The organism is Roseococcus microcysteis (assembly GCF_014764365.1).
GTDB lineage: Bacteria > Pseudomonadota > Alphaproteobacteria > Acetobacterales > Acetobacteraceae > Roseococcus > Roseococcus microcysteis.
This window is the reverse complement of record NZ_CP061718.1, coordinates 3,286,871-3,342,560: the sequence shown is the minus strand read 5'-3', so window position 1 is coordinate 3,342,560 and position 55,690 is coordinate 3,286,871. Positions and strand designations below refer to the sequence as shown.

51 protein-coding genes and 3 pseudogenes (2 of these 54 cut by a window edge) are annotated in these 55,690 nt (G+C 70.2%); 23 read left to right on the top strand and 31 right to left on the bottom strand.

From position 1 onward, the window contains the following. The 14 genes and pseudogenes from ICW72_RS16105 to rimP all read right to left on the bottom strand — a co-directional run. Positions 1–53 carry the beginning of a M35 family metallo-endopeptidase gene (locus ICW72_RS16105; protein WP_191083637.1) on the bottom strand. The gene continues 604 nt to the left of window position 1, outside the view, so 53 of the gene's 657 nt are visible here — the first part of the coding sequence; it begins with the start codon at positions 51–53; the stop codon falls past the left edge of the window. A 93-nt stretch (positions 54–146) separates the two neighbouring features. Next, complete coding sequence (locus ICW72_RS16100; protein WP_191083636.1) at positions 147–461, bottom strand: ArsR/SmtB family transcription factor; 315 nt, start codon at positions 459–461, stop codon at positions 147–149. 65 nt (positions 462–526) lie between these two features. Further along, positions 527–727, bottom strand: coding sequence for a YgaP family membrane protein (locus ICW72_RS16095; protein WP_191083635.1), 201 nt, complete (start codon positions 725–727; stop codon positions 527–529). Between the two features lie 93 nt (positions 728–820). Next, entirely contained in the window at positions 821–2,221 is a 1,401-nt protein-coding gene (locus ICW72_RS16090; protein WP_191083634.1) for an NAD(P)H-dependent flavin oxidoreductase, read from the bottom strand. A 91-nt stretch (positions 2,222–2,312) separates the two neighbouring features. Next, positions 2,313–4,513 (bottom strand): annotated as a pseudogene (gene pnp / locus ICW72_RS16085) (polyribonucleotide nucleotidyltransferase). A 332-nt stretch (positions 4,514–4,845) separates the two neighbouring features. Then, complete coding sequence (locus tag ICW72_RS16080; RefSeq protein WP_191083633.1) at positions 4,846–5,307, bottom strand: hypothetical protein; 462 nt, start codon at positions 5,305–5,307, stop codon at positions 4,846–4,848. Further along, complete coding sequence (gene rpsO, locus ICW72_RS16075) at positions 5,307–5,576, bottom strand: 30S ribosomal protein S15 (RefSeq protein ID WP_191083632.1); 270 nt, start codon at positions 5,574–5,576, stop codon at positions 5,307–5,309. The genes ICW72_RS16080 and rpsO overlap by 1 nt, the downstream gene beginning before the upstream one ends. A gap of 47 nt (positions 5,577–5,623) precedes the next feature. Then, positions 5,624–6,580 carry a tRNA pseudouridine(55) synthase TruB gene (truB, locus tag ICW72_RS16070; RefSeq protein WP_191083631.1) on the bottom strand — a complete coding sequence of 319 codons (957 nt, stop codon included), beginning with the start codon at positions 6,578–6,580 and terminating at the stop codon, positions 5,624–5,626. A 20-nt stretch (positions 6,581–6,600) separates the two neighbouring features. Then, positions 6,601–7,029, bottom strand: a complete 429-nt coding sequence (rbfA, locus tag ICW72_RS16065) for a 30S ribosome-binding factor RbfA (protein WP_191083630.1) — start codon at positions 7,027–7,029, stop codon at positions 6,601–6,603. 4 nt (positions 7,030–7,033) lie between these two features. Then, entirely contained in the window at positions 7,034–7,501 is a 468-nt protein-coding gene (locus ICW72_RS16060; protein ID WP_191083629.1) for a hypothetical protein, read from the bottom strand. A 5-nt stretch (positions 7,502–7,506) separates the two neighbouring features. Then, positions 7,507–10,341, bottom strand: coding sequence for a translation initiation factor IF-2 (infB, locus tag ICW72_RS16055; protein ID WP_191083628.1), 2,835 nt, complete (start codon positions 10,339–10,341; stop codon positions 7,507–7,509). Between the two features lie 111 nt (positions 10,342–10,452). Continuing rightward, entirely contained in the window at positions 10,453–11,097 is a 645-nt protein-coding gene (locus ICW72_RS16050) for an RNA-binding protein (RefSeq protein ID WP_332308932.1), read from the bottom strand. Continuing rightward, positions 11,081–12,610, bottom strand: coding sequence for a transcription termination factor NusA (gene nusA / locus ICW72_RS16045; RefSeq protein ID WP_191083627.1), 1,530 nt, complete (start codon positions 12,608–12,610; stop codon positions 11,081–11,083). The genes ICW72_RS16050 and nusA overlap by 17 nt, the downstream gene beginning before the upstream one ends. Positions 12,611–12,615: 5 nt before the next feature. Then, positions 12,616–13,143, bottom strand: coding sequence for a ribosome maturation factor RimP (rimP, locus tag ICW72_RS16040; RefSeq protein WP_332308931.1), 528 nt, complete (start codon positions 13,141–13,143; stop codon positions 12,616–12,618). A gap of 202 nt (positions 13,144–13,345) precedes the next feature. On the opposite strand from rimP, the gene ICW72_RS16035 reads away from it, so the two are divergent. Further along, on the top strand, positions 13,346–15,184 hold the full coding sequence (locus ICW72_RS16035; protein WP_191083625.1) for an ATP-binding protein: 1,839 nt from the start codon (positions 13,346–13,348) through the stop codon (positions 15,182–15,184). 31 nt (positions 15,185–15,215) lie between these two features. Here the strand turns inward: ICW72_RS16035 and ICW72_RS20785 are convergent, their stop codons facing one another. From ICW72_RS20785 to ICW72_RS16025, 3 genes are all read right to left on the bottom strand, one after another. Continuing rightward, a complete protein-coding gene (locus ICW72_RS20785) occupies positions 15,216–16,022 on the bottom strand; it encodes a sensor histidine kinase (protein WP_232370789.1) in 807 nt (268 codons plus the stop codon). A gap of 212 nt (positions 16,023–16,234) precedes the next feature. After that, entirely contained in the window at positions 16,235–16,879 is a 645-nt protein-coding gene (locus tag ICW72_RS20780) for a stimulus-sensing domain-containing protein (RefSeq protein ID WP_223880633.1), read from the bottom strand. 4 nt (positions 16,880–16,883) lie between these two features. Beyond that, entirely contained in the window at positions 16,884–17,609 is a 726-nt protein-coding gene (locus tag ICW72_RS16025; protein ID WP_191083624.1) for a SapC family protein, read from the bottom strand. A 118-nt stretch (positions 17,610–17,727) separates the two neighbouring features. Between ICW72_RS16025 and ICW72_RS16020 the strand changes: the two genes are divergently transcribed. The 3 genes from ICW72_RS16020 to ICW72_RS16010 are packed head-to-tail and all read left to right on the top strand — an operon-like array spanning position 17,728 to position 19,899. Further along, positions 17,728–18,213, top strand: coding sequence for a hypothetical protein (locus ICW72_RS16020; protein WP_191083623.1), 486 nt, complete (start codon positions 17,728–17,730; stop codon positions 18,211–18,213). 31 nt (positions 18,214–18,244) lie between these two features. After that, a complete protein-coding gene (locus ICW72_RS16015) occupies positions 18,245–18,709 on the top strand; it encodes a hypothetical protein (protein ID WP_191083622.1) in 465 nt (154 codons plus the stop codon). Then, complete coding sequence (locus ICW72_RS16010; RefSeq protein WP_191083621.1) at positions 18,706–19,899, top strand: cupin domain-containing protein; 1,194 nt, start codon at positions 18,706–18,708, stop codon at positions 19,897–19,899. The genes ICW72_RS16015 and ICW72_RS16010 overlap by 4 nt, the downstream gene beginning before the upstream one ends. A gap of 21 nt (positions 19,900–19,920) precedes the next feature. Here ICW72_RS16010 and trxA read toward each other — a convergent pair whose 3' ends face one another. The 6 genes and pseudogenes from trxA to tsaE all read right to left on the bottom strand — a co-directional run bounded on the left by trxA (position 19,921) and on the right by tsaE (position 28,829). After that, a complete protein-coding gene (gene trxA / locus ICW72_RS16005; protein WP_184382651.1) occupies positions 19,921–20,250 on the bottom strand; it encodes a thioredoxin TrxA in 330 nt (109 codons plus the stop codon). Between the two features lie 52 nt (positions 20,251–20,302). After that, positions 20,303–23,755: a double-strand break repair helicase AddA gene (gene addA / locus ICW72_RS16000; protein WP_191083620.1), complete on the bottom strand. Its 3,453-nt coding sequence runs from the start codon at positions 23,753–23,755 to the stop codon at positions 20,303–20,305. After that, entirely contained in the window at positions 23,752–26,733 is a 2,982-nt protein-coding gene (gene addB / locus ICW72_RS15995; protein WP_191083619.1) for a double-strand break repair protein AddB, read from the bottom strand. The genes addA and addB overlap by 4 nt, the downstream gene beginning before the upstream one ends. Before the next feature lie 8 nt (positions 26,734–26,741). Further along, the gene (locus ICW72_RS15990) at positions 26,742–27,458 is read right to left on the bottom strand and encodes a nucleotidyltransferase family protein (protein WP_191086294.1); all 717 of its coding nucleotides are present in this window, start codon (positions 27,456–27,458) and stop codon (positions 26,742–26,744) included. Positions 27,459–27,466: 8 nt separating this feature from the next. Beyond that, complete coding sequence (locus tag ICW72_RS15985; protein WP_223880632.1) at positions 27,467–28,402, bottom strand: aminoglycoside phosphotransferase family protein; 936 nt, start codon at positions 28,400–28,402, stop codon at positions 27,467–27,469. After that, a pseudogene (gene tsaE, locus ICW72_RS15980) lies at positions 28,399–28,829 on the bottom strand (tRNA (adenosine(37)-N6)-threonylcarbamoyltransferase complex ATPase subunit type 1 TsaE). Before tsaE ends, ICW72_RS15985 begins: the two are co-directional and overlap by 4 nt. Before the next feature lie 74 nt (positions 28,830–28,903). Between tsaE and ICW72_RS15975 the strand changes: the two are divergent. Next, positions 28,904–29,917, top strand: a complete 1,014-nt coding sequence (locus ICW72_RS15975) for an NAD(P)/FAD-dependent oxidoreductase (protein ID WP_191083617.1) — start codon at positions 28,904–28,906, stop codon at positions 29,915–29,917. Beyond that, positions 29,914–30,516 carry a DUF938 domain-containing protein gene (locus ICW72_RS15970; protein ID WP_191083616.1) on the top strand — a complete coding sequence of 201 codons (603 nt, stop codon included), beginning with the start codon at positions 29,914–29,916 and terminating at the stop codon, positions 30,514–30,516. Before ICW72_RS15975 ends, ICW72_RS15970 begins: the two co-directional genes overlap by 4 nt. Positions 30,517–30,535: 19 nt before the next feature. On the opposite strand, the gene ICW72_RS15965 is transcribed toward ICW72_RS15970, so the two are convergent. Next, entirely contained in the window at positions 30,536–31,150 is a 615-nt protein-coding gene (locus tag ICW72_RS15965; RefSeq protein ID WP_191083615.1) for a hypothetical protein, read from the bottom strand. Positions 31,151–31,160: 10 nt separating this feature from the next. Then, positions 31,161–31,733: a DUF2272 domain-containing protein gene (locus ICW72_RS15960; RefSeq protein WP_191083614.1), complete on the bottom strand. Its 573-nt coding sequence runs from the start codon at positions 31,731–31,733 to the stop codon at positions 31,161–31,163. A gap of 312 nt (positions 31,734–32,045) precedes the next feature. Between ICW72_RS15960 and miaB the strand changes: the two genes are divergently transcribed. The 6 genes and pseudogenes from miaB to ICW72_RS15930 all read left to right on the top strand — a co-directional run bounded on the left by miaB (position 32,046) and on the right by ICW72_RS15930 (position 38,179). Continuing rightward, complete coding sequence (gene miaB / locus ICW72_RS15955) at positions 32,046–33,425, top strand: tRNA (N6-isopentenyl adenosine(37)-C2)-methylthiotransferase MiaB (RefSeq protein ID WP_191083613.1); 1,380 nt, start codon at positions 32,046–32,048, stop codon at positions 33,423–33,425. A gap of 104 nt (positions 33,426–33,529) precedes the next feature. Further along, a complete protein-coding gene (locus tag ICW72_RS15950) occupies positions 33,530–34,495 on the top strand; it encodes a PhoH family protein (RefSeq protein ID WP_191086293.1) in 966 nt (321 codons plus the stop codon). Further along, a complete protein-coding gene (ybeY, locus tag ICW72_RS15945; protein ID WP_191083612.1) occupies positions 34,479–34,991 on the top strand; it encodes an rRNA maturation RNase YbeY in 513 nt (170 codons plus the stop codon). The genes ICW72_RS15950 and ybeY overlap by 17 nt, the downstream gene beginning before the upstream one ends. After that, positions 34,991–35,878 (top strand): hemolysin family protein, encoded by an 888-nt coding sequence (locus ICW72_RS15940; RefSeq protein ID WP_191083611.1) that lies wholly within the window; start codon positions 34,991–34,993, stop codon positions 35,876–35,878. Before ybeY ends, ICW72_RS15940 begins: the two co-directional genes overlap by 1 nt. Positions 35,879–35,970: 92 nt before the next feature. Continuing rightward, positions 35,971–37,494 carry an apolipoprotein N-acyltransferase gene (gene lnt / locus ICW72_RS15935; protein ID WP_191083610.1) on the top strand — a complete coding sequence of 508 codons (1,524 nt, stop codon included), beginning with the start codon at positions 35,971–35,973 and terminating at the stop codon, positions 37,492–37,494. A gap of 230 nt (positions 37,495–37,724) precedes the next feature. Next, positions 37,725–38,179 (top strand): annotated as a pseudogene (locus ICW72_RS15930) (helix-turn-helix domain-containing protein). On the opposite strand, the gene ICW72_RS15925 reads toward ICW72_RS15930, so the two are convergent. Then, a complete protein-coding gene (locus tag ICW72_RS15925) occupies positions 38,154–38,951 on the bottom strand; it encodes a helix-turn-helix domain-containing protein (protein WP_191083609.1) in 798 nt (265 codons plus the stop codon). The pseudogene ICW72_RS15930 and the gene ICW72_RS15925 overlap by 26 nt on opposite strands. A gap of 44 nt (positions 38,952–38,995) precedes the next feature. Between ICW72_RS15925 and ICW72_RS15920 the strand changes: the two genes are divergently transcribed. Continuing rightward, entirely contained in the window at positions 38,996–40,240 is a 1,245-nt protein-coding gene (locus tag ICW72_RS15920; RefSeq protein WP_191086292.1) for an MFS transporter, read from the top strand. Between the two features lie 180 nt (positions 40,241–40,420). Here ICW72_RS15920 and ICW72_RS15915 read toward each other — a convergent pair whose 3' ends face one another. After that, positions 40,421–41,011, bottom strand: a complete 591-nt coding sequence (locus ICW72_RS15915; protein ID WP_191083608.1) for a YjbF family lipoprotein — start codon at positions 41,009–41,011, stop codon at positions 40,421–40,423. Positions 41,012–41,165: 154 nt separating this feature from the next. Between ICW72_RS15915 and proB the strand changes: the two genes are divergently transcribed. The 7 genes from proB to ICW72_RS15880 all read left to right on the top strand — a co-directional run bounded on the left by proB (position 41,166) and on the right by ICW72_RS15880 (position 48,924). Next, the gene (gene proB, locus ICW72_RS15910) at positions 41,166–42,296 is read left to right on the top strand and encodes a glutamate 5-kinase (RefSeq protein ID WP_191083607.1); all 1,131 of its coding nucleotides are present in this window, start codon (positions 41,166–41,168) and stop codon (positions 42,294–42,296) included. 7 nt (positions 42,297–42,303) lie between these two features. After that, a complete protein-coding gene (locus tag ICW72_RS15905; RefSeq protein WP_191083606.1) occupies positions 42,304–43,095 on the top strand; it encodes an undecaprenyl-diphosphate phosphatase in 792 nt (263 codons plus the stop codon). Positions 43,096–43,166: 71 nt separating this feature from the next. Next, positions 43,167–44,192 (top strand): TAXI family TRAP transporter solute-binding subunit, encoded by a 1,026-nt coding sequence (locus ICW72_RS15900; RefSeq protein ID WP_191083605.1) that lies wholly within the window; start codon positions 43,167–43,169, stop codon positions 44,190–44,192. A gap of 72 nt (positions 44,193–44,264) precedes the next feature. After that, on the top strand, positions 44,265–46,307 hold the full coding sequence (locus ICW72_RS15895) for a TRAP transporter permease (RefSeq protein ID WP_191083604.1): 2,043 nt from the start codon (positions 44,265–44,267) through the stop codon (positions 46,305–46,307). Positions 46,308–46,371: 64 nt separating this feature from the next. After that, entirely contained in the window at positions 46,372–46,710 is a 339-nt protein-coding gene (locus ICW72_RS15890; protein WP_191083603.1) for an STAS domain-containing protein, read from the top strand. Next, on the top strand, positions 46,707–47,102 hold the full coding sequence (locus ICW72_RS15885) for an ATP-binding protein (protein WP_191083602.1): 396 nt from the start codon (positions 46,707–46,709) through the stop codon (positions 47,100–47,102). The genes ICW72_RS15890 and ICW72_RS15885 overlap by 4 nt, the downstream gene beginning before the upstream one ends. Before the next feature lie 61 nt (positions 47,103–47,163). After that, positions 47,164–48,924, top strand: coding sequence for an NAD(P)-binding domain-containing protein (locus ICW72_RS15880; RefSeq protein WP_191083601.1), 1,761 nt, complete (start codon positions 47,164–47,166; stop codon positions 48,922–48,924). A gap of 150 nt (positions 48,925–49,074) precedes the next feature. Here ICW72_RS15880 and ICW72_RS15875 read toward each other — a convergent pair whose 3' ends face one another. Beyond that, on the bottom strand, positions 49,075–50,250 hold the full coding sequence (locus ICW72_RS15875; RefSeq protein ID WP_191083600.1) for an acetyl-CoA C-acetyltransferase: 1,176 nt from the start codon (positions 50,248–50,250) through the stop codon (positions 49,075–49,077). Positions 50,251–50,356: 106 nt separating this feature from the next. Between ICW72_RS15875 and ICW72_RS15870 the strand changes: the two genes are divergently transcribed. Further along, on the top strand, positions 50,357–51,604 hold the full coding sequence (locus ICW72_RS15870) for a hypothetical protein (RefSeq protein ID WP_191083599.1): 1,248 nt from the start codon (positions 50,357–50,359) through the stop codon (positions 51,602–51,604). Position 51,605: 1 nt separating this feature from the next. Here ICW72_RS15870 and ICW72_RS15865 read toward each other — a convergent pair whose 3' ends face one another. Further along, positions 51,606–52,850 carry an alpha/beta fold hydrolase gene (locus ICW72_RS15865; RefSeq protein ID WP_223880631.1) on the bottom strand — a complete coding sequence of 415 codons (1,245 nt, stop codon included), beginning with the start codon at positions 52,848–52,850 and terminating at the stop codon, positions 51,606–51,608. Between the two features lie 290 nt (positions 52,851–53,140). On the opposite strand from ICW72_RS15865, the gene phaR reads away from it, so the two are divergent. Continuing rightward, entirely contained in the window at positions 53,141–53,680 is a 540-nt protein-coding gene (gene phaR / locus ICW72_RS15860; RefSeq protein WP_191083598.1) for a polyhydroxyalkanoate synthesis repressor PhaR, read from the top strand. 100 nt (positions 53,681–53,780) lie between these two features. After that, on the top strand, positions 53,781–54,836 hold the full coding sequence (locus tag ICW72_RS15855) for a sulfite oxidase (RefSeq protein ID WP_191083597.1): 1,056 nt from the start codon (positions 53,781–53,783) through the stop codon (positions 54,834–54,836). 52 nt (positions 54,837–54,888) lie between these two features. Here ICW72_RS15855 and ICW72_RS15850 read toward each other — a convergent pair whose 3' ends face one another. Both ICW72_RS15850 and fabG read right to left on the bottom strand, forming a co-directional pair. Next, the gene (locus tag ICW72_RS15850) at positions 54,889–55,338 is read right to left on the bottom strand and encodes an RrF2 family transcriptional regulator (RefSeq protein ID WP_191083596.1); all 450 of its coding nucleotides are present in this window, start codon (positions 55,336–55,338) and stop codon (positions 54,889–54,891) included. A 79-nt stretch (positions 55,339–55,417) separates the two neighbouring features. Beyond that, a protein-coding gene (gene fabG / locus ICW72_RS15845) for a 3-oxoacyl-[acyl-carrier-protein] reductase (protein ID WP_191083595.1) crosses the window boundary here: on the bottom strand, positions 55,418–55,690 show its final stretch. Its footprint extends 465 nt past the window's final position; 273 of the gene's 738 nt are visible here — the last part of the coding sequence; the start codon falls outside the window, past its right edge — the gene reads right to left on this strand; the stop codon is at positions 55,418–55,420.

Below are 55,690 nucleotides of genomic sequence, written 5' to 3'. Positions count from 1 at the left end.
ACCAGCTGGCCGGTGCCGGCGCTGAAGGTCTGTTGGGTGGTGAACCGCGTCATGGCGCGCCCCTGGTCGGCAAGGCGCGCAAGATATGCCCGCGAAAGATGCTCGGGCAAGAACATACTCAACCCAGGCGTGCATGGCACGCGGCCTCAGCCCGGCGGGCAGAAGATGTCCCGCAGGGTCAGGATGATGCGGCCCACCCGCGGGTCGGCCACGCGGTAATGGATGGTGGTGGCCGCACGGCGCGTGGCCACCAGCCCATCGGCCCTGAGCCGCGCCAAATGCTGGGAAATGGCGGGCTGCGACAGCCCCACCATCTCGGCCAGCCGCCCCACGGTCACCTCGCCCTCGGTGATGAGGTGGCAGAGCAGCAGCAACCGACGTTCATTGGCCAGCAGGCGCAGCAATTGCGCGGCCTCGCCCGCGCGCGCCTCCATCTCAGGCGGCAGCGCGGCGGGGAGCATGGTCCCGGGGTCTGGGTTGGCCTGGAAGTCCATTCCGCGATCATTACGCGGAATTTCGCAGCGCGTCAGGCCCCTTTTGCCACTGGGCAGGTCCGAATGCCCAAAAGCGTGTAGAGCGGGCAGGTCCGCAACAGCCCCGTGGCCAGCGGCACCATGCCCACCCAGCCCCAGAGGCCGATGAGCCCGGCCAGGGTGGCGATGATCAGCGCCAGCCCCACCGCGACCCGCAGCATCCGGTCCACGCCGCCCACATTGGTTGCGAACATCGCCCTCATCCCCTTCGCCAGGGCGGCGGAGAGGCCCGCCGCCTTATCTGCGCGAAGGCTGATGGAAGCGGGCGCCCCGCGCCTTGATGCGGATCAACGCCCCGTCATGATCCGGTCCACCAGCTGGCGGACCGTCGGCACGAAGCCGTTGGAGTAGAAGGGGTCGCTGCCGAAGCGATAGGCGTTGTGGCCCGCGAACATCAGGTTGTCCTGCAGGCTGCCGTCATGGGCGATGTCCTGCAGGGTCTTCTGGATGCAGAAGCTGCGCGGGTCGGCCTTCTTGCCCGTGGAATAGTCGGGCTCGATCTGCGTCCAGTTGCTGAAGCGGCAATGGCTGAGGCAGCCCATGCAGGCCACCTGATCGGCCACGATCTCGCGCGACTTCTCGGGCGTCACGAAGATGAGCGTGCTGTCCGGCGTCCGCATCGCCTCGGTGTAGCCCGCCGCCAGCCAGGCCTCGGCACGGGCGCGGTCCCCGGGGGTCAGCCAGACCAGGCGCTTGCGCGGCCCGATGCCGAGCTCGGCCGTGTGCTCGCCCACAGGCTCCATGGTGTAGGCCACCTGGCGCTCGTTGCGGGCTTCCAGCTCGGCCAGGAAGTCGTTGCGGACGGCGCTGGAATAGAAGCCGGTCGGCGAGAAGGGCTGCAGCAGCACGTCGCCGGGCTGGAGCTCCGTCAGGCGCTTCTTCCAGGCGTCGCTGATGGGCGATTCCTTGGTCAGCAGCGGGCGGGTGCCGAACTGGAAGGCGATGGGGCCGAGCTCGGGGTTGTCGATCCAGTCCTCCCACTCCTCCAGCCACCAGACGCCGCCGGCCATGATGATGGGGGTGGCGTCGAGGCCGAAGGCGCGCATCTGCTCGCGCAGCTTGCGGACGCGCTCATAGGGGGCCTCAGGCTTGCGGGGGTCCTCGCTGTTGGACAGCCCGTTATGGCCACCGGCCAGCCAGGGGTCCTCATAGACCACGCCGCCCAGCCATTCGCTCACCTTGGAATAGCTGCGCTTCCACAGCGCCGAGAAGGCGCGGGCGGAGGACACGATGGGGTAGTAGTGAACGCCGAAATCGCGCGCGATGTCGGCCAGCTTGTAGGGCATGCCCGCGCCGCAGGTGATGCCGTTGACGAGGCCCTTCGCCCCCTCCAGCACGCCGCGGATCACGCGCTCGGCGCCGCCCATCTCCCACAGGATGTTGGCGTGGATGCGGGCATCCTTGCCGCCCACATCCCGCGCCTCGCGCGCCTGGGCGATGCCGCCGGCGATGCCATAGGCCACGAGTTCCTCGTGCCGGTCGCGGCGGGTGGTGCCGTGGTAGACCTGCCGGATGGTCCGGCCTTCCGCGTCATAGCTGTCGGCATTGACGGCCGAGAAGGTGCCAACACCTCCGGCCGCCGCCCAGGCGCCGGCGGTCAGCCCATTGCTGACGGCGACGCCCTTGCCGCCCTCGACCAGGGGCAGCACGTCCACGCCGCCCATGCGGATAGTGTTGATGGCCTTCACGGCGATCCACCCTGACAGAAAACGATGACGGTGAGGTTACGTTACCACGATCCCGGCCGGCGCAAGAGGCTCCGGCCGGGTTGGCCGTGATTCAGTCGCGGTCGCGGCGCGGGCCGCGGTCGCGGCCCTCGCGGCGGGGACGGTCCTCGCCCTCGCCACCTTCGCGGGGGCGGCGCTCGCCCACCTGCTCCGTGATATCGGCACCCGTGGCCTGATCCACAACCCGCATGGACAGCTTTACCTTGCCGCGGTCGTCGAAGCCGATGACCTTCACCTTGACCTGGTCGCCTTCCTTGACGACGTCGGTGGTGCGGTTCACCCGCTCATTGGCCAGTTCGGAGATGTGGACCAGCCCGTCCTTGGCGCCCAGGAAGTTCACGAAGGCGCCGAATTCGGCGGTCTTGACCACCTTGCCATTGTAGATCTGACCGATCTCGGCCTCGGCGGTGATGCCCTTGATCCGGTCAATGGCCGCCTGCGTCGCCTCGGGGTTGGAGGAGGCGATCTTGATCGTCCCGTCATCCTCGATGTCGATCTTCGTGCCGGTCTGCTCCACGATCTCGCGGATCACCTTGCCGCCGGTGCCGATCACTTCGCGGATCTTGTCCTTGGGCACGTTGATGATGGTGATGCGCGGCGCCGTCGCCGCCATCTCCGTCCGCGCGCCGGTGATGGCCTTGGCCATCTCGCCCAGGATGTGGATGCGGCCTTCCTTGGCCTGGGCCAGGGCGGTCTTCATGATCTCGAAGGTGATGGACGTGATCTTGATGTCCATCTGCAGGCTGGTGATGCCCGCCTCGGTCCCCGCCACCTTGAAGTCCATGTCGCCGAGGTGGTCCTCGTCGCCCAGGATGTCGCTCAGCACCGCGAAGCCGCGGTCCTCCTTGATGAGGCCCATGGCGATGCCCGCCACCGGCCGCGCCAGCGGGCAGCCCGCATCCATCAGCGCCAGCGAGGTGCCGCAGACGGTCGCCATCGAGGAGGAGCCGTTGCTCTCCGTGATCTCGGACACGATGCGCATCGTGTACGGGAACTTCTCCTTCTCCGGCAGCACCGGGTGCATGGCGCGCCAGGCCAGCTTGCCATGGCCGATCTCACGCCGGCCGGGGCTGCCCATGCGGCCCGTCTCACCCACCGAATAGGGGGGAAGTTGTAGTGCAGCATGAAGTTCTCGCGGTACTCGCCCGCCAGCGCGTCAATCACCTGCTCGTCCTGGCCGGTGCCGAGCGTGGCGACGCAGAGCGCCTGGGTCTCGCCGCGCGTGAACAGCGCCGAGCCATGGGCGCGCGGCAGCACGCCCACCTCCGCCATGATGGGGCGGACGGTCTTGGTGTCGCGGCCGTCAATGCGGATGCCGGTGTCGAGGATGGCGCCGCGGACCACATCCGCCTCCAGCGCCTTCATCATGCCCTTGGCGGCGTCGGTGTTGGCGCCCTCGGCCTCGAGGGCGGCCATCACGGCCTTCTTCGCCTCGGAGACGGCCTTCTGGCGCGCCTGCTTGTCGGTGATCTTGTAGGCCTCGGCCATCTGGGCGGTGCCGAGTTCCGCGATGCGGGCCTTCAGCGCTTCCAGGGCGGGGTCGGCCTCGGCCAGGTCCCAGGGCTCCTTCGCGGCCACCTCGGCCAGCGCGATGATGCCCTCGATGACCGGCTGGAAGCCTTTGTGGCCGAATTCGAGCGCGGCCAGCATCTGCTCCTCGCTCAGCTCATGCGCCTCGCTCTCCACCATCAGCACGCCCTCGGCGGTGCCGGCGATGACGAGGTCCAGCTTCGACAGCTTGCGTTGCGCCGCCGTCGGGTTCAGCACGAACTGGCCGTCAATGAAGCCCACGCGCGCCCCGCCCACCGGGCCGAAGAAGGGAATGCCCGACAGCGTCAGCGCGGCGGAGCAGCCCACCAGCGCCACCATGTCCGGGTCATTCTCCAGGTCATGCGACAGCACGGTCGCGATCACCTGCACCTCGTTGCGGAACCCCTCGGGGAACAGCGGGCGGATGGGGCGGTCAATGAGGCGCGAGATCAGCGTCTCGCTCTCGCTGGGCCGGCCTTCGCGCTTGAAGAAGCCGCCGGGAATCTTGCCGGCCGCGAAGGCCTTTTCCTGGTAGTTCACGGTCAGCGGGAAGAAGTCCTGGCCGGGCTTCACGCTGCGGCTGCCGACCACGGTGCAGAGCACGATGGTGTCGCCCAGGCGGGCCATCACGGCGCCATCGGCCTGGCGGGCGATCTTGCCCGTCTCGAGCGTCAGGATCTGGCCGCCCCAGGGAATGTCCTTGCGGAAGTAGTTGTCGAACATGCGTCGTCCTAGCTTGCCCCCGGCCCCGAATGGGCCCGTGCGGGGCATGGATGTGCGCGACGCGGCAGGAAGGCAGTCCATCCACCCGGCCGCCCTGCAGAAGGGGAGGCTCTCGGCGTCTCGGGGGACATGGGGCCGGGGTGCGCGCACCCGCGGCAAGGCCATGTGGCCGGAGGCGCCGCCGACCCATCTTCCGTCAGGAATGCCCGGTGGCTCTGACAACCCGCCGCGGACGCGGTCGGTTATGCCGCGCCGGAGGCTCCGGTGAGGCAGGCCCCCTTATGGACCGGATAAGGCCGGGACACCAGGGGAAAGTCGACAGGCGGCGAGTCTCAGCGCCGCTTCTTCTTGTGCTCGGGCTCGGGCAGGCCAAGGTTCAACTCCTGGAACCCCGTGTGCATCACCAGCCGCGGCCCGCCATCGGGCAGGCGCAGGCCCATCCTCCCATGGGTGTCGGGCGGATAGGCACGGATGCGCCCCAGATCGGCCTGGGCGGCATAGCGACGAAAGGGCCGGAACAGCCCCTGCATCTCGAAGACCAGGCCCTCGGGCACGCGCCAGATCCGCGCGATGGTCGCCCGGCGACGACGATCGGTCAGGATCGCCACCAGCAGCAGCAGGAGCTGGGCCAGGAAGAGGATGGTGGGGCTGTCGCCCCCTGGCACCACCTCGTCCAGGCTGGCGTAGAGCGCCGCCGCCATGCCAAGCACGCAGCCCCAGGCGATGACGCTCAACACCCACATGACGCGCCCGCGGTTCGACTCGAAGAGCAGAACCGGCGGGCGGCGCCGCATCACCGGCGCAGGCCGAGCCGCCCGATCAGCGCTTCGTAGCGGGCCCGGTCCTTGCGCTTCACATAGTCCAGCAGGCCACGGCGCTGGCCAACCAGCACCAGCAGGCCGCGGCGGCTGTGGAAATCCTTGGCGTGGGTCTTGAGGTGCTCGGTCAGGTTGGAGATGCGCTCGCTCAGGATCGCGACCTGCACCTCGGGGCTGCCCGTATCGCCCGGCTTCTGGGCGTATTCCTGGATGAGCGCGCTGCGGCGCTCGGCGGTGATCGACATCGGCGTGTTCCTTATGGGGTCTTGAGGGATGCGACGGCGCGCCGGTGTCAGGCCGCCCGAATGGCGTCGGCCATCAGCCTTTCGGGCCTGAGCATCCCTTCCTCGAGACGGCACAGGCCCACGAACCGCTCCCCTGCCACCACGCGCACCAAGCCCCCATCGGGGTCGGCGTCGGGCGGAACCCGTCCCATGAATTCCACCAGGCTCAAGGCCTGGCCGAAGCCGAGACGGGCGGCCTCCCCTTCCGTGACGGCCAGTGCCGGGATGTCGGCCAGCGCGGTCGCGAACGGAAGCAGGACGTCCAGTGAAGGAGGAGGCGTATCGCCGCTTCCCGCGATCTTGTCCAGGGGCACGGCATGCGCCTCCAGGAAGGGGCCGACCCGCAGGCGGCGCAGGGCGGCGATGTGGCCCACCGTGCCGACCGCGCGCGCCAGGTCCCGCGCCAGGCTGCGCATGTAGACGCCCTTGCCCGACTGCACCTCGAAGATGGCGGTGTCGGCATCGGGCCGCGCGATCAGCTCGAAGCGGTCCACCCGGGCGGGGCGGGCTTCCAGCACCACCTCCTGCCCGTCGCGCGCCAGGTCATAGGCGCGCTCGCCATTGATCTTGATGGCGGAATAGATGGGCGGGATCTGCATGATGTCGCCGGTGAAGGCCGGCAGCGCCGCGCGGATGGCCTCGTCCGTGGGGCGGGCCTCGCTCGTTTCCGTCACCGCGCCATCGGCATCGTCGGAATCGCGGGCTTCGCCGAAGCGGAGCGTGAAGTGATAGACCTTGGTGCCGTCCATCACATAGGGCACGGTCTTGGTGGCGGCGCCGAAGGCGATGGGCAGCAGGCCGGTCGCCAGCGGGTCCAGCGTGCCGCCATGGCCCGCCTTCTGCGCGTCGAAGGCGCGCTTCACCTTGTTCACGACATCGGTGCTTCCGATCCCGCTGGGCTTGTCCACGATCAACCAGCCGTTGATGTCACGGCCGCGGGGCTTTTTCTTGAATTGGCGGGGCATGTGCAATCCTTGAGGGCGGGTCAGCCCTCTTCGTCGGAATCCGGGCGGGGGGTCAGGTCGCGCGCCACCTCGGGCTGGCGCAGCACCCGCGTCATGTGCAGGGCGTAGTCCAGCGCGGTATCGGGCTGGAAATGCAGGTCCGGCGCGTATTTCAGCCGCACCGCCTTGGCGATCTGGCTGCGCAGGAAGGGTGCCGCGCGCTTCAGCGCCGCGAACTGCTCCGGCGGCAAATCCCGGCCCAGGCCGCTGACGAAGGCCGTCATGTGCTTGAGGTCCGGCGAGGCGCGGACCTCCGTCACCGTGATGCGCGCATTGGCGAGGTCCGGGTCGCGGAAATCCGCGCGTTCGAAGAGCGCGGCCAGGGCGTGGCGGATTTCCTCGGCCACGCGCAATTGCCGCTGCGAGGGGCCGGCGGCGGCGCCAGCCCCCCGGGAGGATGAACGGGCCATGGTCTCAGGCCTCCTGTGCCGGGGGAATGGGGGCCCGCGGAATGGGTGCCAGATGGTGGCGGATGAAGCCCCGCACCTCGGGCTGGCGGGCGGGGCAGCTGTCGCCGGTGGGGTTGTGTACCAGCATGAACATGCCCTCGCGCCAGAATTCGTTGAAGCGGCGATGGTCCGCTTCCAGCAGCGCCATGGCCCGCTTCATGCAGCGCCCGAAGATCCAGGGGCGGCCCAGCTTCGCCACATAGGCGAAGCCCGTGGCCAGGAACCCCAGCGCCAGCCACCAGGCGATGGGATAGAACAGCAGGGCGATGACGAAGGGCGCGCCCATCACCAGCCAGTTGTCCCGATAGGAATGGGTGGGGCGCCCAGGGGTGTTCAGCTCCGTCACATTGAAGCGGATCTGCATCACCCCGTCATGAATGGCTTCGAGGAGGAGGGAGACCTCCTCATCGCGCCGTGCCCCGTCCGTCTCCATTCACATCACGCCGCGGCGACGGTTTCCGTCTCGAAGCATTCGATCTGGTCATCCACGCGGATGTCATCGAAGTTCCGGAAGCCCATGCCGCATTCGTAGCCGTTCGTGACTTCCTTCACGTCGTCCTTGAAGCGGCGCAGCGTGGAAAGCTCGCCCTCGTGGATCACCACGCCGTCGCGGATCAGGCGGAAGCCGCAGCCGCGCTTCACCACGCCCTCGGTCACGCGGCAGCCGGCCACCTTGCCGATGCGCTTGACCTCGAAGACCTGCAGGATCTGCGCGTAGCCCAGGAAGTTCTCGCGCTGGACGGGGGCGAGGCGCGACTTGAAGATCGCCTCGATGTCGTCCGACACCTGGTAGATGATCGAGTAGTAGCGGATATCCACGCCGTCGCGCTGCGCCATCTCGCGCGCCTGGCTGGTGGCGCGGACATTGAAGGCCACCACCACCGCATTGGACGCCTTGGCGAGCTGGATGTCGCTCTCGGTGATCTGACCCACGGCGGAGTGCAGCACCCGGACCTTCACCTCGTCATTGCCGAGCTTGCCGAGCGTGACGTTGATCGCCTCGGCGGAGCCCTGCACGTCCGCCTTCACGACGACGGCCACTTCCTTCTGCTGGCCCGCCTGGATGCGCGCCAGCATGTCGTTCAGCGTGCCACGGCCGGCACCGAGCGCCGCGGCCGCCTTGTCGCGGGCGCGGCGCTGGCGGAATTCGCTGACCTCCCGCGCGCGGATTTCGTTCTCGACCGCGACGAAGTTCTCGCCGGCCGCCGGCACGCCCGAAAGGCCCAGGATCTCGACGGGGGCCGAAGGGCCAGCCGTCTTGATCTGCTTGCCCTTGTCGTCCACCAGGGCGCGCACGCGGCCCCATTCGGCGCCGGCCACCACGATGTCGCCCTGCTTCAGCGTGCCCTTCTGCACCAGCACGGTGGCCACGGGGCCACGCCCGCGGTCGAGCTTGCTCTCGATCACGGTGCCCTCGCCGGCGCGGTCCGGATTGGCGCGCAGGTCGAGGATTTCCGCCTGCAGCAGGATGGCTTCCAGCAGCTTGTCGAGGTTCGTGCCCTTGGTGGCCGAAACCTGGATTTCCTGCGTCTCACCGCCCAGGCTCTCCACCACGATCTCGTGCTGCAGCAACTCATTGCGCACGCGGTCGAGGTTGATGCCCGGCTTGTCGATCTTGTTGACGGCCACGATCAGCGGAACGTTCGCCGCGCGGGCGTGCTTGATGGCCTCGATGGTCTGCGGCATCACGCCGTCATCGGCGGCCACCACCAGCACCACCATGTCCGTCACCGACGCGCCACGGGCGCGCATGGCCGTGAAGGCCTCATGGCCCGGGGTGTCGATGAAGGTGACGACGCCAGAGGGCGTCTGCACCTGGTAGGCGCCGATGTGCTGGGTGATGCCACCCGCCTCCTTCGCCACCACGTCGGTCTTGCGCAGCGCGTCCAGCAGGCTGGTCTTGCCGTGGTCCACATGGCCCATGATGGTCACCACGGGCGGGCGGGGCACCTGCGTCCCCTCCTCGTCCACGGCGCCTTCCAGCCCCACTTCCACGTCATCCTCGGAGACGCGCTTCACGCGGTGGCCGAATTCCTGCGCCACCAGCTCGGCCGTGTCGGCGTCGATGGACTGCGTGATGGTCGCCATCACGCCCATGCGGAACAGCGCCTTCACCACCTCGCCCGCGCGGGACGCCATGCGGTTGGCGAGTTCCTGGACCGTGATGGTCTCGGGGATGATGACGTCGCGCACCACGCGCTCCTGGCCGGCGCGCAGCCGGGCCAGTTCCTGCTGCCGCCGCTCACGCTCGCGCGCACGGCGGACCGAGGCCATCGAGCGGCTGCGATCGTCATCGCCATCCATCGCGGCGGCGACGTCGATGCGGCCTTCACGTCGGGGGCCGGCCAGCGGGGTCTTCTTGACGGGCGCGGCCACGACGCGGCGCGCGCCGCCAGGGCCCGGCGGGCCGGTGCGGCGGGCGGGACCGCGGCGGTCGTCATCCTCCTCGCGCACGCGCGGCGGGCCGAGGCTGAGCTTGGCCGCCGGCGTGGTGGCCGAGGGGCTGGGCCGCAGCGCCGGGCCAGGCTGGGCGCGGGCCGCGAGAGGCGTCACGCGCTGGGCGCCGGGGCGCACGGTGCTGCCGGGCATGCCGGGGGCCGGCTGCTGCGGGGCGCGCGGCGCGGGACGGGATGCGGGCGCCGGGGCGCGCTCGGGCGCACGGGCGGCGGCAGGGGCCGGCGCGGGGGCGGGTTCGGGCTCCGGGGCGGCGGGCGCGCGGGCGGCCTCGCGCGCGGCGGCGGCCGCTTCGGCCTCGGCCTGGCGGGCGGCTTCCCGGGCTTCCTCGGCGGCGCGGGCTTCTTCCTCGGCGCGGCGGGCCGCTTCCTCGGCGGCGCTGCGGACCATGAGGGCCTGGCGCTCACGCTGCTCACGCTCACGCGCGGCCTCGACGCGGCGCTGCTCTTCCAGCACGCGCTGGCGCGTGGCCATCTCGGCCGCGGTCAGCGGGCGGCCCACGGTGGGGGCGCCGCCGCCGCTGCGGGCGGGGCCGCTGCCGGGGCGCGCGGGCGCACCGCTGCGCGACGCCGCCGGCGGCGCGGCGCCGGACGCGCGCGGGGCCGTGGGCGTGGCACCGGTCGGGCGCGTGGCACCCGTGGGCGCGGCCGGCGCGGGCGCGCGCTTCTTCACCACCTCGACCTGCACCACCTTGCTGCGGCCGTGGCTGAAGCTCTGCCGCACGCTTCCGGCGTCCACCGTCTTGCCGAGCTCGAGCCGCCCCGCGGGGCGGAGGCTCAGCCGGTTCTTCGCCGCATCTTGATCGTTCTGGTCGCTCATCCGCCGTTCCGAACTCGTCCCGCGGGCGTCACCGCCCAGGGGCACCTGAAAAACACGCGGCCCGCGGCCGCTGCACCGTCACGCCCCGACACCTGTCCGGGGGCGCGTTCCTCACGCGGGGCCATGGCCCGCGTCCATTTCAAAGCCGGCCAGGCGTTCCGCCTCGACCAGCAAACCCTGCGCCAGCTTCCCGGGCGCCACCGCGACATGGACCACCCGATCCCGGCCGAAGACCGCGCCCAGCGCCTCGCCGGAGAGCGGCGCCAGCACCGGCAATTCCCGGCGGCCCAGCAGGCGCTCCCGCTCGGCCGGGCTGCCGTCGGAGGCCTGGACCACCAGCGCCACCCGCCCGGCGCGGAGCCATTCCAGCACCGCCTCCCGCCCCGCCACGGCCTCACCGCCACGGCGCGCGAAACCGAGGAAATCCTTCACCCGCTGCCGCAGCGCGGAAACGACGAAGGCGCCCAGGTCCGCCGGGACAATGACTTGCCCCCGCGCTGCCCGTGCGAACGCCCCCTGCTTCAACGCCTTGCGAAGAACCCCGTCCTGCGCGGCCAACCATAGGCCCCTGCCCGGCAAACGTCCACCCGGATCGGGGATGAGTTCGCGCGCGGGTCCTATGACGAAGCGGAGCATCGCCTCCTTCGGCAACACCTGCCGCGTGACGATGCAGCGCCGAAGCGGGCCGCGTTCGCGGGCGATGGCGTCGTCGGGCAGGTCCTCGTCCTGTTCGGCGGCGTCAGCCAGGCTGCCCACCCTCCTCGCCGAACCAATGGGCGCGGGCGGCCATGATGACGGCGTTCGCCGTCTCCTCGTCCATCGCGCCCTCGCCGAGGATTTCGATGAGTTCGTCGGAAGCCAGGTCCGCCACATCGTCCAGCGACTTCACGCCCGCCTCGCCCAGTGACACGAGCTGCGCGTTGGTGAAGTAGCCGAGGTCCACCACGCCATCTTCCACGCCGAGATCGGTGCGCTTCTGCGCCAGCTCCGCGTCCTTCTGCTCCAGGAAGGCCATGGCGCGGCGCTTCAGCTCGGCCGCGATGTTCTCGTCGAAGCCCTCGATGCCGGCCAGCTCCTCGTCGTCCACGTCCACGATCTCCTCGATCGAGCCGTAGCCCTCGGTCACCAGCAGGCCGGCGATCACGTCGTCCACGTCGAGACCCTCGACGAAGAGGCCGCTGCGCTTGCGGAAATCCTCCTGGCGGCGCTCGCTCTCGCCGGCCTCGGTCAGGATATCAATGTCGTAGCGCGTCAGCTGCGAAGCGAGGCGCACATTCTGCCCGCGCCGGCCGATGGCGAGCGACAACTGCTCATCGGGCACCACCACTTCCACGCGCTTGTCGTCATCATCCAGCACCACCTTGGACACCTCGGCGGGCGCCATGGCGTTCACGATGAAGGTCGCGATGTCGTTGCTCCAGGGGATGATGTCGATCTTCTCGCCCTGAAGCTCCGCCACCACCGCCTGCACGCGGCTGCCGCGCATGCCGACGCAGGCGCCGACCGGATCAATGCTGCTGTCGCGGCTGATCACGGCCATCTTGGCGCGGCTGCCAGGGTCGCGCGCCACCGCCTTGATTTCGATGATGCCGTCGTAGATTTCCGGCACCTCCTGCGCGAAGAGCTTCGCCAGGAAGCCCGGATGCGTGCGGCTGAGGAAGATCTGCGGGCCGCGCGGTTCCTCGCGCACGTCGTAGATGTAGGCGCGCACGCGGTCGCCATTCTTGAAAGCCTCGCGCGCGATGCATTCGTCACGCCGCAGCAGCGCCTCGGCCCGGCCGAGGTCCACCATCAGGTTGCCGTACTCGGTGCGCTTGACCGTGCCGTTGATGATCTCGCCCACGCGGTCCTTGTATTCCTCGAACTGCTTCTTCCGCTCCACCTCGCGCACGCGCTGCACGATGACCTGCTTGGCCGTCTGCGCGCCGATGCGGCCAAAATCGATCGGCGGCAGGGGGTCCACGATGTATTCGCCGACCGCGATGCCGGGCTTGATCTTCTGCGCGATGCGGATGGGCATCTGCGTCTCTTCGTCCTCGACCGCGTCATCCTCGACGATGAGGGTCCAGCGGGAGAGCTTCACGGCGCCCGTGCGGCGATCAATCTCGGCGCGGATGTCCTTGTTCTGGCCATAGGTCTGGCGCCCGGCCTTGCCCATGGCCATTTCCATGGCCTCCAGCACCTCCTCGCGCTCGATCATCTTCTCGCGGGCGACGGCGTCGGCCACCTGGAGGAATTCGGGCCGCGGGATGGCGGTGTCGAGGGCCATGGGTGTCAGTTCCTCGTCTCGGGTTGGGAGGCCGCGGTGGCGGCGATGAGTTCGTCGGTCAGCACGAGCTTGGCGCGGCGCATCTGGTCGCGCGGGAGGGTGATTTCGCCGCCTTCGTCCAGGCGCAGGCGGGCGGCTTCCATGTCGGCGCCCAGCACCACGCCGCGGAAGCGCTTGCGGCCTTCGAAGGGCACCAGCATTTCGACGGTGGCGATGTGGCCGGCGTAACGCTCCCAATCCTTGGTGCGCGTCAGCGGGCGGTCAATGCCGGGGCTGGAGACTTCCAGCATCCATTCGGCCTTGATGGGGTCCGCCACGTCGAGCACGGCGCCGATGGCGTGGCTGATCTCGGTGCAATCCTCGACCGTGAAGGCCGCGCCATCGGCACGGTCCGCCATGATCTGCACGGTGGGGCGTTCCTTGCCGCTGACCTGCACGCGCACGAGCTCATAGCCCATGTGCTCGATGGTCGGCGCCACGAGGTCGGCGATGCGGGCGTCGAGCCCTTCATGGCGGGGACGTTCGATCGTCAAAAACAAAAAAGGCGGCCCCGGAAGGCCACCCCCCTGATGGTTCAGATGGTGTGAATGGAGGAGATATGCGCTTTTTGGGAGGGGGGTGCAAGGGGTGACTAATCCGGGCCGTCATTCGAGGCAGCCGATTGCCCCCCTAACCGCAAGCGTCCGCTAGGAAAGAGACATTGCCGCCGCCGATGCCTTTCCATAAGATGCGATCATGGCTCGCATTAATCTCCGAAAATTCTTAAATGAACACTACAAAGGGGGCGTAACTGCACGCGACGTCATCCGCGAAGCAGTAACGAATTCAATTCATGCGAGCGCGACCTCCATTTCGGTGGATCTGCAATTTGATCGCCACCCGACGCTGTTCGGTGACGACGCTCGAAGCGCACTGCACAGTATAAGAATTTCGGATAATGGCGAAGGATTTACGGACGACAATTTAAATTATTTCGATGAAGTCTACACCAATCATAAAGATCATCTGGGAGGCAAAGGTGTAGGCCGCCTTTCATTCTTGAAATTTGCCGATTCGGTAAAAATCGAAAGCCAGTTGCCAAGCAAAAAAGTTCAATTCTTTTATACTCCAGACTTTAAGCTTGATGATGTCGAAAAAATCGAAAGAACTGGGCCGAATTCTACAGTTATCACAATAAGTAAAATAAAAGATCGAGTCAACAGTCAAGTCACCAAATTGGTTAACTCAATTTGTGATGACCTTAGGCTTCTTCTTTTTTTAAAGAAGCAGGCAGGAAAAAGCGTCGAGATCGAATTTACGCACAACTCGCAGCAACCTTTCCCCGAGCATGTTATCTTTGGGGGGCAGTCCATTGAAGCTTATGCGACGCATGCTTTTGAGTTCGAGGGAGAGAGGTTTGATTGTTATTTATTTCGTGACGAGCCGCCCTTGAAGGGCATCACGGCGATGCTGTGCGCCGACGAAATATGCGTAGAAGAAATGCCGATAAGCAAGCGCTTCGACATATGCCGCTACGTCATATCTGTCACCTCAGGCTATCTGAGCGGGCGCGCAAACATGGAGCGGAAGCGGCTGGAGATCCCTGCAACCAGCGCCGATTCTGACTTAATTTCTCCAATCAGTAGAGAAAGCTTGATGCCGCGAATTCGAGCGGAATGCCTGTCAATTATTAATGCGGCCGCACAAAATGAAATACAAGAATTCAAGCAAACAAATGTCAAAAAACTCGTTACATATTATCCATTTATCCAAATAGACTCTCTTAATGGTGAAGTAGGATTGCTAGATGCTGACGAAATTGTAAAAACGTATCGAGCTCAACTCGCACGACGGGAAGATACCCTTGTCGAAGCTATGGAGGTTGGAGCTCCCATTGCATTTGACGACATTTCGCATCTTGCGAGCGACGACCTCGCGCGATTTATAGTTCATAGAGCGCTGGTAATCGAGTCGCTGGCGAAGATGCCGCGCGACGCGGCCGAAGAGGCGCTGCACAACGCAATACTGAAGAAACACAGCGACGGCAACGATATTCGAGAGAATAATGTTTGGCTAATTGACGATAAGTTTCTATCTTATAACAACATTTTTAGCGACGAAGCGCTTGCGAAAGTTGTCAAAGAAGTCAACGAACAAACTGAATCTAAGCAGCAGCGCCGTCCAGATATCGCAGGATTTTTCTCCAAAGATAATTCTGGTCACCCGAATAAATTAGTCATCGTCGAATTTAAAAAGCCTGGCGCTGATATATTTGAAAATAACAAGGCTTTGCTTCAATGCCGATTCTACGCAAATGAGTTGGTAAAACGCGTTCCAACGCTGCGCGAAGTGTTCGCATTTGCTGTCGTCGAAATTGACGACGAATTTTATGCGGATATGAAGCAAACGAATTTCAAAGACGTGTTTTCACTAAACGAAAAAGTCTTATATAATGATTTTCAAATTGGCAGTGAAAATGACGTTCCGCTACATTTTTATGTTATGCCTGCTTCCTCATTTTTGATCGATGCAAAGGCTCGGAACCGGGTCTTTGAGGAGGTGCTGCAATTTAATGCAAAACAAAAATTGCGGTGACTATCCAGGTGTCTAGGTTCACTGCCAGTTGCTAGCCCACCGGCAACCGCACCAAAAACCTTGCCCCAATCACCTTCCCCTCCGCATCCCTCCTATTCTCCGCCGCAATCCTCCCCCGCAGCCCCTCAATGATCTGGCGCGAAATGGAAAGCCCCAGCCCCGAATGCTGCCCGAACCGCTCCCCCCGCGGCCGTTCGGAGTAGAAGCGGTCAAAAATCCCCTCCAGACGCGCCTCCGGAATCCCCGGCCCCTCATCCTCCACAATCACCTCCACCTCCGGCCCCGCCGCGCGCGCGCGCAGCCAGACGCGCCCGCCCTCCGGGCTGAAGCTGACGGCATTGCCCAGCAGGTTGCGGAACACCTGCACCAGCCGGTCCTCCACCCCCATTGCCACCAGGTGTTCCGGCGCCTCCAGGATCATTTCCGGCTCACCCGGCTGGCGGATGGTGTTGTTCAGCTCCACCAGCACGGCCAGGATGGGCGCGATGTCCACCGGCTCCGCGATCACGCGCGAAAGCTCGGCATCCACGCGCGAGGAATCCGCGATATCCGTGATCAGCCGGTCCATCCGCACCGCGTCATTGGCGATGATGCCGAGCAGCCTGCGTTGCTGCTCCACATCCTCCACCCGCCGCAGCGTCTCGATGGCGCTGCGCACGCTGGTCAGCGGGTTCTTCAGCTCATGCGCCACATCGGCCGCGAAGCGTTCATTGGCGTCAATCCGCGCCCAGAGCGCCAGCGCCGCCGCCCGCAAATCCCGCGCGAGAATGCCGATCTCATCCCGACGCGCCAAAAGGTCCTCGGGCACCGAGCCGCCGCGCCCCTTGCCCTGCCGCATCTCCGCCGCCGCATCCGCCAGGCGCAGGATCGGGCTCGCCAGCGTCTGCGCCAGATAGAAGGAGACGGCGACGGTCAGCGCCAGCGCCAGCAGGAACAGCCCCAGCACGCTGGCGCGGATTTCGAGAAGCCGCGCATCCACCTCCCGCGCCTCGCGCGTCAGCAGCACGATGCCCACGGCCTGCGCGCCGCGCCGCGCGGGTTCGGCGACGCTCACCAGCAGCCGCCCATCCGGCGTGCGGCGGATATAGGGGGTGACGCCGCCTTCGAGTGCCAGCCGCAGCTCCGCCTGGCGCTCGGGGCCGAGGTCGGGCTGCCAGTCGAAGCTCTGCGCGTCCGGCGTCGTGTCCAGCACCACCGGGTTGCGGGAGGCGCTGGGCAGCAGCCCCAGCAGCCATTCATAGACCCCCCCACCCCCTGCGAGAACACGCCGCGCGGGGCGGGCGGCGGCAAAGGTTCGGTGACGACGGCACCGCCCACGCTCTCGCGCACGCGGCTGTCGGCCACCACCAGGCCGGCCGTGTCGAACAGGCGCGCCTGGGTGTTGGGCGAGGGCTCCACCAGGCGCCGCAGCAGGGGCCGCGCGGCTTCGGGCACCAGCACCGCGCGGTCATCCTGGATGCGGACCGCGGCCTCGCTGATGCCGCCGGCATAGATGCGCGCCTGGGTGCGCATGGCCTCGACCTCGGCGGCGAGAAGCCCGTCCTGGTACTGGTCCAGGTAGAGAAGCGCCACGGCCAGCAGCGCCGGCGGTAGGGCGTTCACCAGCAGGATGCGCCGCAGCAGGGGCGAGCCCCAGGCGCGCCGCCGGCGCGGGCGCGGCGGGGCCTCGGGCTTCAGCAGCGGCGCTTCGGGCACAGGCTCAGGCCGCCGCCTGCTGCACGATGGAGGGAAGCGCCGCCACCGAGAACAGATGCGCGTGGATGGCCTCCAGCCAGCCCTTGTCGCGCAGCATGACGAGCTGTTCGCCGGTCAGCGCGTTGAAGGCCTCGCGCTGCACGGCGTGGAAGCCGTCCACGCGCAGGTTGCGGCCGCCCTGCTCGAACTGCACGGCGGCGGGGCCGAGCAGTTTCAACTCCGCCAAGGCGGCCACGAAGTCCTGGGTGCGGAGGAAACTGCCCTCCACCGCGCGGGTGAATTCGAAGGCGCGGCTGGCCATGGCGGTGGGCTTGCCCTCGGCGTCGAAGAGGGGTTCGCCCTCGGCCTCGGAGAATTGGGGCGCGCCGGGGTCGAGGCAGAGCGCCAGCTCCTCGCTGCCCGGCGCGGTGCGGGCCAGCAGGAAAGGGTAGCGGCGGAGATAGGCGGGGACATAGACGCCCTGCCGCCACTCCCCCGCCTCATTGATGAAGAGGTTGCGGCCAGGCCCGCCGCCCAGGATGGCGAGCGGCATGTGCGGCGCGCCGGTGGCGAAGACCACGCCCATGTGGCGGGCGGCGAGCGGGAACTCCTCCAGCGCCAGCGGCACGGCGGGAATGCCGGCGGCGAAGCCGAAGCCCACATCGCGCACGCGCCAATGGGCGTGCTGCATCTGGTTCAGGGGCACCAGCCCGCCATAGAGCGGCGGCAGCGGGGAGGCAGCTTCGGACATTGTTAAACCCCTGTTGGCTCTGATGGCGCGCAACTGTCATCTGTGATGCACGAAAGCTTGCGTCCGTAACATCGTGCATCCAGAATGCCACAACGACACGAAGAAGTGGAGGAAGGCCATGTCCCACCCAGACCCCACGGAGGGTCCAGGCAGGGAAGACGGGACGCAGGTCGCGCGGGCCCGGCTTGGCCGTCGCCTCTTCGTGACCCGGGTGGCCTCGGGCGCCGCGCTGCTGCTGGGCGGCCTGGCCGCCGCGCCCGCCCGCGCGCAATACCGCACCGGCATCACCGACAGCGACCCGAATGACAGCCCGGGCTATGGCCGTGGTGGCCGCCCCCGCACCGGCCTGACCGACAGCGACCCCAATGACAGCCCCGGCTATGGCCGTGGTGGCGGGCGCCCCCGCACCGGCCTGACCGACAGCGACCCGAACGACAGCCCCGGTTACGGCCGTGGCGGTGGCCGTCCCCGCACTGGCCTGACCGATTCCGACCCCAATGACAGCCCCGGTTACGGCCGTGGTGGCGGGCGCCCCCGCACCGGCCTGACCGATTCCGACCCCAATGACACCGCGGGCCATGGCCGCGGTGGCGGGCGCAAGTGATCCGCGCCGCGCTCAACGGAGCCCAAGGAAAATGACCGAACGCCTGTCCCGACGCCTGCTGGTGCTCCGCGTGGCCGCACTCAGTGCCGCTGGCGCAACCCTGGCCGCCTGCGTGCCCGCCCAGCCCGGCCCCGTCTATGTGGCGCCCATGGCCACCGGCCGCATCCGCACCGGCCTGACCGACGCCGACCCCAATGACGGCGTGGGCTATGGGCGCGGCGGGTATCGCGGCGGCTATTCCGGCAACCGCGTCCGCACCGGCCTGACCGACGCCGACCCCAATGACGGCGCCGGCTATGGGCGCGGCGGCTATCGTGGCGGCTACAGCGGCAACCGCGTCCGCACCGGCATCACCGACAGCGACCCCAATGATGGCGCGGGCTATGGCCGCGGCGGGTATCGCGGCGGCTATGGCGGCAACCGCATCCGCACCGGGCTGACCGACAGCGACCCCAATGATGGCGTGGGCTATGGGCGCGGGGGCCGCCGCTGGTGAGCCCAGAGGGCAGCCAATCGGGGAGCCAAAAGGGCAGCCTCCGCCCCCCCACCGCCGAAACCCTCGGCGAATGGGCCTTCGGCGTGACCTATGGCAGGCTGGGCGTCAGCGAGGCGCTGTCCATGCGGGAATCCCGCAACTGGCGCTTCCTGCCCGGCCATGGCGTGAACCGCTTCGCCGAGGTGCTCTCCACCGCCGCCATTGACGCGCATCTCCGCACCGACGCCGCGCGCACGCCGCGCATCGCCATGGCCGATGAAAGCCAGCGCGGCAGCGCGGGCGTGCCGCACGAGGAATTCACCCTCGATGACGGGCGCGTGGACCTGCCGCGCCTGTTGGCGCGCTTCGACGCCGGCGCCTCGCTGGTCGTCTCCCAGTTCGACGAGACGCATCCGCCCCTGCAACGCCTCTGCCGGGGGCTGGAAAAGCTGTTCCTCCACGCCGTCCAGGCCAATCTCTACCTGACGCCGCCCGCCGCCCAGGGCTTCCGCACCCATTACGACACGCATGACGTGCTGGTGCTGCAAGTCGAGGGCCGCAAGCGCTGGCGCGTCTGGGATGGCGAGCCCCTGCCCCGCCCCACCCGCCGCACCGGCTGGACCGGCAAGCTCGCCCCCGAGGGCGAACCCCACACCCTGCTGCTGGAACCCGGCGACGCCCTCTACATCCCGCGCGGCGTCTTCCACGACGCGGCGACCGAGCCGGGCGAGACCTCGCTGCACATCACGCTGGGCTTCCTCGAACCCTCCTGGGCCGAGGCGCTGCGGCAATTGCTGGATGATGTGGAGGCGACCGACCCCGCGCTGCGCGAATCCGTCCCCACCTGGCGCATCGGCGAGGATGACCTGCACCCGGCGCTGGAAGGCGCCCTGGCGCGGCTGGCCGCGCCGGGCCTCGCGGAGCGCCTGCAAAACCTGCTGCTGTCCCACCTGCCGCAGGACCGCCAGCCCCTGCCGGCGCGGGGCCTGATGGACCGCATGCCGGAAGGCAAGCTGCGGCTGGCCGACGGCATGCACCACCATGTGGTGCAGGGCGAAGATGGGGTGGTGGCGCTGCACTGGCCCGGCGGCGTGGACATCCTGACCGCGGAACAGATGGACGACCTCACGGCGCTCGCCGATGGCGCCATCCCGCGGGACCGCGACTTCGCGGCGCATCTCTGGCGGCATGGGATGCTGGAGCGAGGTTAGACCTCACTCCAGCCCCAGACATCACGCCAGCTTGGACGCGATCCAGTCCTTCATCTGGCTCTTCGGCATGGCGCCCACCTTGGTGTCCACCGGCTTGCCATCCTGGAACAGGATCATGGTGGGGATGCCGCGCACCGCATAGGCGCTGGGCGTCTCCGGGTTGTCGTCAATGTTGACCTTCGCGATGGTCAGCTTGCCCTGATATTCCTGGGCGATCTCGTCCAGGATGGGGGCCACCATACGGCAGGGGCCGCACCATTCGGCCCAGAAATCCACCAGCACGGCGCCCTTCGCCTCCAGCACATCCTGCTGGAAGGTCTCGTCGCTCACGGCCTTGGTCAGTTCGCTCATTGCATGCGATCCTTGCACATTGCGCGATAAGTCGGATCACGCGGTGCCCAGGTCAAGCGGTCGGGGCATGCGTGTCCAGCAAGGCTGACGGCAGCGGCATCACCCGCGCGCCATAGGTCCAGACCAGGGCGCAGCGCACCTCCCGCCCCGGATAAGCGAGGCGCAGCACGGCCCGATAGGCCGCCATCTGCCGCAGGTAACCGGCCGGCGCATCCTCCGGCCGCAAAGGCGGCGGGCGGTTGGTCTTGAAGTCCAGGATCAGCACGGCGTCGGGCGCGACAAGCAGCCGGTCCACCACGCCCAGGATCAGCCGCGCACCGATGCGCCCGGCGATGGGCGCCTCCGCCAGGCTGCCGCGCCCGAAGGCGGCGGCGATGTCGGGGTGGGCGAGCACGCCCAGCGCCTCGGCCAGGATTTCGGCCTGCTGCGCGAGGTCCAGCCCATGGCCGGGCCGCGCCAGGTATCGCGCCCCCGCCGCCTCGCGCTGCGGCTCCGGCAGTTCGGGCAGGGATTGCAGCAAGGCGTGGATCAAATTGCCGCGGCGGAAGCGCGTGCCCAGCGGGTCGCCGGGGGCGTGCGGGGGGGCGGCCGCCCCCTCCACCTCCTCATCCTCCATGTGCGAGGGGGTGGCGATGCGCAGGCCCTCCACCTCCGGCGCGGGGCTGCGCGCCCAGGCGGGCAAGGGGGGCGCATCGGCGGCGGTGTTGGCGAGGCGTTCCGCCTGGCGCGCGCCCTCCTGCGGCGTTTCCAGGCGCAGCATGGGGCTGTCCAGGAAGCCCGCAGCCTCCGCGCCCCAGGCGCCGGGGTCGAATTGCACCTCCTCCACGCCGGGCAGGCGACGGAAGCCCTCCACCACCTTGTCATGCCAGCAGGCCGGGGCCTTCTTCTTGCGATACCAGCCGCAGACCAGCAGCCGGTCCTCGGCGCGCGTCAGCGCGACATAGAGCAGGCGGTTGGCCTCCTCCGCCTCGCGCTGGGCCTCGCTCGACTGCGCGGCGGTCCAAACGGGCGCGGCGAAGCCCGTGCTGCGCGGCGCCCAGAGCGGCAGGTCGTCCTCCGTCCAGCGCAGGCCGGAGCGGTTGGGCGGCGCCGAGGCCGTGTCGGGCAGGATGACGATGGGCGCCTGCAAGCCCTTGGCGCCATGCACCGTCATCACCCGCACGCGATCGGCGCTGTTCTCGGGTTCGCGCTTCACCTCGGTGGCGGCGCGGCGCAGCCAGTGCAGGAAGTGCTGGAGGCTGGCCGGGTGGGCGCGTTCATGGGCCAGGGCGGCCGTCAGCAACTCGTCCAGCGGGTCGGCGGCGTCCGGCCCGAGGCGCGCCAGCAGCCTGGCCCGCCCGCCGCGCTCGGAGAGGATTTCCGCGATCAGCGCGTGCGGCGGCAGGTGGTCCGCGCGGATGGAAAGCTCCGCGAAAAGATCGGCCGCGGCCCCCACGCGCCCGCCCTCGCCCCGCCGCGCCATCAGCCGCGCGTGCAGCGACCCCTTGCGGTCATGGGCGAGCGCGAAGAGATCCTCCTCCTCCAGCCCGAAGATCGGCGATTTCAGCGCCGCCGCCAGTTGCAGGTCGTCCTCCGGCAGCAGGATGGCGTCCAGCGTGGCCAGCACGTCCAGCACGGCCAGCTGTTCCACCAGCACCATGCGGTCCACGCCGCCCACCGGCACGTCCAGCTCCTTCAGCGCGCGGACGAGCTGCGCCAGGAAGGCGTCGCGCTTGCGGACCAGCACCAGGATGTCGCCCGCGCGGATGGGCCGGCCCTGCGCGGGGTCGCCCTCGTGCCGGGCGGGCAGGCGCTCGTGGTCCAGCATGTGGCGGATGCGCCGGGCCAGCACCTGGGCCAGGCGGGAATCGGGGCCGGTTTCGCCCATGGGGGTCTCGGGGACCTCCCATTCGGGGGCTTCCTCGGCCTCGCCGGCAGCCAGCAGGGGCCAGATCTCCACGCAGCCCGCCATGCCCGCGCGGTCGGGGTTGTGGCGCAGCGTCTCGCCCTCGCCCACCACGCCCGCGCGCGCCGCGCCATCGGCGAAGACGGCATCCACCAGCGCCAGCACGGGGGGCGCGGAGCGGAAGGAGACATTCAGCTCCACCCGCCGGAATTCCTGCCCCGCCGCCTCTGCCCGCGCCCCGAAGCGCGTGGCGGCACGCGGCAACCCCGTCGCGTCCGCGCCCTGGAAGCCGAAGATGGACTGCTTCACATCGCCCACGGCAAACAGGGTGCGGGGGGCGTCGTTGCTGCCCTCGCCCGTGGTGAATTCGGCCGTCAGCGCGCCGGCGATGCCCCACTGCTCCGGGTTGCTGTCCTGCGCCTCGTCCAGCAGCACGTGGTCGAGCCCGCCATCGAGCTTGTAGAGCACCCAGGCCGCGCCCGGATTGTCCAGCAGCGCGCGGGCCGAGGCGATGAGGTCGTCATAATCCAGCCGCCCGACCCGCCGCTTGGCCGCCGCGAAATGGCCGAGTACGGGGCGCCCCAGCGTCAGCGCCGCCATGGTGGCGTCCAGCAGGGCCAGGGCGCAGCGGCGCGTCTCGATGTCCAGCAGCCGCTCGCCCTCGGTGGTGAGGGCGGCCTGGATCATCGCCTGGGCCGCGCCGCAGCCCTTGGTGGCGAGGCTCTTCCGGACCGTGCCCTTGTCCGTCAGGAAAATGTCCACCCAGCCCGGCAGCTTCACCAGCCGCGCGGCGGGGCCGAGGGTGAGGAAGCCGCGGATGCCCTCGCCCCGCGTCACGTCATTGCCATTGCCGCTCAGCAGCAGGGCGGCCGCGGCGCGGGACAGCGCGCCGTCATCGCCGCCCGTCGCGGCCTCCATGGCCAGCGCCTCGGCATCGGCATGGGGGTCGAGGCCCAGCCGCGCCGCCAGCCGCTTCCGCAGCCCGGAAAGACTGCCGCCGGAGGCCGTGACGGCCGCCTCCAGCGCCGCCTCCTCATCGCGCAGGGCGCGCAGCAGGGCCTGCATGCCGCGCGCATCCACCAGCGTCGCGAGGTGCCCCGTGGCGGGGCTTGCGGGCAGTTCCGCCTCCCGCGCCTCGGCCATGCGGGCGGCGGCGTCCATCTCCTCCATCACGGCGAAGCCGGGGGCGAGGCCCGCCTCCAGCGGGAAGCCGCGCAGCAGGGATTGGGCGAAGGCGTGCAGGGTCGCGATCCGCATGCCGCCGGGCAGTTCCAGCACACGGGCGAAGGCGTCGCGGGCGCGTTCCACCTCATCGCCCGCGGGCGCGCGGCCCAGCAGGTCGGTCAGTTCGGCGCGCAGCTTCGCCGCATCGGCCACCGCCCATTCGCCGAGGCGCGCATTGAGGCGCGAGGCCATCTCCGCCGCCGCCGCCTTGGTGAAGGTGAGACACAACAAGCGTTCGGGCGCCGCCCCGCCCAGCATCAGCCGCAGCAGCCGGTCGGTCAGCAGCTTGGTCTTGCCCGACCCGGCCGAGGCCGTGACGAAGCAGGAGGCCATCGGGTCCGACGCCGCGCGCTGCCGCGCATTGGCCTCGGCGCGCGCGTCATGAGGGACGTTCATACCTCGCCTCCCTCGCCCGCCGACCATTCATCGGCGCGCGACAAATGCCGGTAATCCGGCGCGGCGCGGCGGCGCGGGTGCGGATGGGCGGCGAAGGGCGCCGTGCCGAACAGGAACCGGTCCGCGAGGCGCGCCAGCGCGGCATGCGCGCGCTCGATGGCCTCGGCGATGTCGAGCTTCAGCTTCGTCACCTCGCTCGGCTCCAGCGCACCGGTCAGGCGCCAGTATTCCAGCGCGGTGACGGGGCCGCCCTCCATCCCCTCGAAGCCGCCGCGCTCCGCGATCAGGGCTTCCAGCGGGAGTTGCGGGAAATCGCCGCGCTCCACCGCGGTGCCGGAAGGGGTGGTGCCGGTCTTGTAGTCCACGAGGCGGAGGTTCCCGTTCTGGAATAGGTCCAGCCGGTCCGCGCGGGCATCGAGGCGCAGCACGCCGCCAGGCCGGCGCAACTCGAGCCGCCCCTTCACCTCGGCAAGGCTGCGCGCCAGCACGGGCCGCGCCTCGGCCTCCAGCCGGATCACCTCGGCGCCGATGCGCGCCAGCCGCGGCGCCCAGATGGCGGCGACGGCGGGGCGGGGCGCGGCGCGGGAAAGGGCCTCGGCCATCGCCGCCTCCCACATCTGGCGCGCCATGGCCTCGCCGGGCCAGGAGGCGCCGAGCTGCGCCAGGAAACGGTGCATGGCCGTGTGGACGAGGTTGCCGTAGTCGGCCGCATCCGCCTCCTGCTCCAGCGGCGGCAGGGCGCGGAGCCCCAGCACATGCTTCGCATGGAAGGCATAGGGGTCCGAGAGCAGCATCTGCACGTCACTGACCGTGACGCGGTGCGGGCGGGCGCGGGCCGGCGGGCAGGGCGCGGGGCGTTCCTGCGGGCGCACCTGGGCGGGCAAGTCCAGCAGACGCGCCCAATGCGCCTCGGGGGCGGCGGCCATGGACAGCCCCTGCCCCTTCAGCAGCGTGTCGAGCCGCGTCAGCCAGCGCGCCGGCACGGTGGGGCTGCCGCCGCGCCGGGCGGCGCGTGACAGCACCACCCGCCGCGAGCCCGCGCCGAACTGGAAAAAATCCGCCGCGACGCGGCCGATCCGCAATTCCGGCGAGGGCAGGCCGAATTCGCGCCGCATGGGGCGGCTCATCCAGGGGCCGGGGTCGGCGGCCTGGGGCCAGATGGTCTCGTCCAGCGCCCCCAGCACCACCAGGTCGAAATCGAGCAGCCGCGCTTCCAGCAGGCCCAGAATCTCCACCTGCGGGTGCAGCGCGGCCCCCGTGCGGCCGCGCGCCACGCGGGCCGCGCGGGTGGTGCCGGCGGCCAGCAGCGCCTCGAACAGGCCCGGCCATTCGGCGGGCGCGATGGGCGGCAGTTCCGCGAGCGCCGGCGGCAGGGCGGCCAGGTGCCGGGCCAAAGCCTCGCCCTCGGCCTGGGCGTAGAGGCGCAGGCCGCCGGGCAATTCGGGCGTGGTGGCCAGGGCTTCCGCGGCGCGCAGCTGGGCTTCCAGCAGATCGGCGGGGGGGCGGGGTTCGGCCAGTTCCGGCAAGGCGGTGAAGCCGTCCAGGCAGGCTTCCAGCGCGTCCAGCAGCGGCGCGGCTTCGGCCAGCGCGAGCGCCCGCAGCCCCGCGAAGCCGGGCGCAGGGGCCGGGCCGCGCAGGGCCTTCGCCTCCAGCAGCCGCGCCGCTTCCAGCAATTCCGCCCGCGCCATTCCCGCCGCGCAGAGCGGGTGCTTGAGCAGGGCGAGCAGCGCGACCGGCCCCATCTCCCCCGCCGCCAGCTTGGCGATGAGGCGCAAAAAGGCACCGGGCGGCGTGTCGGAGAGCGGCTGCCCCGCGCTGTCATCGGCCAGGATGCCATGGCGCGGCAATTCCGCCGCCACGCGCCGCGCCAGATCCCGGTCGGGCGTCACCAGCGCCGCCCGCGCGCCGGGGGTTTCCAGGGCACCCCGCAAGGCGAGCGCGATGGAAGTCGCCTCGTGCTGGGAATCACCGGCCGAAAGCCGCGTGACGCCGTCCAGCGCCTGCGGCCGCAGGCCGGGTTCCAGCCAGGGCGCCAGATGCCCGGCCGGCAGCAGCGCCGTGCCGAGCAGATGCGCGCGCGGCGTGGCCTCGCCATCCACCCAGGGCGTGGCATCGGCCAGGGTCGCGCCCATGCGGGCCAGCATCGCGCGCTGCCCGGCGAAGGGGTGGGTGGGGGCCTCGCGCAGCGCCGATTCGGGCAGGGCGGCGGTGGCGGCATCCTCGCCCGTCAGCACCACGAAGCCCTGGGGCAGCCGCGTCGCCACCACCCGCAGCAGGTCGGCCGCCGCGGGGATGGTGCCGCCCATGCCGATGCCGGCGGCGATGACGGCGCCCTCGGGCGGGGCCTCCTCCCAGGCGCGGCGCTGGGCGCGCAGCGCCATCACGCGGCGCACCCCCACATCCAGCAGCCCCTGGGCGTGCAGCCAGGACTGCCATTCCACGACCGCGGCGCGGAGGAAGGTGGTCGTGATCTGCCAATGGCTCGCCAGATGCTCGGGCGCCAGCCCGTCCAGCTTTTCCAGCCAGCGATGTTCCAGCAGGGCGGGGTCGTCCGGGAGGGTCTCCGCCTCCTCCAGCGCGATCTCGTCCAGCAGCTTGGCGAGTTCGCCGCCCAGCGCCCAGGCGTGCTCGGCCGTGGGGGGGCCGCCGAAGCGGGGGGGCCATTTGGCCGCGAAACCCGCCAGCACCGCCTGGCGGCGCAGCGGGTCCACCGCGGGCGGCAGGTCGAGCAGGGCGGGCAGGGCCAGCTCGTCCGCATCCTCCACCGAGAGCCCCGCCAGCGGCCGCAGCCGGGGCAGCAGCAGGGCGGGCGAATCCGCCTCGTGCAGGAAGGCGGCCTGGAGTGCCCGGGCCGCGCGGCGCGTGGGCAGCAGGATGGTGGCGGCGGCCAATTCCTCGCCCACGCCCAGCCGGGCCAGGGCGCCGCGCGCCAGCGCGGGCAGGAAGGGCATGCCGGGGGCGATGGTGAAGAGGCGCATGCCCCCTTCTACCGCCCCGACGCGTCAGGCGCGGTCATGGCCGCCAGGTGCCGTTCGGTCCGCGCCAGATCGGGCGGGGTGGAGAGGTGGAACCACCACCCATCATGCACCAGCCCGTAGAGCCGCCCCGCCGCCAGCGCCCGGTCGAAGCAGCGGTTCAGGCTGAACCGGCCCTGGGGCTCCGGCGCCACCAGCGCGGGCGCCATGACTTGCACGCCGCCGAACAGATAGGGCGCCTGTTCGTGCGGATCGGGCCGCCGCAGCCGGCCCATGGGGTCCATGTGGAAATCGCCGCGCCCCACCTCGCCCTCGATGGTGGAGGTGCGGACCATCAGCAGCAGCGCGTCCATGCGCTCCGGGTCGAAGGCGTCGCGCAGGCGCAGCAAGGCGGGGCGCGGCCCGTCCAGCCAGAAGGCATCGCCATTCACCACGGCGAAGGGCGCCTCGCCCAGCAGGGGCAGGGCGCGGCGGACGCCCCCGCCCGTTTCCAGCAGGTCCGGTTCCAGTTGCAGCCGGGTTTGGGGCGGCGCGGTGCGGGCGGAGAGCGCCTCGGCCACCCGCTCGGCCCGCCAATGGGCGTTGACGACCACCTGCTCCACGCCCGCCTCCGCCAGCCGGTCCAGCGCGTGGTCGAGCAGGGAGCGCCCCCGCACCCGCAGCAGCGGCTTGGCCGTGGTGGCGGTCAAGGGCCGCATCCGCGTGCCGAGGCCGGCCGCCAGCACCATCCCGCGCTTCACGGATTCCCCCGGAGCGCGGGCGGCACATGCGCGTCCAGGAAGCGTGCCAGCGGCGCTGTGGCGGGGTGGGAGAGCGCCCGGCCCAGCAGCGCCCAGCAGCGCGGGCCGTGCTGGAGGTAGTGCGGCTTGCCGTCCCGCCGGTCGAGCCGCACCCAGAGCGCCGCCACGCGCAGATGCCGCTGCGCCGCGCAGGCGGCCATGGCGGCGGCGAAGTCGCCGGCGTCCAGTTCCGGCCGGGCCGCCAGGTATTGCCGCAGCGCGGCCTCGCGCAGGGCGGGGGCCACGTCCCGCCGCGCATCCTCCACCAGCGAGACGAGGTCATAGGCCGGGTGGCCGAGGGCCGCGTCCTGCACGTCAATCAGCGCCATGCCGCGCGGGGTGGGCATGAGGTTGGCCGGGAAATAGTCGCGGTGGACGAAGCCTGACGCCGCGAAGGGCGCCAGCATCTCGCGGATGGCGGCGTCCAGCCCCGCGCGCACGGCATCACCGGGCGGAGCCCCGAAGCGGGCGGGCCACCACCAGTCGAGAAAGGTGGCCGCCGCCGTGCGCGACATCGCCGCCGCATCCCAGGCCGGCAGGCCGGGCGGGGGCGGGGCGGCGGCGGCGCGGGCCAGGCTTGCGACCGCTTCGGCATAGAGGGGGCCCGGGTCGGCGCCCGCATCCAGCGCATCCGCCATGCTGGCGGGGCCGAGATCCTCCACCAGCGCCGTCAGCCCGGGCCGGTCCACCGCCAGCACCTCGGGCGTCGCCACGCCGATGGCGCGGAGGTGCTCGGCCACGCGCAGGAAGGCGTCGAGGTAGCCGGCCTCCGGCGTCTGCATCACCAAGGCAGGGCGCGGGCCGCCATGCAGGCGGGTGTAGCGCTTGGAGGCATCGCCGGGCAGGGTCTCGGCGCGGGCGGCGGCGAAGCCGTGGTTTTCCAGAAGCTTCACAGCCGTCCCCCCCAACCCGCCAGGGTGATGCGGCGTGCGTCCTCGTCGAGCGGTTCCAGGGTGACCTCCAGCGCGGTGTCGGGGGCCAGCGCGCCCAGGCGTTCGGGCCATTCCACCAGCACGATCCCCTCCCGCGCCTCGTCCCAGCCCAGCTCCATCAGCCCCCGGGCCCGTCCAGCCGATAGAGGTCATAATGGTGCGCCACGACGCCCCCCGGCAGCGGGTAGGATTGCACCAGGGTGAAGGTGGGGCTGGGCACCTCCAGCGCCGGATCGCCGGACGCGGCGCGCAGGAAGGCGCGGGCCAGGGCCGACTTGCCCGCCCCCAGCGGGCCGCGCAGCAGGATCACGTCGCCGGGGCTGGCCAGGTCGGCCAGGCGGGCGGCCAGGGCCTCGGTCTCGGCCAGGGTGGAAACGGTGAAGTTCATCCCCCGCATTCTGGCCCCCTGCCCTGCCCTCCGCCAGACTGGACGGGCGTCGCGAAGCCGGGCATCCCAGCGCCATGACCGAGACCATCACCACCGACGTGGCCATCATCGGCGCCGGGCCCGTGGGGCTCTTCGCCGTCTTCGAGTGCGGGATGCTGAAGATGTCCTGCACCGTGATCGACACGCTGGAGGAGATCGGCGGCCAATGCGCCGCCCTCTATCCCGAGAAGCCCATCTTCGACATCCCGGCCCACCCCCGGATTGATGGCGCCGCGCTGATCCGCGCGCTGGAGGAACAGGCCGCGCCCTTCTCGCCCAACTACCTCCTGGCCCAGCGCGTCGAGGCCCTGCGGCCGGAGGAGGGCGGCTTCACCCTGACCACCAGCGCCGGCCGGGTGGTGCGCGCCAAGGCCGTGATCCTGGCCGCTGGCGCCGGCGCCTTCGGGCCCAACCGCCCGCCGCTGAATGATCTGCCGGGCTACGAGGCCTCGGGCGCCGTGCGCTACATGGTCACGAAGCGCGAGGAATTCCGCGGCAAGCGCGTCGTCATCGCGGGCGGCGGCGACAGCGCGGTGGATTGGGCTTTGTCGCTGAAGGATGTGGCGGCCAAGGTCATCGTCGTCCATCGCCGCGACAAGTTCCGCGCCGCGCCCGAGACCGCCGCCCAGCTCACCGCCGCCGCCGCGCGGGGCGAAATCGAGATGGCCATCCCCTACCAGCTGCACGGGCTGGAGGGCGATGGCAGCCGCCTTTCCGCCGTGGTGCTGGCCACGCTGAAGGGCGAGGAGAAGCGCGTCGAGGCCGACCACCTGCTGGCCTTCTTCGGCCTTTCCATGGAGCTCGGCCCCATCGCCGAATGGGGGCTGGGGCTGGAGCGCAGCCACATCACCGTCGAGCCCGCCACCTGCGCCACCAACATTCCGGGCGTGCACGCCATCGGCGACATCGCGACCTATCCGGGCAAGCTGAAGCTCATCCTGCAGGGCTTTTCCGAGGCCGCCATGGCCGCCCACGCCATCCACCCCCGCGTCTTTCCGGGCGAGGCGCTGCACTTCGAATATTCCACCAGCAAGGGCGTGCCGGCGTGACCGACGCCCGGCTGTTCGCGCCCGCCGTGGCGCGCAACCGGGACCCCATCGCCGCCACGCTCAGGGACATGCTGCCGGGTTCGGGGCTGGTGCTGGAGATCGCCTCGGGCAGCGGGGAGCATGCGCTGCATCTGGCCCGCGCCTACCCCGCGCTGCGCTTCCAGCCCACCGACCCCTCGGCCGAGGCGCTGGCCTCCATCGCGGCCTGGCGGGAGGCGGAAGGCCCGGCCAACCTGCTGCCGCCGCTCCGCCTGGATGTGCTGGAGGACGCGCCCTTCCCGCCCGCCCAGGCGGTGCTCTGCATCAACATGATCCATATCGCGCCCTGGAACGCCGCGCTGGGGCTGCTGCGCCACGCGGCGGCGGCGCTGCCGGCAGGGGCGCCCTTGATCCTGTATGGCCCCTATCTGCGGGCGGGCGTGGAGACGGCGCCGGGCAACATCGCCTTCGACGCGGACCTGCGGGCGCGCAACCCGGAATGGGGAATCCGGGCGCTGGAGGATGTGGCCGCCGCCGCCGCGCCCGATTTCGCCCTGGAGCGGGTGGTGGAGATGCCGGCCAACAACCTCATCGTGCTGTTCCGCCGCGGCGTGGCCTGAACCCTGCCGCGATCAGGGCTCAACCGGCCCCTTCGCACCAGGCCAGGAACTGCATGGCGACATCGGCATAGGCTTCGGCTTTCTTGCCCGATCCGTTGTAGCGCCGGAGGGCGCCACGTACCTCGCCACCCGAGGCCTTGAACTTCACCACCAGCTCCTGCACCGCCTTCCGGGCGCATGCCTCCATGCTGTACCACTGCCGCTCTCGGAAAAAATCCGGATCTTTCAGGACGTACTGAAGGTCATACTGAAAGATGCCATAGCCCTTATAGACCATGTTCGACGGGGGCAGGCCGCGCAGCGCCCGCGCGGCGTTGGCCTCGCCGATCAACATCTCCGTGAACTCGTCACCGAACCTCTCCCGGAAGGCCGCGGTGTTCGTGGGGAAAGCGCTGCGCGGATGCCCTTGTACATCCCCGCTCGCATCGCCGACACAGCAGCGGAGCAAGGTCTCCGGCGAATGCTTTCCGATCCGGCCGAGCCAGATGTTATGCGTCTCGATGAGGGCGATGGCGCAGAGCATGGGCACCGTGGCCGGCGTGCCCTGCACCGCCGTCTGCAAGGCCGCCTCGAAATGCGCACGCAGCCAGGCCTGCCCCTTGAGAACCGCGGCCTGCTGAAGGGGAAGCGTCATGCGTCGAGCCTCACTTCAAGGTCTGGATCAGGCAGATGAATGGAAACTTGGAGCGCTGCCTGATGAAGCCGTTCTCATCGAGGCTGATGCGCGTGACCCCCACCGTGTCGCTCTCATTCCCACCGATGGTGCGTGCGAAGCGCCCCGCGCTGTCCTCGCCGACCGTGGTGACGATGGCGGAGTGGGAATCGTAATCCTTGTTCTGGGCCGCGTGCTGGAAATCGAACGTGCCCTTGCCCCGGTTCCACTGGAGGATGTCGCCCACTTGCGGCGCGGCCTCGTCGAAGCGGACCCCCTGGAAGACGCCCCTCCTCGCCTCGGCATTCGCGATGGCCCAATGCACGAAGCGGGAGTGCCGCGCGTTGAAATGGAATTCCGCGGCGGTGGCCCCCGCCTGCTTCACGCACCACGACACGAAAACGGCCGACCACGGCACCTCGACACTCGTGAAGGTGAAGCCCAAATCCTCCCAGTATTGCCGGATGCGGTCCGACAGGGGCGGAAAATCCTCGTCCAGACCGCCATAGACGGAAAATTCCTGCTGGGCTGTCTTGGCCAGGACAGCTTCGAAAGGAGACAGCATTTCGCCCTCCATGAAAGACGCCGCCCCCTTGCCGAGGGCCATGCTTCGCCCGCCGCGCCGGGGCCGCTGGCTCCCTCGACACTATGAGAAGTTGCTTTTCCGATCAAATGAAATATATAAAGCTTAGTCCCTCCGACGGCCGCATCGTCACACGCTATTCCCTTGACCGGCGCGGTCCCGTTCTGGAACCGTCCAGGCCGATGATGCGTCAGAACCCCGCCCTGGACGGGGGCCGCGCTTCTTGACCGCGCGGCCACTGTTCCGCACCTATCCCCGCTGGACCGCCCCTTCGGCGGCCGGCGAGGCCCCTCCATGACGCAGACCACCACACCGAAGAAGAAGCTCTTCCTGCGCAGCTGGGGCTGCCAGATGAACGTCTATGACAGCCACCGCATGGCCGATGTGCTGGCCCCCCTGGGCTACGCCCCGGTGGACGCGCCGGAAGCGGCCGACATGGTCATCCTCAACACCTGCCACATCCGCGAGAAGGCGACGGAGAAGCTCTTCTCCGAACTCGGCCGCCTGCGCGTGATGAAGGACGCCCGCCGCGCCGAGGGCGCGGACATGCTGCTGGCCGTCGCCGGCTGCGTGGCCCAGGCCGAGGGCGCGGAGATCACCGCCCGCGCGCCCTATGTGGACCTGGTGCTGGGCCCGCAGAGCTACCACAAGCTGCCGGAACTGGTCGCCCGCATCTCCCGCGCCGCCGGCGCCGTGGTGGACACCGAATTCCCGACGGAGGAAAAATTCGACCATCTGCCCGAGGCCAGCGCGCCCCAGGGCGTCACCGCCTTCCTCACCATCCAGGAGGGCTGCGACAAGTTCTGCGCCTTCTGCGTGGTGCCCTACACCCGCGGCGCCGAATATTCCCGCGCGCCCGAGGCGGTGCTGGCCGAGGCGCGGCGCCTCGTGGCGCAGGGGGCGCGCGAAATCACGCTGCTCGGCCAGAACGTGAACGCCTATCACGGCCAGGACGCCACGGGCGCCGAATGGGGGCTGGCGCGGCTGCTGGCGGCGCTGGCGGAAATCCCCGGCCTGCTCCGGCTGCGCTACACCACCTCCCACCCCCGCGACATGGATGACGCGCTGATCGCCGCCCACCGCGACATCCCGGCCGTGATGCCCTTCCTGCACCTGCCCATCCAGTCGGGCAGCGACCGGGTGCTGGCGGCGATGAACCGCGGCCACACGGCGGAGGACTACCTCCGCCTCGTGGACCGGCTGCGGGAGGCGCGGCCCGACCTCGCCCTCTCCACCGACATCATCGCCGGCCACCCCGGCGAGACCGAGGCCGACCACCAGGCCACGCTGCGCCTGATCGAGCGCGTGGGCTTCGCCCAGGCCTTCAGCTTCAAATATTCCCCCCGCCCCGGCACGCCGGCCGCCGGCGCCGCCGGCCATGTGGACGAAGCCACCAAGGACCGCCGCCTGCAGGAGATCCAATCCCTGCTGCGGGACCAGCAGGCGGCGTTCAACGCCTCCAAGGCGGGACAGGTGGTGGAGGTGCTCTTCACGGGCCCCGGCCGCCATCCGGGACAATTGTCGGGCCGCACGCCCTGGTTGCAACCGGTGCATGCCGTCGCCGGTTTGGAACTGGTGGGCACGGTGCAACCCCTGCGAATCCGCGCGGGCCATCCCAATTCCCTCTCGGGTGAACTCGTCCAACCTCCGAACCAGGAGCAACACGCCGCTTGAGCAACGCCCTCGCGCTCCGCGCCCGCCAGGGTCACCCCCCTGGCCCCCCCTCCTCCGAATCCCGCAGCGTCACCCTGCAATTCGAGGACAACGCCCTGCTGCCCATGCTCTATGGCGAGCATGACAAGCACCTGGCGCGGATCGAAAGCCGATGCGGCGTGCGGCTGGCCTGCCGCGGCAACCGCATCACCCTGAGCGGCACAGCCGAGCGCACGCAGATGGCCGAACAGGTGCTGCGTGGCCTCTGGCGCAGCCTGGAGCGCGGCGGCAGCCTGACCGGCGCCGAGGTCGAGGCCGCCATCCGCATGGCGGAGGGCGAGGCCGAGGCCGACCCCCGCCTGCCGCTCCAGGACATCCCGCAAATCCGCACCCGGCGCGGCGCCATCGCCCCCCGCACCCCGGCCCAGGCCGCCTATATGGAGACTCTCTCCCGCAACGAGATGGTCTTCGGCATCGGCCCCGCCGGCACCGGCAAGACCTACCTCGCCGTGGCCCAGGGCGTGGCGCTGCTGCTGGCGCAGCGGGTGGACCGCATCGTGCTCTCCCGCCCCGCCGTCGAGGCCGGCGAGCGGCTGGGCTTCCTGCCGGGCGACATGAAGGAGAAGGTGGACCCCTATCTCCGCCCCCTCTACGACGCGCTGCACGACATGCTGCCGGCCGAGCAGGTCCAGCGCCGCATCGCGGCGGGCGAGATCGAGATCGCGCCGCTCGCCTTCATGCGTGGCCGGACGCTCGCCCATTCCTTCGCCATCCTGGACGAGGCGCAGAACACCACCCCCGCCCAGATGAAGATGTTCCTGACCCGCATGGGCGAGGGCACGCGCATGGCCATCACCGGCGACCCGACGCAGGTGGACCTGCCGCCGGGGATGAAATCCGGACTGGTCGAGGCCATTTCCATCTTGCGTGGGGTGCCAGGAATAGGCTTCACCCATTTCGACGAGAAGGACGTGGTGCGGCACCCCCTCGTGGGGCGCATCGTCGCGGCCTATGGTGCAATGGAGGCGCAGCGCGGCGGCAACATGCCCCGCCGTGGCGCCGGGAAGGATGTGGATGGAACCGGGAAGTAGCCTGCCCGGCGGTGCGGAACTCGCCGCCGGGCTCGCCGATGTGGATGTGGTGCTGGGTGCGCCTGGTTGGCGTGCCGCCCTGCCCCGGGTGGAGACCCTGGCCCGACGGGCCGTCACCGCCACGCTGGCCGACCAGGGCGCCAATGGCCACCTGACCTTGCTGCTGACCGATGACGCCGAGATCCGGCGTCTCAACACCGGCTTCCGCGGCAAGGAGAAGGCCACCAACGTCCTTTCCTTCCCCGCCCCCTATGGCAGCCTGACGCTGGGCGATGTGGCTCTGGCGCTCGGCGTCGTGCGGCGCGAGGCGCTGGCCGAGGGCCGCGCGGTCCAGGACCATTTCCTGCACCTGGTCGTCCACGGCACCCTGCATTTGCTGGGCCATGACCACCTCTCGGCCGGCGAGGCCATGCTGATGGAACGCGCCGAGGCACGCATCCTGCGGCGCCTGGGCGTCGGCAACCCCTGGCGCACGCGCTGGCGGGGGGCCGCGTGATGGCGAGCGACGGCCAACAACCCGAACTGATCCGCCGCATCCGCGGCCTTTTCCACCGCCGCGCCACCGACAGCCTGCGCGACCGCGTCGAGGAACTCATCGGCGCGCCGGCCGATTCCGGGGGCGCGCCCGATGCCCGCGCGCTGGACCGGCACGAACGCGCTTTGCTCTCCAACGTGCTGAAGCTGCGCGGCGCCACGGCCAATGACGTGATGGTGCCGCGCGCGGACATCATCGCGCTCCCCGTGGGCCTCACCTTCGGCCAGGCCATGGCGGCCATCCAGCGCGAAGGCCACAGCCGCTATCCGGTTTACCAGGGCCACCTGGATGACGTGCTGGGCATGGTCCACATCAAGGACATCATCGCCGCCATGGGGCGCGAGGGGGATTTCACCCTGCGCTCCGTGCTGCGCAAGCCGCTCTTCGTGGTGCCCTCCATGCCCGTGCTCGACCTGCTGCTGCGCATGCGGCAGGAGCGGATGCACCTCGCTTTGGTGGTGGACGAATATGGCGGCATTGATGGCCTCGTCACCATCGAGGACGTGGTCGAGACCATCGTGGGCGACATCGCCGACGAGCATGACGAGGACGGCGCGCCGCAGATCATCGAGCGTGGCGAGGGCGTCTATGAACTCGACGCCCGCACCCCCATCGAGGATTTCGAGGAAAAGCTGGGCGAGGTGCTGACGCCCGAGGAACGCAGCGCCGACATAGACACGGTGGGCGGCCTGGTCTTCACGCTCGCCGAGCGCGTGCCGGCGCGGGGCGAGATCTTCTCGCACCCCTCGGGCCTGGAATTCCGGGTGCTGGAGGCCGATGCGCGACGCATCCGCCGGTTGCGCGTGCGGCGGCCCGCGACCGCCGCCGCCCGAAGCGCGGCGGAGTAGAGCGCGCGGCGGAGTAAGGGTCGGGCGGCAAGGAACGCGGCGGAGCAGGCGCCGCGTATCCACCGCCCGGTTTTCCGGGCATAAGCCGCGCCATGCGGAATTTCCTGAACGCGCGTCCGGGCCTCGTTTCCTTGCTGCTCGGCGCCGCCTCGGCCCTCGCGCTGCCGCCCTTGCACCTGTTGCCGGTGCTGCTGCTGACCTTCCCCGCCTTCCTTTCCGTGCTGGCGCGGGCCGGGGGGGCGCGGCAGGCGCTGTGGTGGGGGGCGCTGTTCGGCTTCGGGCACCATGTGGCCGGCCTCTACTGGCTGACGCACGCGCTGTTCACGGACCTCGCCACCTGGTTCTGGCTGGTGCCGCTGGCCGCCCCCGGGGTGGCGCTGCCGCTGGCCGCCTTCATGGCGCTGCCGGCCTGGGCGGCGTGGCGGGCGGGGCGGGGAAGGCCGGGGGTGGGCTGGGCCGCCGTGCTGGTCTTCGCCGCGGCCTGGACGGCGTCCGAGATGCTGCGCGGCTTCCTCTTCACGGGCTTCCCCTGGAACCTGCTGGGCACCGCCTGGGCCTTCCACGAAATCCCGCTGCAACCGGCCGCCTTTGTGGGGGTGCATGGGCTTTCCTTGCTGACGGCCCTGCTGGCCGCCCTGCCCGCGCTGGGCTGGCGGGTGGCGACGCCGCTGCTGCTCTCGGGCCTGGCCCTCTGGGGCAGCGGGGGCGCCTGGGTGTTGCGCCAGCCCGCGCCGGAGGACAGCGCCGCCCAGGTGGTCCTGGTGCAGGGCAACATTCCGCAGGATCTCAAATGGGAGGAGACACAGCGCCTCGCCATTTTCCAAAGATACCTCCAGTTGACTCGCGAAGGCACCGCCGAGGCCGCGCAGGCCGCCCCGGAAGCGCCCATCCTGGCCATCTGGCCCGAAACGGCGAGCCCCTTCCTGCTGGCCCAGGACCCGGATGCGCAGCGCCTCGCGGCCTCGGTGCTGCCGGAACGGGGGGTGCTGCTGGCCGGAACGGTGCGCGCCGAATGGTCGCCCGAGGGGCGCATCGCGCGGCTGTGGAACAGCCTGGTCAGCCTGGACGCCGCCGGCACCATGGGCCCCGCCTATGACAAGTCGCACCTCGTGCCCTTCGGCGAATACATGCCGCTGCGGGGGCTGATTCCCATCCGCGTGGTGACGGGCGGGGTGGACTTCTCCGCGGGGCCTGGGCGGCAAACCCTGGAATTGCCTAGGATTCCGGGCTTCAGCCCCTTGATTTGCTATGAGGTGATCTTCCCCGGCCGGGTGACGGGGCCGACCCGCCCCGGCTGGCTGCTGAACATCACGAACGATGCCTGGTTCGGCCATTCCGCCGGCCCCTACCAGCATCTGGCCGCGAGCCGCCTGCGCGCGGTCGAGGAAGGCCTGCCCCTGGTGCGCGCCGCGCAGACGGGCATTTCCATCGTCTATGACGCCTCGGGCCGGGAGCGCGCGCGGATCGGACTGGGCGAAACGGGCTTCGCTGTCGCCCCCTTGCCCGGCGCCGGCGCCCCCACGCCCTTCAGCCGCTGGGGTCTCTGGGTGCCGCTCGGCGCCTTGCTAGGCGTGGGCATCCTGGGTATGGCGCTGCGGCGACGCCGGCCCGATTGACGCAACCAGAGCGTTCATTTTTCTCACCCAGAATTGTAGATTTATTGAGACCATAGATCGGGAATTGACGCTTTCTTTCTTTTGCGTTAAGGACCGTTCCGTGATCGTGCGAAAAAGGTGGCCGGAATGCGGCGCCAAATCGGGCGATCCTGCGCATCCGATCCTGCCCGTCCTGGGTGTGGTCGCCTTCGGAGCGCGGCCAGCGGCGGAGTGCAAAGGTGGACGTTGCGATGAAGGAGCCGGTTTCCGGACAGGACGCCAAGGCGGAACGCGAACATCGCCCCAGCCCCATTGACGTTCATGTCGGCTCCCGCGTGCGGCTGCGCCGAACGCTGCTGGGGATGAGCCAGGAACGCCTGGGCGAGGCGCTGGGCCTGACCTTTCAGCAGGTGCAGAAGTATGAACGCGGGGTGAACCGCATCGGCGCCAGCCGCCTCTTCGACCTCTCCCGCGTGCTGGACGTGCCCATCAGCTTCTTCTTCGACGACATGCCGGGCCAGGTCGGCGGCAGCCAGGGCTTCGCCCGCCGCGTCTCCGGCTTCGCCGAGGAATCCTCCCCTTCGAGGACGACACCCTGCACCGGCGCGAGACGCTGGAACTGGTGCGCGCCTATTACCGCATCCAGGACCCCGCGGTGCGCCGCCGCGTCTTCGACCTGATCAAGGCGATGACCCCGGTCGAATGAGCCGCGCCTCGCCGGGCGTGAGGCCGAAGGCCGCCCGGAAGGCGGCACCGAAGGCCGGCGCGCTGGCATAGCCCACCGCCGCCGCGGCCCGCGCCGGCGTGGCGCCGCCCGCCAGCAACGCCGCCGCCTCGGTCAGGCGCAGGGCCTGGCGCCAGCGGGCGAAGCCCATGCCCGTCTCTGCCTGGAACAGCCGGGCGAGCGTCCGCGCCGAGGCGCCGCAGCGCTGCGCCCAATCCTCCAGCGTCCAGTCGCGCGCCGGGTCGGCGGCCAGCGCCTGCGCCAGCCGTAGCAGCCGCGCATCGCGCGGGGCGGGCAGGCCGAAGGGCAGTTGCGGGGCGCGCGCCACCTCCTCCGCGATCAGCGCCGCCAGGTGCCCGCCCCGCCCTTGCACATCCCATTCCAGCGGCTCCGCGCAGGCGGCGAGGATGAGTTCGCGCAGCAAGGGCGAGACGGCCAGCACCAGCGCCCTGCCCTCGCCCAGCACCGCCGCATCCTCCCGGAAGAACAGGGCGCGCATGGCGAGCGGCCCTTCCACCGCCACCGCATGCGGCATGGCGGCCGGAACCCACAGCGCGCGGCCCGGCGGCACGGTGAAGTTGTATTCCCGTGTCGCCACCCGCATGACGCCCCGCGTGGCGTAGAGAAGCTGGGCGCGGCCATGGTGGTGCCAGCCCGTGCCCTCGCCATCGGTGTAGTCGCGCGCATAGGCGGTGAGCGGCCGGTCGGCCTGTTCCTGGGCCAGGGTGCGCGGGTTTTGTCCGTCTGCCGACATCTTCCGTCCGGACGTTGAAGGAAGGACAGGCTAGCGTGAACGCCATGACCTCCACCACCCGCCAGATCTGCTTCATCAACGCCGCGCACACCTTCACCCATTACGGGCTGCTGGTGCTGGCCACCGCCGTGCTGGCCATGGTGCAGGAGCCGGGGGCGCCCTTCGGCACGGAATACGGGCCCATCATCGCCCTCGGCACCGCCATGTTCGTGGTCTATGGGCTGGGCGCGTTGCCCATGGGGTGGCTGGCCGCGCGCTTCGGGCGCAAGGCCATGATGGCGGCCTTCTTCCTGGGCTCGGGGGCCGCCATGGCGGCGGCGGGCTTCACCTCGGGGCCGCTCGGGCTCGCGGTGGCGCTGGCGGTGATGGGCGCCTTTTCCGCCATCTACCACCCCATCGGCACCGCCATCATCAGCGAGGCCGGCGGCAACCGGGTGGGCCGCGCCATGGGCATCAACGGCGTCTTCGGGAACCTGGGCGTGGCGCTGGCCCCGGTGGTCACGGCCTTCCTGGCGGCCCAGCTCGGCTGGCGCTGGGCCTTCGTGCTGCCGGGGCTGGCCTGCATGGTGATCGGGTTGGCCTATCTGCGCGAACCCGCCTATGACGCGCGCCGCGCGGGCGTGCAGACGCGCCCCTTCCCGCGCATCCCGCGCGCCATCGTCCGCCGCGCCGTGATTTCCCTGATGCTGATCGCCGTCGTCTCGGGCCTGGTCTTCAACGCCTACACCATGCTGATCCCGAAGCTGATGGAGGAACGCCTGGCCTCCTCGCCCGACCTGCTGCCGGTGGTGGGGCTGCTGGCCTTCCTGGCGACGCTGTGCGGGGGCCTCGCGCAATTCACCGTGGGCCACATGATTGACCGGATGACGCTGAAATCGGTCTTCATGCCGCTCGCCATCGTGCTGGTGCCGGGAATGCTGGCGCTCTCCTTCCTGGATGGCTGGATCGTCCTGCCGCTGGCGGGGCTGATGGCGGCGGCCATCTTCGGCCAGGTGACGGTGAACGAGACCATCACCGCGCGCTATGTCGCGCCCGAACTCCGCGCCAAGCTCTATTCGCTGCGCTTCACCGTGGGCTTCCTGGGGGCCGCCTGCGCCGCGCCGCTGGTGGGCTTCCTGCACGCCAGCACGGGCAACCTGGCGGCCGCCATGGTGGCGCTGGCGGGGGCCGCCACGGTCACGCTGGGCTGCGCGCTGTGGTTCCCCAACAGCCCCGAGGAACTGCAGCCCGAACTCTGGGAAAAAGCCGAGGACCCCGCGCCGCGCACGGTGGCGGCGCCGGCGGAGTAGCGCCCGCGATCGCCGGAGGGCCGTAGGCCCGGAGGCGTGAATCGCCGGCGCAAAATGACGCCCGCGATCGCCGAAGGGCCATAGGCCCGGAGGCGTGAATCGCCGGCGGAGTAGCCTGCGCCAGCGCCTGATCCGCGGAGGCGGAATCGCCGGAGCGGTGAATCAGTCGCTCAAACAGGGTTACGGAAACACCAGCACCATCCTCGGCAGCCCCGTCCCCACCCATTGCTCGGCATGGGTGACGCGGCCACTGGCCTCATCCGCCCAGAAGGAATTCACCACGGACGAGAGGCCGGGCACGCGGCAACGTTCCTCCACCAGCACCACCCCCGCCTCCTCCGTGCGGGCGGCGCGCAAGCGGCAGTCGAAGGCCAGGCCGAAGCGCATCGAAGCGGGGTCCCGCCCCGCGCCGGACAAATCCACCAGCCGCCGCGCCTCGGCGCTGCGACCCAGCAGCTCCACGGGGTTGTCCAGCGGGTCCGGCCCGTCGAAGCGCGTGGCGGTGATGAGGGTAGGCAGGCCAGAGGTCGCCACCACGCGCGGCCCGTCCGTCGCCACCACCACGCCGCCAGGCGCGCGCCACATCCGCCGGTTCCCCTGCTGCTGGATGAGCACGGCCGTCGCGGTGCGCGGCCCGAGGCCCAGGCGAAGCTGGGGGGCGGCGTCGTCCACCTCGGCGCTCTCGGCCTCGGCGATGGCCAGGCGGTCGGGTTCGGGCGCGGTCTCCCGCGGCTGAGGCAGGCCAAGCCCGCCCATCACCGCCCGCGCCATGCCCGAGGTTCCCCCATCGCTGCCGCAGGCCGCGAGAAGCAGGAGAAGGCCGGGGATTACCGCGCGAAGCATTAATGGGAGGTTAACCACACGCCCCGGTGGCTGGGGAGGGGTGACTTGCGGCGCCGCGGCAAAACCCGCACAGACCGCGCCCATGTCGGCCCAAGCAACCCCCTGGACCCAGGCCAGGCGCATCGTCATCAAGATCGGCTCCGCCCTGCTGGTGGAGGCCGAGCGCGCCGAGCCGCGCGCCGCCTGGCTCGCCTCCGTGGCCGAGGACATCGCGGCCCTGCGCGCGCAGGGGCGCGAGGTGATCGTGGTCTCCTCCGGCGCCGTGGCCCTGGCCCGCCGCACCCTGGGCCTGACGGGCCGCGTGCTGCGCCTGGAACAGAAGCAGGCCGCCGCCGCCGTGGGGCAGATCCGCCTGGCCGGCGCCTGGGACACGGCGCTGGCCGCCCAGGGCCTGCGCGCCGCCCAACTGCTGCTGACGCTGGAGGACAGCGAGGACCGCCGCCGCTACCTCAACGCCCGCGCCACGCTGGGCACGCTGCTGGAACTGGGCTGCGTGCCCGTCATCAACGAGAACGACACCGTCGCCACCGCCGAAATCCGCTTCGGCGACAATGACCGCCTGGCCGCGCGCGTGGCCGAGATGGTGCAGGCCGACGCGCTGGTGCTGTTCAGCGACATTGACGGCCTCTACACCGCCGACCCCCGCCGCGACCCCACGGCCACTCATCTGCCCGTGGTCGAGCGCATCACGGATGACATCATGGCCATGGGGGGCGAGCCGCCGCCCGGTTATTCGTCGGGCGGCATGCGCACCAAGCTGATCGCGGCGCGCATCGCGACCGGGGCCGGCTGCGCGATGGCCATCGCGAAGGGCGAGGCCATGCACCCGCTGCGCGCGCTGGAGGAAGGTGCCCGTTGCACCTGGTTCCTCGCCCCGCCCGAGGGCCGCACCGCGCGCAAGCGCTGGATCGCGGGCAGCCTGGCCCCGCTCGGCACGCTGGTGGTGGATGAGGGCGCGGTGGGCGCCTTGCGCCGCGGCTCCTCCCTGCTGCCGGCCGGCGTGCGCGAGGTGCGCGGCGAATTCCTGCGCGGCGACCCGCTTTCGGTGCGCGACGGCGCGGGCCGCGAATGGGCGCGCGGGTTGTCGGCCTATGACGCCGCCGATGCCCGCCGCATCGCCGGCCACAGAAGCGCCGAGATCGAGGCCATCCTGGGCTGGCGCGGTCGTGACGAGATCATCCACCGCGACGACCTCGTTCTCCTGGAGGAATAGCCCCTTTATGTTCGAAGCCTTCCTGATGGGTGTGGTCGAAGGCCTCACCGAATTCCTGCCCATTTCCTCCACCGGGCACCTGATCCTGCTGGGCGAGCTGATCGGCTTCCAGGGCCCGCCCGGCAAGGTCTTCGAGATCACGATCCAGATCGGCGCCATCGCGGCCGTCATCACCATCTTCTGGCGGCGGCTGATGGCGGTGGCGCAGGGCTTCTGGAAGCGCGGCACGCCGGAATACTTTTTCGCCATGAATGTGGCCCTGGCCTTCCTGCCGGCCGCCTTCATCGGCGCCTTCTTCCACAGCACCATCACGGGGCTGCTGTTCAACCCCTTCGTGGTGGCCTGCGCGCTGATCCTGGGCGGCATCGCCATCATCGTGATCGAGAAGAAGCGGCCCGAACCCACCATCCATGCCGTCGAGCAGATCAACCCCATCGCCGCGGTGCTGATCGGCTTCGGCCAGGCGCTGGCGATGATCCCGGGCACCTCGCGCTCGGGCGCCACCATCATCACGGCGCTGCTCTGCGGCGTGGACCGCAAGACGGCCGCCGAGTTCAGCTTCATCCTGGCCATTCCCACCATGATCGCGGCCAGCGTCTATTCGCTCTACAAGGTGCGGAGCGAACTGACGACGGATGGCCTCGCGCAGATCGCGCTGGGCACGGTGGTGGCCTTCGTGGTGGCGCTGTTCACGGTCAAGCTTCTGCTGGCCTTCATCGCGCGGATCGGCTTCACCCCCTTCGGCTGGTATCGCATCGGCCTGGGCACGCTGATCCTGCTGGTGCTGGCGGTGGGTTGAACGACAGGCGCGTTGGACAATCGCGGTCGCGGGTCTAGGCTGCGATGATCCGGTTCAAGGAGACGAGAGACATGGCAAGCAACACCTTCCACCGCCGCAGCCTGATGGCGGGCGTGGCGCTGGCGGCGCCCGCGCTGATCGGGCGCGAGGCCGCGGCGCAGACGCCGTCCTTCTTCCGCATCGGCACGGGTTCGGCCGGCGGCACCTACTATCCCATCGGCGGCATCGTCGCGAACGCCATCTCCTGCCCGCCGGGCTCCGCCTGCAACGTGGCCGGCGCCACGGATGGCGTGCCGGGCATGGTCGCGGTCGCGCAGGCCACCCAGGGCAGCGTGCAGAACGTGAACCTGATCCAGTCCGGCAATGCCGAGAGCGGCTTCGTCCAGTCGGACGTGCTGCACTGGTCCTACACCGGCACGGGCCTCTTCGAGGGCCGCCCGCAGCTGCAGCGGCTGCGCTTCCTGGCGCACCTCTTCCCCGAGCACATCCACGCCGTGGTGCGCGCGGACAGCGACATCCGCGCCTTCTCCGACCTGCGCGGCCGCCGCATCGCCATCGGCCTGCAGGCCTCAGGCGCGCGCGTGGGCAGCGAGATGATCCTGGAAGCGAACGGCCTTCGGGCGGGGCGCGAATTCACGGCCGAGTTCCTGAACCAGGCGCAGGGCACCGAGCGCATGCAGGACCGCGGGCTGGACGCCACCTTCACCGTGGTGGGCTACCCCGCCGCCGCCTTCACCGAGTTCTGCAGCCGCACCGGCTGCCGCATCCTGCCCATCGCGGGCCAGGAAGCCGCCCGCGTGATCGAGCGCGCGCCCTTCTACTCCACGGGCGTGATCCCGGCCGGCGCCTACCAGGGCGTGACGCAGGACGTGCCGACGCTGACCGTCGGCGCCTGCTGGATCGTGCGCGACAGCGTGCCGGACAACGTGGTCTATGAGATCACGCGCGCCCTGTGGTCCGAGACGACCCGCGGCCTGCTCGACCGTGGCCACGCCAAGGGCCGCGAGATCATCCGCCAGCGCGCCCTGGAAGGCCGCGGCGTGGTGCCCTTCCACCCGGGTGCCGAGCGTTTCTACCGCGAAGCCGGAATGCTCTGAACCGGCTGAGAGTTCGGTTGCTGGCCCCGCGCGAATTGCCGCGCGGGGCCGTTTTCGTGTGAGGAAGTCAGCGTGAGCGAACAGCGTTCATCGAGCACCAGGCTCGACCTCGAGGCGGCGGAAAAGCTGGAGAAGCAGACGGACAGCGAGTTGCGCTTCCGTGACCTCTCGGGCCTGGCCGCGCCCATCGTCTCGGCGGCGCTGGTCGCGCTCTCGGTGTTCCACTACTGGACAGCCGGCTTCGGCATCATGACCGAGCATTGGCACAAGGCCATCCACCTGGCCGCCGTGCTCGCGCTGGTCTTCATCATGTTCCCCGGCGGGCGCATCTTCTCCATCGGGCCGAAATGGGGCGGGGTGCCGCTGCTGGACTGGGTGCTGGCCACCGCCATCATCATCGCCACCATCTACCTGCCCGTCATCTTCGACGAACTCACCTTCCGCATCGGCATGCCCAACGACATGGACATGCTGATGGGCACCATCATGGTGGTGCTGACGCTGGAGGCGGTGCGGCGCTCCATGGGCATCACGCTGCCCATCATCGTCTGCGTGTTCATCGCCTATGCGCTGTGGGGCAACCTGCTCTCGGGCGTGCTGGCGCATCCCGGCTCCGACTGGGCCGGCTTCGTGAACCATGTCTACCTCACGCAGGAAGGCATCTTCGGCATCCCGGCCAAGGTGGTGGCCACCTACGTCTTCCACTTCGTGCTGTTCGGCGTGATCGCGACCCGCATGGGCCTCGGCCAGTTCTTCATTGACATCGCGACCATCATCGCCGGGCGCTACGCCGGGGGCCCCGCGAAGGTGGCGGTGCTGGCCTCGGCCATGTTCGGCTCCATCAGCGGCTCCTCCATCGCGAACACCGTGACCACGGGTTCCCTCACCATCCCGGCCATGAAGCGCGTGGGCTACAAGCCGCATTTCGCGGGCGCGGTGGAAGCGGCGGCGAGTGCCGGCGGGCAGATCACGCCGCCCATCATGGGTGCGGCCGCCTTCATCATGATCGAGTTCCTGGAGATCACGCTGACCACCCTGCTGCTGGCCGCCGCCATCCCGGCCGCCATGCATTTCTGGGGCGTCTTCGTGCAGGTGCATTTCGAGGCGAAGCGCCTGGGCCTGCGCGGCCTGGAACAGTCCGAGCTGCCGAAGCTCTGGCCCACCATCCGTGATGGCTGGCCCACGGTCATTCCCCTCGTGCTGCTCGTCTACGTCATCCTGGCGGGCTACACCCCCTATCTCGCGGCCTTCGTGGGCATCACGGCCTGCGTGGTGGTGGGCTTCCTCAACCCCCGCAACCGGCTGACGCTGAAGGACCTCTGGATCGCGCTCGACACCGGCGCGCGCTACGCGCTGGCCGTCGGTGCCGCGGCCGCCGCGGTCGGCATGGTGGTGGGCGTGGTGACGCTGACGGGGGCCGGCTTCCGCGTGGGCTTCATCGTGACCCAGGCCGCCGCCTCCGCCGCCGCCTTCTTCACCCCGGTGCTGGACCTGATGCCGGCGGGCTTCGTCTCGCTGCAGGGGCTGACGCTGTTCATGACGCTGGTCTTCATCGCCATCATCTGCGTGCTGATGGGCGCGGGCATTCCCACCACCGCGCTCTACATCATCCTGGCGGCGATCGCCGCACCCTCCATCGTGCAGCTGGGCGTGCCGCCCATCGCGGCGCACCTCTTCGTGCTGTATTTCGGGATCCTGGCGGATTTGACGCCACCGGTCTGCGTCTCGGCCTATGCGGCGGCGGGCATCGCGGGGGCCAACCCCTTCCGCACCGGCCTCACCGCGTTCCGCCTGGGCATCGCGAAGGCCACCGTGCCCTTCGTCTTCGCCTATGCGCCCGTCATGCTCATCGTCACCGACGGCTTCACCTGGGACGCCTTCCTGCTGGTGACGCTGACCTGCGCCATGGGCGTGCTGTTCATCGGCATCGGGCTGACGGGCTATGCCTTCACCCATATGGGCCTGGTCTCGCAGCTCTTCCTCATCCTGGGCGCCCTGCTGATGATCGCGCCCAACGGGCCGCTCGCCATCGTGGGGGCGGCGCTGGCCGCGCCCGTGCTGCTGGTGAACTTCCTGAAGTCGCGGCGGGAGGCGCCCAGACCGGCCGTCACGTAACCGTCACTTACACCCGCGCGAAGGCAAGGCTACAGCAACGCCAGCTTGAGAAGAGGTTGTTTCCGTGGACCTTGCCTTCGAAACCCTGCCCTCCGGCGCGCTCCGCATCGCGCTGACCGGGCGCCTCGACATCACGGGCGCCAGCGCGGTGGAACTGCGCTTCACGGCGCTGGCCGCCGGCCACAAAGCCGTGGTGGTGGACATGGATGGGGTGGAGTTCATGGCCTCCATGGGCCTGCGCCTGCTGGTGATGGCGGCACGCGCCGCCAACTCCAAGGGCGGGCGCCTGGTGCTGTGGCGCCCCCGCCCCGTGGTGGCCGATGTCATCACCACCTCCGGCCTCGACGCGCTGCTGCCCATGGTGACGGAGCTGTCCGAGGCGGAATCCCGCGTCCAGGCTTGAAGCCCCTCACCCTCACCCTGCCGGCGGAGCTGGCCCGCGCGGCCGAACTCGCCGCCTGGGTCGAGGGCGCCGTCACCGCCTGGAACCTGCCCCCCGCGCGCGCCCATGCGCTGCACCTCTGCGCGGAGGAGATTTTCGCCAATGTCGCGATGCATGCGGCGCCGGCCGAGGTCACGGTCACGCTGGAGGGCGATGCCACTCGCCAGGTGATGGTCTTCACCGACACCGGCCCGCCCTTCGACCCTACCAGCGCCCCCCCGCCCCCGCCGCCCACGGATTTCGACAGCATCGGCATCGGCGGGCGCGGGCTGCTGCTGGTGCGCCGCTTCGCGGGCCGCATGGAATATGCGCGCGAGGACGGGCGGAACCGGCTCGAACTCACCTTCGGGTGATTGCGCCCGCGTAGGAGGCGCCTAACCTGCCCCTCGAGGAAACATCCACGAGAGGCACGCGATGAACGCGGACACCCAGCTTGCGCCCGCCCAGGTCGTGGACACCTGGCTGCGCCATTTCAACGCCGCCCTGGGGGACGAGGCGGCGCTGACCCCCCTCTTCCGCGAGGACGGCCATTGGCGCGACCTGCTGGCGCTCACCTGGGGCTTCGTCACCCATAGCGGGCGCGACGCCGCGCTGGCGGCACTCGCCCCCGCGCTGCGCAAGGCCGGCGCGCGGGGCTTCGCCATCGCCGAGGACCGCTGCCCGCCGCGGCGCGTGGAACGCGCGGGCGAGGCCTGCATCGAGGCCATCCTCCGCTTCGAGACCGATGTGGGCGAATGCGCCGGCGTGCTCCGCATCAAGGCCGCGGACGGCTTCGCCACCCCGCCCGCCGCCTGGACGCTGATGACCGCCCTGCACAGCCTGCGCGGCCATGACGAGGAGAGCGTGCGCCTCTCCCGCGAGGAACCCGCCTTCGAACGCGACTTCAAGGGCCCCAACTGGCTCGACAAGCGGCTGGAGGCGCGGCTCTACAAGGACCGCGACCCGGCCGTGCTGATCGTGGGCGGCGGCCATGCCGGGCTGGGGGCGGCGGCCAGCCTGAAGGCGCTGGGGGTGGAGGCGCTGGTCGTGGACCGCATGGCGCGCATCGGCGACAATTGGCGCCTGCGCTACCACGGGCTGAAGCTGCACAACTCGCTGGGCAGCAACCACATGCCCTACCTGCCCTTCCCGGACACCTGGCCCACCTACATCCCGAAGGACAAGATCGCGAACTGGCTGGAATTCTATGTCGAGGCGCTGGAACTCGACTTCTGGACCCGCACCAGCTTCGAGGGCGCCACATTCGACGAGGCGGCGCAGTGCTGGAACGCCACGCTGACGCTGGAGGACGGTTCCACCCGTGTCATGCGTCCGCGCCACATCATCATGGCCACCAGCGTCTCCAGCGTGCCCAAGCTGCCGGACATCCCCACACTCGGGAACTTCCAGGGCAAGGTGCTGCATTCCAGCCAGTTCAAGGATGGCGCGGAGTGGGAGGGAAGGCCCGTGATGGTGTTCGGCACCGGCACCAGCGCGCATGACATCACGCAGGACCTGCACGGCAATGGCGCGCAGGTGACGATGGTGCAGCGCAGCCCGACGCTGGTGACGAATGTGGAACCCGCCGCCCAGCTCTATGACGGCATCTACTACGGGCCCGGCCCGGCGCGGGAGGACCGTGACCTCATCAACACCTCCTTCCCGCTGCCGGTGATGAAGCGGGCGCACCAGATCCTCACCGCGAAATCGCGCGAGCTGGATGCGGAGCTGCTGTCGGGGCTGGAGCGCGTGGGCTTCCGCCTCGATTTCGGCGAGGACGACACCGGCTGGCCGCTGAAATACCGCACGCGCGGCGGCGGCTATTACTTCAACGTGGGCGCCTCCGAATTGCTGATCCGCGGCGAGGTGGGGCTGATCCAGTATCACGACATCCAGCACTTCGCGGCGGATGGCGTGGTGATGAAGGATGGGACGCGGCGCCCCGCGGAGCTGATCGTGCTCGCCACCGGCTACAAGGGGCATGAGCACATGGTGAACGCCTTCTTCGGGCCGGAGGTGGCGAAGCGCGTCGGCCAGGTCTGGGGCTTCGACATGGCGCGGCAGGAGCTGGCGAACATGTGGCACCGCACGCCGCAGCAGGGGCTGTGGTTCACGGGCGGCGCCTTCTCGCAGGTGCGGATGTATTCGCGCTACATCGCCTTGCAGATCAAGGCGCAGGAGCTGGGGCTGGTATAGGCCCCGGATTTTCTGGACTTTTCAGGCGCTTCGTGCCATCAGAAGCGCCTGAAGCCGCCTTCCGGCGCAGGACGGACCGCCCCGCGCGGTAAGATAGTAAGACTGTAAGATAGTAAGGCGGCCTTACCCGGGCCGCCCCACCTCAAGCGCTCAGTCGCGCTCCACACACATCGCCACACCCATGCCGCCGCCGATGCACAGCGTGGCCAGGCCCTTCTTCGCGTCCCGGCGCTGCATCTCGAACAGCAGGGTGGTCAGCACGCGGGCCCCAGAAGCGCCGATGGGGTGCCCCAGCGCGATCGCCCCGCCATTCACATTCACCTTGGACGTGTCCCAGCCCAAATCCTTGTTCACCGCGCAGGCCTGCGCCGCGAAGGCCTCGTTCGCCTCGATCAGGTCCAGGTCCGCCACCGTCCAGCCCGCCTTCTGCAAGGCCTTGCGCGAGGCCGGGATGGGCCCCGTGCCCATGATGGACGGGTCCACGCCGGCGGTGGCCCAGGAGACGATGCGCGCCATGGGCGTGATGCCGCGCTTCTTCGCTTCCTCGGCGCTCATCACCACCAGGGCGGCCGCGCCGTCATTGATGCCCGAGGCATTGCCGGCCGTGACCGTCCCATCCTTGGCGAAGGCGGCGCGCAGCTTGCCCAGCACTTCCAGCGTGGTGTCGGGCTTGGGGTACTCGTCCTCGCTCACCACCACCTCGCCCTTGCGGGTCTTGACCGTGACGGGCGCGATCTCGTCCTTGAAGCGGCCGGCCTTCATCGCCTCGCCCGCCTTGCGCTGGCTGTTGTAGGCGAACTCGTCCTGCTCCTGCCGCGTCAGCTGGAATTTCTGGGCCACGTTCTCGGCGGTGTTGCCCATGTGGTAGCCGTGGAACGCGTCCCACAGCCCGTCCTTGAGCATGGTGTCCACCAGCTCCAGGCTGCCCATCTTGGTGCCGCCGCGCATGTTGGCCGCGTGCGGCGCCTGGGACATGCTCTCCTGCCCGCCGGCGACGACGATGGTGGCATCGCCCGTCGCGATCTGCTGCGCGGCCAAGGCGACCGCCCGCAGGCCGGAGCCGCAAAGCTGGTTGATGCCGAAGGCGGTGCGCTCGACCGGGATGCCGGCGTTCACCGCGGCCTGGCGGGCCGGGTTCTGCCCGGCGCCGGCCGAGAGGATCTGGCCGAGGATCACCTCGTCCACATCATCGCCCGTGATGCCGGCGCGCGACAGCGCGGCCTCGATGGCGACCTTGCCAAGGTCATGCGCGGCCAGCCCCGCGAGGGCGCCGTTGAAGGCGCCGACAGGGGTGCGCGCGGCGGAAGCGATGACGATACCGGTCATGGGGGTGTCTCCTCGGTTGCCCGCAATGTCGCGCTTCGGGGGGTGCGGTGCAACAGGGCTGAAATGGCCGCACGGAACGGAAGCGGGGCCGCGGCGTTACATGCCCATGCCCTTTCCCCGCCCGCCCTTCCCCCGCGCCCTCCTGTCCCTGCGGCGCCTGGGCGGCGCTCTGGCCTTGCTGCCGCTGCTGGGCGCCTGCACGGGCTATGACCAGCTCTCCGGCGCCGCCGCCACGCTGAACCGGGAGGTGGCGACGCTGCAGGACGAGATGGTGCTGAAGAACATCCTGCGGCGGAGCGAGCACCGGCCGGCGCATTTCTCCGCCCTGCCGCTGATCCGGGGCCGCAACCGCATGAGCTATGGCGTGGGCCTCGCCCTGCCCCTTCCGGGCGGCGACCGGGGGCGGCGGCTGTTCGAGCCCGGCATGGAGGCCGAGACCGGCCCCGGCTTCGACTACGCCAGCCTGAACAATGAACAGTTCCTGGAAAGGCTGCGCCGCCCCCTCCGGCTGGACCGCCTGGCCCCGCTGATGCGCGACCGCGCGCGGCGGGAATTGCTGCTGACCGTCACGGTCGAGGAAATCCGGTGGCGCGGCCCGCTGGGCACCCGCCGCTACCACAATGACCCGCAGGACCCCGCGGCCTTCCAGGCATTCCAGCGGCAGCTCGAAGCGCTGATGGACCAGGGGCTGCGCAGCGAGGCCGCCGCCTGGGTGCGCACCGTCAGCCCGCCCTTCCAGCTGGATGACGCGCCGCCGCTGGGCGAACTTGCCGCCGCCGCGCGGGAGGGTATGACCACCGACCCCGTCCCCCGCCCGCCGGGCCTGGCGCGCCGGACCAATGGCGGCCCCTGGTACCAGATGCGCCGCACCGAGGAATTCCAGCGCTTCTGCTTCACCGAGCCGCGCGAGGCGCTGACCCGCCTCGCCCGCTGCGGCGACTGGGCCGGCCTGCGCCGGGCGGAATTCCCGCCGAATGACCCGCGCAGCTTCGGCGGCACCTCGCCCCTCACCTTCGAGGTGGATGCGGAGAACCGGCTGGAGATCGAGTTCCGCTCCCTGCTGGACGTGATGGATTATCTCGGCGCGCTGGTGCGGACGGAGCGCGAGGGCATCACCGCACCCCTGCAGGTCCGCAGCCCGAGCGGCGCGCGGGTGGCCCTGTTCCGGGTGCTGGAGGCCGGCCCCGGCATCGCCTCCGTGGCGGCCACGGAGGTGGATGGAAGGCGGATGGTGGTGCCGCGTGGCCCGGCGGGAGGCCGCTCGGCGGAGCTGTTCTCCTTCGTCACGCACATGGTCGGCGCGACGCAATCGGTGGGCGAGGTGCCCATCACCGGGGCGGTCTACAGCGACTGAGTCACGCGGGGGGAAGGGCGCGGATCCACCCCAGGAAGGGCCGCCACAGCGCGGCCTCGGCCCCCTGCCCGGCCACCATACCGATATGCCCAGCGGCGGCCTCATGCACCACGGCGCCGGGCATGGCGGCGGCCAGCGCCCCGGCCGAGGCCGGCGGCACGATGCGGTCCCGCGCCGGGATGGCCAGGAAGGCGGGCTTGCGCCAAGCCTGGGGCTCCACCGGCAGCCCCGCCACCGCCCATTCGCCGCGCGCGGGGGTGTTGGCGCCATACCAGCCGCCGATGGTCTCGCGCGCGACGGGCGCGGCCAGCGGCACGCCATCATTCAACCAATCCTCCAGCGCCACGAAGCGGCGGGCGCGGGGGCCGGCGGGGTCGAGGCGGCCGAAGGCGCGGAACTTCTCCGCGACGCCATAGGGGTCGAGCAGGGCGAACATGGCCTGCAAGGCGTCCACCGGCACGGTGCCCGTGGCCTCCATGACGGGCTCCAGGCCCGGCAGCAGCTTCGCCAGCCGCGCGGCCCCCGGGTCCACATGGAAATCCCAGGGTGTCGCGAGCAGGGCCAGCGCCCGCACCCGCCCGGGCTGGCGCAGCGCGGCGGCCAGCGCCAGCAGCCCGCCCATGCAATAGCCGGCCAGCACCACGCCCTCGGGCGCCGCCAGCAGGGCGCGTTCCAGCCGGCCGGCGATGTGGTCGGTCAGCGTGAAGCGGCGTTCCAGCGCGCCGGGCCAGCCCCAGTCCAGCAGCAGCGGCCGCACACCCTGGGCGCGCAGGAAGCGCAGGAAGGAGGCGCCCTCGTCCAGATCCAGCACATAGGCGCGGTTCACCAGCGAGGGCACGAAGAGCACCGGCGGCCCGGCCCCGCCATAATCCAACAGCCGCGCCGCGCCCTCGCGCCAGATCACTGGCGGCTCCTCCAGCCGGCGCTGGTGCGGGTGGCGGCGATAGGCGGCCAAACCCTTCAGCAGCGCCGCATCGGCCCGCCACAGCCGCCGCAGCACCGCGGCGTGGAACTGTTCACCCGCGAGAGGGTTTCCGCCTTGCCGCAGCGCGTCGAGCGCGCGGCCGATCCGCGCCGCCTCCGCCCTTCCCTCCCTCGATCGAGGCCAGGCGGCGTTCCAGCTCATCGAGCCTTGCGCGGAGGGCGGCGGCATCATCAGCGCGCTCAGCCCCCGGGCCTGGCTCAGCAGCAGGTGCAGTGGCAGGGGGCGCGGGCCGCGGCGCCTCGGGCCGTGCGGGCCGTTCACGCGGGGGCCAGGCGGCCGCGGTCGCGGCTTGCGCCCGCCAGAAGGCGGCCATGAGGGCGATGCCCGCGGCCCAGGCCTCGGCCAGCTCGGTGTCCTGGGCGAGCGCCGTCACCTCGCTCTCCCAGAGCGTGATCCAGTCGGCGGCAAGCTGGTCGAGTGGGTCGGGCGGCTCCATTCATGCCTTTAACGCTTCAGCCGGCGCACAAGCCAGGGGCGGCAGAGACTTATCGCATCCCGGGCCGCGCGTGCTAGAGTTGCGGCCGCAACAAAGCCCGAACGGGGAACGTCACATGTCCGACGAGAGCGCCGCCAGCAAGCCGTCCAAACCCCCGGTGGTGGTGAAGAAGTATGCGAACCGGCGGCTCTACAACACGGAAAGCAGCAGCTACGTCACGCTGGACGACCTGGCGCAGATGGTCCGCCAGGGGCGGGATTTCGTGGTCTATGACGCGAAATCGGGCGACGACATCACCCGCGGCGTGCTGACGCAGATCATCGTGGAGGAGGAGGCGAAGGGCAGCCACTTGCTGCCCGAAAGCTTCCTGCGACAGCTCATCGGCTTCTATGGCGACAGCCTGCAGGGCGTGGTGCCGCGCTACCTGGAAATGACCATGCAGGGCTTCGCCCGCCAGCAGGAGGAGATGCGCCGCGGCGTGCAGGAGGCCTTCCGGCCCTTCACGCTGGAGGAGATCAGCAGCCGCAACATCGCGATGATGGAACGCGCGATGAACCTGTTCAGCCCCTTCCCCGGCCGCAGCGAGATCGAGGCGCTGAAGGCCGAGAACGCCAAGCTCAAGGAGGAGCTGGGCAAGCTCAAGGCCAAGGTCTGACCGGGCCGCCTGAATGCCCATCAACTCAGTAGGAATTATATCGACGCCAGGACGCCAGCACCGTTAATCTCCCCGCCCCACCAGACACAGGGAGAGTTCCATGCCTGACAGCCTGCCCCCCGTGGCGGCCGAGCCGGTGAATATCGAGCCTCCCCTCTCCGCGCTCGATGCCCTGCTCACCCCCGCCGAGACCCTCTTCGTCCGCAACAACGGCACCGTGCCGGAGAACCTGCCGGGCTGGACGCTTTCCGTCACCGGCCTCGTCGCGCGCGAGCTGGCCCTGACGCCCGAGGCGCTGCGCGCCCGCTTCCCCACCGTCGAGATCGTCTCCGTGCTGGAATGCGCGGGCAATAACCGCAGCGCCATCACCCCCGCCGTGGACGGGCAGCCCTGGGGCCCGGGCGCCGTGGGCTGCGCGCGCTGGACGGGCGTGCGGTTGGCCGATGTGCTGGAAGCCGCCGGCGTCTCGCCCCGCGCCGTCTATGTGGGCTTCCGCAGCCCGGACCATGTCATCGGCAAGCCCGGCGTGGAGGCGCTGTCGCGCGGGCTGCCGCTGGCCAAGGCGCTCTCGCCCGAGACGCTGATCGCCTTCGGGATGAATGGCGCGCCGCTGACCGCGCTGCATGGCGCGCCGCTGCGCATCGTGGCCCCCGGCTTCCCGGGCTCGGCCTGGCAGAAATGGCTGCGTGAGATCGTCGTGCTGGACCGCGAGCATGACGGCGCGAAGATGACGGGCCTCGATTACCGCATGCCGCGCCGCCCGCTCCGCCCCGGCGAGGACCCCGCCGGCACGGAATTCGACGTGATCACCGACATGCCGGTGAAGAGCCTGATCACCGCGCCGCTGGAAGGTTTTTCCGCCCTCGGCCCCGTGGCCATTCGCGGCTTCGCCTGGAGCGGCCATGTGCCGCTGGCGAAGGTGGAGGTCTCGGCCAATGGCGGCGCCACCTGGCACCATGCGCGGCTGGAGGTGGGGGCCTCGCCCTGGGCCTGGCGGCGCTTCACGGCGGAGCTGGCCCTGCCCCCGGGCCCCGTGACGCTGATGGCGCGCGCCACCGACATGGCCGGCAAGAGCCAGCCCATGGACCCGCCCTGGAATCCGCGCGGCTACCTCAACAACGCGGTGCAGCGGGTGGTGGGGGTCGTGGCGGGCTGAAGGCCCGCTGCGCCAGAGATGGGTCCGGCGGGCTGAAAGCCCGCTGCGCCGGCTAAGTGGCGGCGGGCTGGAACACCGTCGCTTCGCCCTCCGCCGCCAGTTGCGCGAGGCTGGTCCCGTCCAGGATCCGCGCCGTCGCGTCCCGCACCTGGCGCATCAGCGCCCGGATTTCGCAGCTGGGCGGATCGGGGCAATCGGCGCAGGGCTGGTAGGCGGTGAGGCTGGCGCAGGGGATGGGCGCCAGCGGCCCGTCCAGCGCGCGGATCACCTCCGAGACGGGAATCTCCGCGGCCGGGCGCGCCAGCGCATAGCCCCCCGCCTTGCCGCGCCGGCTGGTCAGGAAACCCTGCCGCCGCAGGTCGAGCAGGATGGCCTCCAGGAATTTCTGCGGGATATGCCCGCGCTCGGCCAATTCATGGATGGGCAGGATGGGGCGCCCCGTGGTGTCGGCGGCCAGGATGCACATGGCCCGCAGCCCGTATTTCGCCCGCTGCGTCAGCATGCCGCACCCCCTTCCCCGGCCCTCCGGGCAGATCGCGCAGGGCTGGAACCGCCATGGCGCGACGCTGCCCGGGATGATGTCAGGCCATCAGCATCCCGCCATTGACGTGCAGCGTGGTGCCCGTGACCCAGGCGGCCTCGTCCGAGGCCAGGTAGACCACGGCGGAGGCCACGTCCTTCGCCTCGCCCATGCGGGCCAGCGGGATGCGCGAGAGCAGGGTGGTCTTCTGCGTCTCGTTCAGCTTGTCGGTCATGGGCGTGGCCACGAAGCCGGGGGCCACGATGTTCACCGTGACGCCGCGCGGGGCGACTTCCTGCGCCAGCGCCTTGCTCATGCCGATGAGGCCGGCCTT

What these genes read in the sequence shown, in the direction of transcription:
- ICW72_RS16035 (WP_191083625.1), top strand. Translation starts at nt 13,346, where the DNA reads ATGGCTCGCATTAATCTCCGAAAATTCTTAAATGAACACTACAAAGGG.
- rbfA (WP_191083630.1), bottom strand. Translation starts at nt 7,029, where the DNA reads ATGGCCCGTTCATCCTCCCGGGGGGCTGGCGCCGCCGCCGGCCCCTCG.
- ICW72_RS15905 (WP_191083606.1), top strand. Translation starts at nt 42,304, where the DNA reads ATGTTCGAAGCCTTCCTGATGGGTGTGGTCGAAGGCCTCACCGAATTC.
- ICW72_RS16015 (WP_191083622.1), top strand. Translation starts at nt 18,245, where the DNA reads ATGACCGAACGCCTGTCCCGACGCCTGCTGGTGCTCCGCGTGGCCGCA.
- ICW72_RS20785 (WP_232370789.1), bottom strand. Translation starts at nt 16,022, where the DNA reads ATGCGGCAGGGCAAGGGGCGCGGCGGCTCGGTGCCCGAGGACCTTTTG.
- ICW72_RS15975 (WP_191083617.1), top strand. Translation starts at nt 28,904, where the DNA reads ATGACCGAGACCATCACCACCGACGTGGCCATCATCGGCGCCGGGCCC.
- infB (WP_191083628.1), bottom strand. Translation starts at nt 10,341, where the DNA reads ATGAGCGACCAGAACGATCAAGATGCGGCGAAGAACCGGCTGAGCCTC.
- addA (WP_191083620.1), bottom strand. Translation starts at nt 23,755, where the DNA reads ATGAACGTCCCTCATGACGCGCGCGCCGAGGCCAATGCGCGGCAGCGC.
- ICW72_RS15900 (WP_191083605.1), top strand. Translation starts at nt 43,167, where the DNA reads ATGGCAAGCAACACCTTCCACCGCCGCAGCCTGATGGCGGGCGTGGCG.
- rpsO (WP_191083632.1), bottom strand. Translation starts at nt 5,576, where the DNA reads ATGTCGATCACCGCCGAGCGCCGCAGCGCGCTCATCCAGGAATACGCC.
- miaB (WP_191083613.1), top strand. Translation starts at nt 32,046, where the DNA reads ATGACGCAGACCACCACACCGAAGAAGAAGCTCTTCCTGCGCAGCTGG.
- truB (WP_191083631.1), bottom strand. Translation starts at nt 6,580, where the DNA reads ATGCCCCGCCAATTCAAGAAAAAGCCCCGCGGCCGTGACATCAACGGC.
- ICW72_RS15920 (WP_191086292.1), top strand. Translation starts at nt 38,996, where the DNA reads ATGACCTCCACCACCCGCCAGATCTGCTTCATCAACGCCGCGCACACC.
- ICW72_RS15855 (WP_191083597.1), top strand. Translation starts at nt 53,781, where the DNA reads ATGCCTGACAGCCTGCCCCCCGTGGCGGCCGAGCCGGTGAATATCGAG.
- ybeY (WP_191083612.1), top strand. Translation starts at nt 34,479, where the DNA reads ATGGAACCGGGAAGTAGCCTGCCCGGCGGTGCGGAACTCGCCGCCGGG.
- ICW72_RS15915 (WP_191083608.1), bottom strand. Translation starts at nt 41,011, where the DNA reads ATGGCGCGGGCGGTGATGGGCGGGCTTGGCCTGCCTCAGCCGCGGGAG.
- ICW72_RS16100 (WP_191083636.1), bottom strand. Translation starts at nt 461, where the DNA reads ATGCTCCCCGCCGCGCTGCCGCCTGAGATGGAGGCGCGCGCGGGCGAG.
- phaR (WP_191083598.1), top strand. Translation starts at nt 53,141, where the DNA reads ATGTCCGACGAGAGCGCCGCCAGCAAGCCGTCCAAACCCCCGGTGGTG.
- ICW72_RS16025 (WP_191083624.1), bottom strand. Translation starts at nt 17,609, where the DNA reads ATGTCCGAAGCTGCCTCCCCGCTGCCGCCGCTCTATGGCGGGCTGGTG.
- ICW72_RS15880 (WP_191083601.1), top strand. Translation starts at nt 47,164, where the DNA reads ATGAACGCGGACACCCAGCTTGCGCCCGCCCAGGTCGTGGACACCTGG.
- nusA (WP_191083627.1), bottom strand. Translation starts at nt 12,610, where the DNA reads ATGGCCCTCGACACCGCCATCCCGCGGCCCGAATTCCTCCAGGTGGCC.
- addB (WP_191083619.1), bottom strand. Translation starts at nt 26,733, where the DNA reads ATGCGCCTCTTCACCATCGCCCCCGGCATGCCCTTCCTGCCCGCGCTG.
- proB (WP_191083607.1), top strand. Translation starts at nt 41,166, where the DNA reads ATGTCGGCCCAAGCAACCCCCTGGACCCAGGCCAGGCGCATCGTCATC.
- trxA (WP_184382651.1), bottom strand. Translation starts at nt 20,250, where the DNA reads ATGAGCGAACTGACCAAGGCCGTGAGCGACGAGACCTTCCAGCAGGAT.
- ICW72_RS15940 (WP_191083611.1), top strand. Translation starts at nt 34,991, where the DNA reads ATGGCGAGCGACGGCCAACAACCCGAACTGATCCGCCGCATCCGCGGC.
- ICW72_RS15875 (WP_191083600.1), bottom strand. Translation starts at nt 50,250, where the DNA reads ATGACCGGTATCGTCATCGCTTCCGCCGCGCGCACCCCTGTCGGCGCC.
- ICW72_RS15965 (WP_191083615.1), bottom strand. Translation starts at nt 31,150, where the DNA reads ATGACGCTTCCCCTTCAGCAGGCCGCGGTTCTCAAGGGGCAGGCCTGG.
- ICW72_RS15950 (WP_191086293.1), top strand. Translation starts at nt 33,530, where the DNA reads ATGCTCTATGGCGAGCATGACAAGCACCTGGCGCGGATCGAAAGCCGA.
- ICW72_RS16095 (WP_191083635.1), bottom strand. Translation starts at nt 727, where the DNA reads ATGTTCGCAACCAATGTGGGCGGCGTGGACCGGATGCTGCGGGTCGCG.
- ICW72_RS15990 (WP_191086294.1), bottom strand. Translation starts at nt 27,458, where the DNA reads ATGGTGCTGGCGGCCGGCCTCGGCACGCGGATGCGGCCCTTGACCGCC.
- ICW72_RS15850 (WP_191083596.1), bottom strand. Translation starts at nt 55,338, where the DNA reads ATGCTGACGCAGCGGGCGAAATACGGGCTGCGGGCCATGTGCATCCTG.
- ICW72_RS16020 (WP_191083623.1), top strand. Translation starts at nt 17,728, where the DNA reads ATGTCCCACCCAGACCCCACGGAGGGTCCAGGCAGGGAAGACGGGACG.
- ICW72_RS15870 (WP_191083599.1), top strand. Translation starts at nt 50,357, where the DNA reads ATGCCCTTTCCCCGCCCGCCCTTCCCCCGCGCCCTCCTGTCCCTGCGG.
- ICW72_RS16080 (WP_191083633.1), bottom strand. Translation starts at nt 5,307, where the DNA reads ATGCGGCGCCGCCCGCCGGTTCTGCTCTTCGAGTCGAACCGCGGGCGC.
- ICW72_RS15960 (WP_191083614.1), bottom strand. Translation starts at nt 31,733, where the DNA reads ATGCTGTCTCCTTTCGAAGCTGTCCTGGCCAAGACAGCCCAGCAGGAA.
- ICW72_RS16060 (WP_191083629.1), bottom strand. Translation starts at nt 7,501, where the DNA reads ATGGAGACGGACGGGGCACGGCGCGATGAGGAGGTCTCCCTCCTCCTC.
- lnt (WP_191083610.1), top strand. Translation starts at nt 35,971, where the DNA reads ATGCGGAATTTCCTGAACGCGCGTCCGGGCCTCGTTTCCTTGCTGCTC.
- ICW72_RS15925 (WP_191083609.1), bottom strand. Translation starts at nt 38,951, where the DNA reads ATGTCGGCAGACGGACAAAACCCGCGCACCCTGGCCCAGGAACAGGCC.